The 57,671-nt window shown below is 30.5% G+C and carries 49 protein-coding genes and 1 tRNA gene (2 of these 50 only partly in view); 27 read left to right on the top strand and 23 right to left on the bottom strand.

Annotated elements, in window-relative coordinates; all coding sequences use genetic code 11:
- The 8 genes in view from FRY74_RS00990 to FRY74_RS00955 are tightly spaced (at most 47 nt apart) and all read right to left on the bottom strand, a layout consistent with a single transcriptional unit that may run on beyond the window.
- Positions 1-58, bottom strand: the beginning of a protein-coding gene (locus FRY74_RS00990) for a tetratricopeptide repeat protein (RefSeq protein ID WP_147097734.1). Its footprint begins 719 nt before the window's first position; 58 of the gene's 777 nt are visible here — the first part of the coding sequence; the start codon lies at positions 56-58; the stop codon falls past the left edge of the window.
- Positions 55-1,857: a BatD family protein gene (locus tag FRY74_RS00985; RefSeq protein ID WP_147097732.1), complete on the bottom strand. Its 1,803-nt coding sequence runs from the start codon at positions 1,855-1,857 to the stop codon at positions 55-57. Before FRY74_RS00985 ends, FRY74_RS00990 begins: the two co-directional genes overlap by 4 nt.
- A gap of 47 nt (positions 1,858-1,904) precedes the next feature.
- Positions 1,905-2,696 carry a tetratricopeptide repeat protein gene (locus FRY74_RS00980; RefSeq protein WP_147097730.1) on the bottom strand — a complete coding sequence of 264 codons (792 nt, stop codon included), beginning with the start codon at positions 2,694-2,696 and terminating at the stop codon, positions 1,905-1,907.
- Positions 2,693-3,733 carry a VWA domain-containing protein gene (locus tag FRY74_RS00975; protein ID WP_147097729.1) on the bottom strand — a complete coding sequence of 347 codons (1,041 nt, stop codon included), beginning with the start codon at positions 3,731-3,733 and terminating at the stop codon, positions 2,693-2,695. Before FRY74_RS00975 ends, FRY74_RS00980 begins: the two co-directional genes overlap by 4 nt.
- On the bottom strand, positions 3,726-4,724 hold the full coding sequence (locus FRY74_RS00970) for a vWA domain-containing protein (RefSeq protein ID WP_223265792.1): 999 nt from the start codon (positions 4,722-4,724) through the stop codon (positions 3,726-3,728). The genes FRY74_RS00975 and FRY74_RS00970 overlap by 8 nt, the downstream gene beginning before the upstream one ends.
- On the bottom strand, positions 4,714-5,664 hold the full coding sequence (locus tag FRY74_RS00965; protein ID WP_147097727.1) for a hypothetical protein: 951 nt from the start codon (positions 5,662-5,664) through the stop codon (positions 4,714-4,716). The genes FRY74_RS00970 and FRY74_RS00965 overlap by 11 nt, the downstream gene beginning before the upstream one ends.
- Positions 5,664-6,548: a DUF58 domain-containing protein gene (locus FRY74_RS00960; RefSeq protein WP_147097726.1), complete on the bottom strand. Its 885-nt coding sequence runs from the start codon at positions 6,546-6,548 to the stop codon at positions 5,664-5,666. The genes FRY74_RS00965 and FRY74_RS00960 overlap by 1 nt, the downstream gene beginning before the upstream one ends.
- A 32-nt stretch (positions 6,549-6,580) precedes the next feature.
- Positions 6,581-7,633 carry an AAA family ATPase gene (locus FRY74_RS00955; RefSeq protein ID WP_147097725.1) on the bottom strand — a complete coding sequence of 351 codons (1,053 nt, stop codon included), beginning with the start codon at positions 7,631-7,633 and terminating at the stop codon, positions 6,581-6,583.
- 147 nt (positions 7,634-7,780) lie between these two features.
- Between FRY74_RS00955 and FRY74_RS00950 the strand changes: the two genes are divergently transcribed.
- Positions 7,781-8,188, top strand: a complete 408-nt coding sequence (locus FRY74_RS00950) for a pyrophosphohydrolase domain-containing protein (RefSeq protein ID WP_147097723.1) — start codon at positions 7,781-7,783, stop codon at positions 8,186-8,188.
- 57 nt (positions 8,189-8,245) lie between these two features.
- Here FRY74_RS00950 and FRY74_RS00945 read toward each other — a convergent pair whose 3' ends face one another.
- From FRY74_RS00945 to FRY74_RS00935, 3 genes are read right to left on the bottom strand one after another with little or no spacing between them, the layout of a single operon-like run.
- Complete coding sequence (locus FRY74_RS00945; protein WP_147097722.1) at positions 8,246-9,598, bottom strand: ABC transporter permease; 1,353 nt, start codon at positions 9,596-9,598, stop codon at positions 8,246-8,248.
- 13 nt (positions 9,599-9,611) lie between these two features.
- A complete protein-coding gene (locus tag FRY74_RS00940; RefSeq protein WP_147097720.1) occupies positions 9,612-11,150 on the bottom strand; it encodes an ABC transporter permease in 1,539 nt (512 codons plus the stop codon).
- Positions 11,151-11,158: 8 nt separating this feature from the next.
- The gene (locus tag FRY74_RS00935; RefSeq protein WP_147097719.1) at positions 11,159-12,925 is read right to left on the bottom strand and encodes an ABC transporter substrate-binding protein; all 1,767 of its coding nucleotides are present in this window, start codon (positions 12,923-12,925) and stop codon (positions 11,159-11,161) included.
- 182 nt (positions 12,926-13,107) lie between these two features.
- Here FRY74_RS00935 and FRY74_RS00930 point away from each other — a divergent pair.
- From FRY74_RS00930 to FRY74_RS00870, 13 genes are all read left to right on the top strand, one after another.
- Positions 13,108-13,197: transfer RNA gene (locus FRY74_RS00930), tRNA-Ser, on the top strand.
- A 98-nt stretch (positions 13,198-13,295) separates the two neighbouring features.
- A complete protein-coding gene (locus FRY74_RS00925) occupies positions 13,296-14,093 on the top strand; it encodes a sulfurtransferase (RefSeq protein WP_147097718.1) in 798 nt (265 codons plus the stop codon).
- The gene (locus FRY74_RS00920) at positions 14,090-15,034 is read left to right on the top strand and encodes a tRNA-dihydrouridine synthase family protein (protein WP_147097716.1); all 945 of its coding nucleotides are present in this window, start codon (positions 14,090-14,092) and stop codon (positions 15,032-15,034) included. The genes FRY74_RS00925 and FRY74_RS00920 overlap by 4 nt, the downstream gene beginning before the upstream one ends.
- A gap of 53 nt (positions 15,035-15,087) precedes the next feature.
- The gene (moaA, locus tag FRY74_RS00915) at positions 15,088-16,092 is read left to right on the top strand and encodes a GTP 3',8-cyclase MoaA (RefSeq protein WP_147097714.1); all 1,005 of its coding nucleotides are present in this window, start codon (positions 15,088-15,090) and stop codon (positions 16,090-16,092) included.
- Complete coding sequence (locus FRY74_RS00910; RefSeq protein ID WP_147097712.1) at positions 16,089-17,267, top strand: molybdopterin molybdotransferase MoeA; 1,179 nt, start codon at positions 16,089-16,091, stop codon at positions 17,265-17,267. Before moaA ends, FRY74_RS00910 begins: the two co-directional genes overlap by 4 nt.
- Positions 17,267-18,013: a sulfite exporter TauE/SafE family protein gene (locus FRY74_RS00905; protein WP_147097710.1), complete on the top strand. Its 747-nt coding sequence runs from the start codon at positions 17,267-17,269 to the stop codon at positions 18,011-18,013. Before FRY74_RS00910 ends, FRY74_RS00905 begins: the two co-directional genes overlap by 1 nt.
- Positions 18,013-18,561 (top strand): molybdenum cofactor guanylyltransferase, encoded by a 549-nt coding sequence (gene mobA, locus FRY74_RS00900; RefSeq protein ID WP_147097708.1) that lies wholly within the window; start codon positions 18,013-18,015, stop codon positions 18,559-18,561. The genes FRY74_RS00905 and mobA overlap by 1 nt, the downstream gene beginning before the upstream one ends.
- Positions 18,545-18,781 carry a MoaD/ThiS family protein gene (locus FRY74_RS00895; RefSeq protein ID WP_170227911.1) on the top strand — a complete coding sequence of 79 codons (237 nt, stop codon included), beginning with the start codon at positions 18,545-18,547 and terminating at the stop codon, positions 18,779-18,781. Before mobA ends, FRY74_RS00895 begins: the two co-directional genes overlap by 17 nt.
- Positions 18,781-19,872: a molybdopterin-synthase adenylyltransferase MoeB gene (moeB, locus tag FRY74_RS00890; RefSeq protein ID WP_147097704.1), complete on the top strand. Its 1,092-nt coding sequence runs from the start codon at positions 18,781-18,783 to the stop codon at positions 19,870-19,872. Before FRY74_RS00895 ends, moeB begins: the two co-directional genes overlap by 1 nt.
- 1 nt (position 19,873) lies before the next feature.
- Positions 19,874-20,317, top strand: coding sequence for a molybdenum cofactor biosynthesis protein MoaE (locus FRY74_RS00885; RefSeq protein WP_147097702.1), 444 nt, complete (start codon positions 19,874-19,876; stop codon positions 20,315-20,317).
- Positions 20,314-21,225 (top strand): bifunctional molybdenum cofactor biosynthesis protein MoaC/MoaB, encoded by a 912-nt coding sequence (gene moaCB / locus FRY74_RS00880; RefSeq protein WP_147097700.1) that lies wholly within the window; start codon positions 20,314-20,316, stop codon positions 21,223-21,225. The genes FRY74_RS00885 and moaCB overlap by 4 nt, the downstream gene beginning before the upstream one ends.
- A gap of 53 nt (positions 21,226-21,278) precedes the next feature.
- The gene (rluF, locus tag FRY74_RS00875) at positions 21,279-22,010 is read left to right on the top strand and encodes a 23S rRNA pseudouridine(2604) synthase RluF (protein ID WP_147097699.1); all 732 of its coding nucleotides are present in this window, start codon (positions 21,279-21,281) and stop codon (positions 22,008-22,010) included.
- A 134-nt stretch (positions 22,011-22,144) separates the two neighbouring features.
- The gene (locus tag FRY74_RS00870; RefSeq protein ID WP_147097697.1) at positions 22,145-23,272 is read left to right on the top strand and encodes a T9SS type A sorting domain-containing protein; all 1,128 of its coding nucleotides are present in this window, start codon (positions 22,145-22,147) and stop codon (positions 23,270-23,272) included.
- Between the two features lie 2 nt (positions 23,273-23,274).
- Here the strand turns inward: FRY74_RS00870 and FRY74_RS00865 are convergent, their stop codons facing one another.
- The 4 genes from FRY74_RS00865 to aroC all read right to left on the bottom strand — a co-directional run bounded on the left by FRY74_RS00865 (position 23,275) and on the right by aroC (position 30,643).
- Positions 23,275-25,278 carry an OmpA family protein gene (locus FRY74_RS00865; protein WP_147097696.1) on the bottom strand — a complete coding sequence of 668 codons (2,004 nt, stop codon included), beginning with the start codon at positions 25,276-25,278 and terminating at the stop codon, positions 23,275-23,277.
- A gap of 11 nt (positions 25,279-25,289) precedes the next feature.
- Positions 25,290-28,106 carry an AsmA-like C-terminal region-containing protein gene (locus tag FRY74_RS00860; protein ID WP_147097694.1) on the bottom strand — a complete coding sequence of 939 codons (2,817 nt, stop codon included), beginning with the start codon at positions 28,104-28,106 and terminating at the stop codon, positions 25,290-25,292.
- A gap of 147 nt (positions 28,107-28,253) precedes the next feature.
- Complete coding sequence (locus FRY74_RS00855) at positions 28,254-29,558, bottom strand: dicarboxylate/amino acid:cation symporter (RefSeq protein ID WP_147097692.1); 1,305 nt, start codon at positions 29,556-29,558, stop codon at positions 28,254-28,256.
- 5 nt (positions 29,559-29,563) lie between these two features.
- Positions 29,564-30,643 (bottom strand): chorismate synthase, encoded by a 1,080-nt coding sequence (gene aroC / locus FRY74_RS00850; protein ID WP_147097690.1) that lies wholly within the window; start codon positions 30,641-30,643, stop codon positions 29,564-29,566.
- 117 nt (positions 30,644-30,760) lie between these two features.
- Between aroC and hutI the strand changes: the two genes are divergently transcribed.
- Positions 30,761-32,011 (top strand): imidazolonepropionase, encoded by a 1,251-nt coding sequence (hutI, locus tag FRY74_RS00845; protein ID WP_147097688.1) that lies wholly within the window; start codon positions 30,761-30,763, stop codon positions 32,009-32,011.
- Between the two features lie 46 nt (positions 32,012-32,057).
- On the opposite strand, the gene FRY74_RS00840 is transcribed toward hutI, so the two are convergent.
- From FRY74_RS00840 to FRY74_RS00830, 3 genes are all read right to left on the bottom strand, one after another.
- Positions 32,058-32,396, bottom strand: coding sequence for a CCC motif membrane protein (locus FRY74_RS00840; RefSeq protein WP_189765236.1), 339 nt, complete (start codon positions 32,394-32,396; stop codon positions 32,058-32,060).
- 62 nt (positions 32,397-32,458) lie between these two features.
- Entirely contained in the window at positions 32,459-32,905 is a 447-nt protein-coding gene (locus FRY74_RS00835; protein ID WP_147097686.1) for a hypothetical protein, read from the bottom strand.
- Between the two features lie 163 nt (positions 32,906-33,068).
- Entirely contained in the window at positions 33,069-34,781 is a 1,713-nt protein-coding gene (locus tag FRY74_RS00830; RefSeq protein ID WP_170227910.1) for a M61 family metallopeptidase, read from the bottom strand.
- A 130-nt stretch (positions 34,782-34,911) separates the two neighbouring features.
- Between FRY74_RS00830 and lpdA the strand changes: the two genes are divergently transcribed.
- From lpdA to FRY74_RS00770, 12 genes are all read left to right on the top strand, one after another.
- Positions 34,912-36,300, top strand: coding sequence for a dihydrolipoyl dehydrogenase (gene lpdA / locus FRY74_RS00825; protein ID WP_147097682.1), 1,389 nt, complete (start codon positions 34,912-34,914; stop codon positions 36,298-36,300).
- 98 nt (positions 36,301-36,398) lie between these two features.
- Positions 36,399-38,327, top strand: coding sequence for an asparagine synthase (glutamine-hydrolyzing) (gene asnB / locus FRY74_RS00820; protein WP_147097680.1), 1,929 nt, complete (start codon positions 36,399-36,401; stop codon positions 38,325-38,327).
- Entirely contained in the window at positions 38,320-39,531 is a 1,212-nt protein-coding gene (locus FRY74_RS00815) for a glycosyltransferase (protein ID WP_147097678.1), read from the top strand. Before asnB ends, FRY74_RS00815 begins: the two co-directional genes overlap by 8 nt.
- A 52-nt stretch (positions 39,532-39,583) precedes the next feature.
- Entirely contained in the window at positions 39,584-40,348 is a 765-nt protein-coding gene (locus tag FRY74_RS00810; RefSeq protein WP_147097677.1) for a polysaccharide biosynthesis/export family protein, read from the top strand.
- Positions 40,348-42,813, top strand: coding sequence for an exopolysaccharide transport family protein (locus FRY74_RS00805; RefSeq protein ID WP_147097675.1), 2,466 nt, complete (start codon positions 40,348-40,350; stop codon positions 42,811-42,813). Before FRY74_RS00810 ends, FRY74_RS00805 begins: the two co-directional genes overlap by 1 nt.
- A 3-nt stretch (positions 42,814-42,816) precedes the next feature.
- Positions 42,817-43,359 (top strand): dTDP-4-dehydrorhamnose 3,5-epimerase, encoded by a 543-nt coding sequence (gene rfbC / locus FRY74_RS00800; RefSeq protein ID WP_147097673.1) that lies wholly within the window; start codon positions 42,817-42,819, stop codon positions 43,357-43,359.
- 10 nt (positions 43,360-43,369) lie between these two features.
- The gene (locus tag FRY74_RS00795) at positions 43,370-44,434 is read left to right on the top strand and encodes an MraY family glycosyltransferase (RefSeq protein WP_147097671.1); all 1,065 of its coding nucleotides are present in this window, start codon (positions 43,370-43,372) and stop codon (positions 44,432-44,434) included.
- 11 nt (positions 44,435-44,445) lie between these two features.
- Entirely contained in the window at positions 44,446-47,274 is a 2,829-nt protein-coding gene (gene uvrA, locus FRY74_RS00790; protein ID WP_147097669.1) for an excinuclease ABC subunit UvrA, read from the top strand.
- A complete protein-coding gene (locus tag FRY74_RS00785; RefSeq protein ID WP_147097666.1) occupies positions 47,271-47,960 on the top strand; it encodes an LOG family protein in 690 nt (229 codons plus the stop codon). The genes uvrA and FRY74_RS00785 overlap by 4 nt, the downstream gene beginning before the upstream one ends.
- Positions 47,961-48,136: 176 nt before the next feature.
- Positions 48,137-49,441, top strand: a complete 1,305-nt coding sequence (locus FRY74_RS00780) for an EF-hand domain-containing protein (protein WP_147097664.1) — start codon at positions 48,137-48,139, stop codon at positions 49,439-49,441.
- A 15-nt stretch (positions 49,442-49,456) separates the two neighbouring features.
- Entirely contained in the window at positions 49,457-50,905 is a 1,449-nt protein-coding gene (locus tag FRY74_RS00775) for a hypothetical protein (protein WP_147097662.1), read from the top strand.
- A 57-nt stretch (positions 50,906-50,962) separates the two neighbouring features.
- Positions 50,963-53,032: an SPOR domain-containing protein gene (locus tag FRY74_RS00770; protein WP_147097661.1), complete on the top strand. Its 2,070-nt coding sequence runs from the start codon at positions 50,963-50,965 to the stop codon at positions 53,030-53,032.
- Here FRY74_RS00770 and FRY74_RS00765 read toward each other — a convergent pair whose 3' ends face one another.
- The 5 genes in view from FRY74_RS00765 to FRY74_RS00745 are tightly spaced (at most 58 nt apart) and all read right to left on the bottom strand, a layout consistent with a single transcriptional unit that may run on beyond the window.
- Complete coding sequence (locus FRY74_RS00765; RefSeq protein WP_147097659.1) at positions 53,033-54,070, bottom strand: RluA family pseudouridine synthase; 1,038 nt, start codon at positions 54,068-54,070, stop codon at positions 53,033-53,035. It lies immediately after the preceding gene.
- An 8-nt stretch (positions 54,071-54,078) separates the two neighbouring features.
- The gene (locus tag FRY74_RS00760) at positions 54,079-55,944 is read right to left on the bottom strand and encodes a T9SS type A sorting domain-containing protein (protein WP_147097657.1); all 1,866 of its coding nucleotides are present in this window, start codon (positions 55,942-55,944) and stop codon (positions 54,079-54,081) included.
- Positions 55,934-56,755, bottom strand: coding sequence for a PASTA domain-containing protein (locus tag FRY74_RS00755; protein ID WP_147097655.1), 822 nt, complete (start codon positions 56,753-56,755; stop codon positions 55,934-55,936). The genes FRY74_RS00760 and FRY74_RS00755 overlap by 11 nt, the downstream gene beginning before the upstream one ends.
- Before the next feature lie 58 nt (positions 56,756-56,813).
- Positions 56,814-57,452: a DUF2490 domain-containing protein gene (locus FRY74_RS00750; RefSeq protein ID WP_147097654.1), complete on the bottom strand. Its 639-nt coding sequence runs from the start codon at positions 57,450-57,452 to the stop codon at positions 56,814-56,816.
- Positions 57,445-57,671 carry the 3' end of a DUF4956 domain-containing protein gene (locus FRY74_RS00745; protein ID WP_147097652.1) on the bottom strand. The gene runs 454 nt beyond the window's last position, so only the last 227 of its 681 coding nucleotides appear in the window; its start codon lies off the right edge, out of view; it ends in the stop codon at positions 57,445-57,447. The genes FRY74_RS00750 and FRY74_RS00745 overlap by 8 nt, the downstream gene beginning before the upstream one ends.

The raw sequence follows: 57,671 nt of genomic DNA, 5'->3' as shown, positions 1-57,671 counted from the left end.
TGCTAACTAATAAACTGAATAAAAATAAAGTAACGATGTTTAGGCTAAAATTTCTCATGATTTTGCCTCCTCTTCAATTTTGTTAATACTATTTTCAGCTTTATTGTAAATTTCTTGAGATGAAACAGAAATAGGAGCAAAGCGAGCCATTTCGCATAGTTCAAGCGTATCTAATAGCTCTTTTGTTGTTGCTTCAGATATTTGTATTGTTGATAGCTTTTGGGTTATATTTTCTTTACTCAACTCAGATAAAGCAATATTTAATTTGTCGCTAACATAACCGTAAATCGCTTTAGAAATATTTTCATAAAACTCTTTTTGTTGGTTGTTGGTTAAACTAATTTTAGCAGAAGCTAAGTGTTTACTTGCTACTTTACCTGCTTTCTTTTTCTTGTTACCAATCACATCTTTTTGAGAAGCTCTAATTTTATTTCTAAAAATAAAAGCAAGCACAAAAAGGAGAGGAGCACTTAAAAGTAAAATGTAAAATAATAAGCTGTTGTAAAAACTAGTTGTAGCTGAGCTCACTTTTATTTCTTTTAGGTGTATGTAACGAATATCGTTTCCTAAAATTTCTACATCTTCTTTGTTAGCTCCAGAATATGTAACATTATTAGCTGAACCGTCACCTTTCTCAACTTCAATAGTGTAAGGCTCTGAAGTTAATGTTTTATATTTTTTAGTAGAAGGATCGAAATAACTAAATTCGATTGGTGCAATATTAAAAGTGCCAGCATGTCTTGGTATTACTAAGTAATCAAATTCTTTTGAGCCAGATACACCATTACTTGTTGTACTGAAGTTGTCATTAATTTTAGGGTCGTAAGTTTCAAAGTCATCAGGGAATTCTATTCCTAAATTGTCAATTAAAGGAATGTTTCCTTTTCCTGAAATTTTTATTTTAATATTGATAGCTTCATTTGCTTTCACCTTATTTGCAGTAATGTTTGAAGTCATATTTAACTGACCAACAGCTCCATTAAAACTTTCAGGTTTACCTTCTGTAGGGTGGGGTAGCACTTTTATTTTTATTGCTTTACTTTTTAAAGGTATTTCAACGTTTTCCACTCGTCCAAAAAATTGATCAAAAGGAGAGTTCCCACCACCACTTGCTCTTCGTTGTACAATAAACTTCATTTCAAGAGGGTCAATTTCTAGGTCACCAGAACGCTGAGGAAATAACACTATTTTTCTAATTGTAGCCACATTCCAACGGTATCCTCCAATAACTTCCTGGCTCCATTGTGTTTGTCCCATATCAATTTCTTGACTCCAAAAGCCATTTAAATCAGCATTTTTAACTAATTCATTTCCGGCAATATTCACTTTTGTATAAAGCTTATAAGAAGCAATTAATTGTTCTCCCTGGTAAGCAGTAGTTTTATTAACGCTTGATTTAATAAATAAATCTTTTGCAACATCTTCTTGACTAACTTTTGAATTAGATTGAGAATTACTTTGTTGCTGAACATTTGCTCCTTTGCTAACTGTTATTTTTAATGAATTGGTATTGTAAGCACTACCTTCATGAGCAGCAACGGCAGGTCCAATGGTGAATTCACCTTCTTTAACAGCCATTAAAATATAGCTATAACTGTAAGATGCATTTGTTTTACCATTTACCCATGACATGTTGGTAGATTGGTTTGGACCTGATAAAACTCTAAAGTTAGAAAGGTTAGGAGCTTTAAAATTTGTGATTTTTCCGTTCGCTGCAAATTCAATTTGAAAACGGTCTCCTGTGGCTACTTCAGTTCTACTTGTAGCAGCAGTAAATTCAAAATCTTGAGCAAAGATGCTTGATGCAATTATAATTGCAATAAAAGTAAGTCCTATATGTTTAATAAATGCTTTCATTTAATTGTACAAAATAATCAATTATTTAGTTGACAATAATCATTTTGTTACCAGTCTTTTTCAATGGTTGTTTTTTCTCCTTTTTCTCCTTTCTTTTTCAATTTTGCTTGCACTTTTTTCTCTTGATTGTTAAGTGCATCTAGCATTCGCTGTGCATCTTGCTTAGAAATTTGATTCGGTTTTTGTTGCTCTTGTTTTTCTTGATCTTCTTTGTCTTTTTCGCCGTCTTTTTGGTCTTGTTTATCTTTATTTTCTTCGCCCTTCTTGTCTTGCTTGTCCTTGTTCTGTTCGTCTTGCTTGTCTTTGTTATCCTTATTATCTTTTTGGTCTTGTTTATCCTTGTCTTTGTTCTGTTCGTCTTTATTATCTTTGTCGTCTTTTTTCTCGTCGTCTTTCTTTTGTTGTTCTTGTTGCTGTTGTAATTTCTTTTTAGCGTAGGCTAAATTATAACGAGTTTCATCGTCTTTTGAGTTCAGTTTTAAAGCTTCTTTGTAAGCCTTGATACTTTCATCATATTTTTCTGCTTGTAATAATGAGTTACCAATGTTGTGATAAGCATTTGCTTTTATTTCATCATTACTAGTGTGTTCAGCAACTTTTTGAAATTGTTGAGCAGCTTCAGCGAATTTTTTTTGTTTGTACAATGCATCACCTAAGTTAAACTCAGCTTTTACAGATTGACTATTTTTTTGTAAAGCAGTATTGTAGCTATTTTCAGCCTCATCAAATTTTCCTTCTTCATAAAGATTGTTTCCTTCACGGATGTGTTTTTTCTCTTCTTGACCAAAAGCCGAGAATGAAATAATAAATGTTAATATGTATAAAATGTACTTTATCATTCTTTCACTTTAAACAAATTAATTTTATCCAGTTTGCTACTTTTTCTATTAGAGATGAAAAATTCAATTACAAACAAAAGTAGAGCTAGTAATAAAAATGGTTGAAAACGATCTTCGTAATCACTATAAGATTTACTATCAAATTCAGTTTTTTCCATTTGGTTAATTTCGTTCATAATAATACCTAAGCCAGCATTTGCATTTGTAGCTCTAACATAAGTTCCTTCACCAGCAGTAGCAATTTCTTTAAGCATGCTTTCGTTTAATTTAGATACAACTGTGTTGTTAGCATTATCTGTTCTAAAGCCAATTTGCTTACCGTTTCTATAAATTGGAATTGGTGCACCACCTTCAGATCCCATACCAATGGTGTGAACTAAAACACCTAGTTCAGCAGCAGCGGTAGCCGATTTTACAGCATCATCTTCATGGTTTTCACCATCTGTAATTACAATTATTGATTTACTTGTGCTGTTTTCAAAATCAAAAGATTCCATAGCTAAATCTATAGCAGAACCAATAGCTGTACCTTGTTTAGGTATAATATCTGTACCAATCGTTTCTAAAAATAATTTGGCAGCAGAATAATCAGTTGTAATTGGTAATTGCACATAAGCTTCTCCAGCAAAAACAATAATTCCTAAACGGTCGTTATGTAACTTTTCAATTAACTGATAAATTGCTCGTTTGGCTCTTTCTAATCTATTTGGAGAAAGATCTTCAGTAAGCATACTATTACTTACATCCAGAGCAATCATTAAATCTACACCTTCACGTTTAACTTCTTCAAGCTTAGTTCCGTATTGTAAATTAGCAATACCTATTAGCAAAGAAATCATTGCTAAAGTGAACAATATAAATTTTACAACAGGCTGCTTTTTTGCTACATTAGGCATTAATCGTTCTATAACATTTGCGTTACCAAAATCTCTCAGTTTTCTTTTTTTCCAATTTTGAATAAAAAGATATACGATAACTATTAGCGGAATAATTACTGCTAAAGCCCATAATGCAATATGATGTTCGAACCTAAACAACGCTTTTAAATATTATGTTTTTTAATAAAAATTCAAGTAATAATAAAGCTGCAGCTAATGAGGCAAATGGCCAAAAATGTTCTGATTTTTTTTTGTAATCAGTTACATTAATTTTTGACTTCTCTAACTTGTCAATTTCCTTGTAAATATTTTCTAGTTTGTTTTTATCTGTAGCTCTAAAATATTTTCCATCAGCAATAGAAGCAATATCTTTTAATGTTTTTTCATCAATTCTTACAGGTACATTTTGGTATTGTATTCTACCAAATTGGTCTTGAAAAGGCATTCTAGCTTCACCCATCGAACCAACTCCAACAGTATAAACTCGCACTCCAAATTCACGAGCTATCTCGGCAGCAGTAACAGGTGGTATTGATCCAGAATTGTTTGAACCATCAGTTAATAAAATAACAACTTTACTTTTTGCTTCACTATCTTTTAAACGGTTTACAGCTGTTGCTAATCCCATACCAATTGCAGTTCCATCTTCTATCATTCCGTTTTGGATGCCGCCAAATAAATTTAATAATACATCATGGTCACTAGTTAAAGGACATTGGGTAAAACTCTCTCCACCATAAATTACTAATCCAATTCTGTCATTTGGGCGTTCGGCAATAAAATCCATTGCTACATCTTTAGAAGCCTCTAATCTATTTGGTCGAAAATCTTCTGCTAACATACTACCAGAAATATCCAATGCTATTACAATATCAATACCTTCAGTAGTTACATTTTGCCAACTTAATGATGTTTGAGGACGAGCAATTGCTGTTATTAAAGCAGCTAATCCTAAGCATCTCAAGGCGATAATTGAGTGACGAGAAATGTTTGTTTTTAAATCGCTAAAAGTATTTAGGGAAGTAATTTTAATAGAACCTTGCAATTTGCGGTTGCGTAAAATGTACCACACCAATAAAATAGGGATAAATAACAAAGCCCAGAAAAATTCAGGGTTAGCAAATGATATGTCGTTCCAATTAATTTGCATCCTTACTCTCAGTGATAATTAATTTAGTTGTATTAACAAATTCTATTGCAGCACCAATACTCATTTCATTTTCGTTAGCAAGGGGTTGTTCTTTAGCAAATTTTACTAAATCGGCTAAGGTTAATGTTTGAGTTAATTTATTCATTAACTCCGGGGAAATGTTTTGCAATCTTAATCCATGCAATATTTCAGATGTCGTTTCCTCTAAGGCATTCACTTGATATCTGTTTTCAATATACTCTCTTAATATTTCTGAAATATGAGAATGGTATAATTTTACTTTCCCTTCCTGCCATAGTTTTTCTTCTTTTATTTTTTCTAGTTTTTCTAATGCAATAATATGCTCAGGTATTTGAGGAACAACTTCTTCAATAATTTCTTCTGGCTTTCTGTTTTTCAAGTACTTAATAACCCAAATAATAACAATTGCAAGCACTAAAATAGCTACTAACCACCACCAATTATCTTTTAACCAATCAGTAATAGAAAAAGGTTCGTCAATAATTCCTTTTATGTCAAAAATTGCTTGTGCAGTATCAACTGGCATTGTTTGAACTTCTATTAAAATAGGTTCTGATGCTATTGTGTCGTTATTTACAACAAACAGAAAAGGTGGAATGGCATAATAGCCAGAGTCGAAAGAAGTAACGGTTATTATTTGTTCTTGAAGAAAGGTGTAAGGTTCTTCTTTATTTGGGATTAACGTATCAATTTTAGTCTTGTTTACAATTTCTACATACTGATTAATAGTATCATACAGGGTGGGAAATCCAATTGAAATTGCTCCTTCGTTAACTGTATAAGTTGTTTTTAATGAAATATTTATTTGTTCTCCAATTAAAATTGAATTTGTATCAGCAATAGCTTCAACTGAATAGGTTTGAGCATTAACTTGAGCTAAACAAATAAAAGAGATTAATATGTAAAATAATTTTTTCATTAATGTTCTCTTCTTTTAAATAAGTTCATTAGAGGCTTAACGTAGTCGTGGTCGGTTGCAATTTCAGCAACATCCACTCCCGATTTTTTAAATGTATTCTTTAGTTCTGCCTTTCTTCTCAATGCATCAGCTTTGTAATTTTTTCTTACGTCTTTATTAGAAGTGTTTACCCATTTTATTTCATTAGTTTCCGCATCTAAAAGCGGAACTAAACCTAGATTTGGTAAATCTTCTTCAGCATTATCATATAAATGTAAAGCAACTAAATCGTGTTTTTTATTTGTAATTTTTAATGCGTCTTCAAAATTTGAGTCTACAAAATCAGAAAGGATAAAAGCAGTGCATCTTTTCTTAATTACGTTAGCAAAATACTTTAAGGCCATTCCTATGTCAGTACCTTTGCTCTCAGGTTCAAAGTCAATTAAATCTCTAATTATCATTAAAATATGACTTCTACCTTTTTTTGGAGGAATGAATTTTTCAATTTTATCAGAGAAAAAAATTACACCAACCTTATCATTATTTTGAATTGCTGAGAATGCTAAAACAGCACAGATTTCTGTTGCTAACTCTTGTTTTGATTTTTGTTGTGTACCAAATTCTTTCGATCCACTAACATCAACCAAAAGCATTACGGTCATCTCACGTTCCTCTTCAAATACTTTTACATAAGCTTGGTTAAAACGAGCTGTAACATTCCAGTCAATGGTTCTTATTTCATCGCCATGTTGGTATTCTCTAACTTCGCTAAAAGTCATACCTCTTCCTTTAAAGGCAGAATGATATTCACCAGAGAACATCTGATTACTCAGCCCTCTGGTTTTAATTTCAATCTTTCTAACCTTTTTTAAAAGTTCGGTTGTATTTGAATTACTACTTGACATAAGTTGATGAAGACAAAATAGTTAAATTGTCTTTATGGTATCTCTACGTTATTTAAAATACCGTTTATAATTTCTTCAGTTGTAATGTTTTCTGCTTCAGCTTCATAGCTTAAACCAATTCTGTGTCTAAGTACATCGTGGCAAATTGCTCTTACATCTTCAGGAATAACATAACCTCTTCGTTTTATAAAAGCATATGCTTTGGAAGCTAAAGCTAAGTTTATACTAGCTCTTGGTGAACCACCAAAATTGATTAAGTTTTTATATTCTGGTAAATTATAATCTTCTGGAGTACGAGTTGCATTAACAATATCTACAATATATTGTTCAATTTTCTCGTCCATATAAACGTCTTTTACAACGTTTCTTGCTTTTAATATATCGTCTGGAGTTAATACACAGTTTGGAGTAGGGAAACCAGCTTTAGAAATGTTATTTCTAATGATTAATTTCTCTTCCTCTTTTTTAGGATAATCTAATACTACTTTCAACATAAATCTATCCACCTGTGCTTCTGGTAATGGATAAGTTCCTTCTTGTTCAACAGGGTTTTGAGTAGCTAGTACTAAAAATGGTTCAGGAAGTTTAAAGGTAGTTTCGCCAATTGTAATTTGACGCTCTTGCATTGCTTCAAGTAAAGCACTTTGCACTTTTGCAGGAGCACGGTTAATCTCATCTGCTAATACAAAGTTGGCAAAAATAGGTCCTTTTTTTACTGTAAAAGCTTCTTGCTTTTGGTTATAAATCATTGTACCGATAACATCGGCAGGTAATAAATCTGGAGTAAATTGAACTCTACTAAATTTTGCATCAACTGTTTTAGCAAGTGTATTAATAGCTAATGTTTTTGCTAAACCAGGAACACCTTCTAATAAAATGTGTCCGTTAGATAATAGGCCAATTAATAATCGTTCGGTCATGTGTTTTTGTCCAATAATTACCTTATCCATTTCCATGGTTAAAATATCTACAAAAGCACTTTCTTTTTGAATTCTTTCGTTTAAGGCTTTAATATCTACACTAGAAGCAGGGTTAGTATTCGTGCTTTCTTGTGTTACTGGATTTTCAAAATTTGTTTCTTCCATTTTTATCAATTTTAACTAACCAAAGTTAACCAGAGGTTTTAAGAATACCAATGTAGGTTAATTTCTCATTGTTAAAAAATGTTAAAGACTTTTTAATTTTTTTAACTACCTATTCTTCATCTTTGTAGAAACGATAAATTGAATATAATGAGTGATAAAACATTAAGATTACAAGAGGTAATTAGCATGGTAGGGGAGTTTCATGATGCTTTTAAAATAGGTAATGAACAAGCACCAATTGGTAAAATTGCTGAAAAAGATTATTTGTTGCGATACAAATTGATGCGTGAAGAAAATGAAGAGTATTTAGAGGCTGCTGAAAATGGTGATTTGGTTGAAGTAGCTGATGCTTTAGGGGATATGTTATATATTTTATGTGGTACAATTTTAAAGCATGGTATGCAGCATAAAATTGAAGAAGTTTTTGAAGAAATACAACGAAGCAATATGAGTAAGTTGGATGGGAATGGGCAACCAATTTACAGAGAAGATGGAAAGGTGCTTAAAAGTGACTTATATTTTAAACCAGATATAAAAACGATATTGGGTAACTAACAAAAAAGCCGAATAACTTTAAGTTATTCGGCTTTTTTAGTTGTAATATAGATAGTATTACTGTTTTAATTTTGGATCTAAAGCATCTCTTAAGCCTTCTCCAATTAGGTTGTAAACCGTTATGGTAATAAAAATTGCAATACCAGGGAACATTACTAACCACCATGCTTCAAATTCTTGTCGTCCTAAGCTCAATAAAGAACCCCAAGTTACAGATTCGTCAGGAACTCCAATACCAAGGAAAGATAAACCACTTTCAATTAAGATAGCCGAGGCAATACCAAAAGCAATGGATACAAATACAGGGGCTAAACCATTAGGTAAGGCATGTTTTACCATTGTTCTTCTGTTTGAATAGCCTAAAGCTTTTGCAGCCTGCAGATATTCTAATTCTCTAATTTTTAGGAATTCAGCTCTTGTAAAACGAGCAATACCTGTCCAAGAAGTAATACCTATAATTACCATTAAGATAACTAAACTTCTTTCTTTCATTATTGCCGAAATAGTAATAATCAACAATAAACGAGGCATAGAATTTAAAATTTCAATACTTCTTGATACAATTGAATCTACAGGAACAGTAACTTCTTTACTAAAAAAGCCTGGTAATTTTAGTTTACCAATAAGGTTTACAACCAATATAACTAGAGCCATTACAAATATGCTTATGATTAGTTGAAATAGTCCAGAACCAATACTTTCGTTAAACCCTTCGGTAATGGCAATGTTACGTGCTATAAAAGCGTAAAAGAAACCAAGTATTACACCTAAAATAGTCATGTAGTACCTAAAACGTGTAGCAATTAAATTTTTATCGCCAAAGAAGCCAGCTAATGCACCAAGGCTAATTCCTATTAATGCAGCAATACCCATAGAGATAATACCCACTAATAATGAAACTTTTGTACCATGAATTAAACCTGCAGTAACATCTCTACCAATTGCATCAGTTCCCATGTGGTGGCGGAATTTTTTAGGAGATTGTACTCTTTTTCCTTCAGGGTTTTTATAGTACTGAACTGCAGTAGGAGAAACGTATTCTCTATTATATCGGTCTGGTTTTTCAGGAGAATAAGGAATTGGTGCCCAAACAACACTTTCTAAATCTAATTGTTTCCAATCTGTAATGTCAAATTGTAATTTTTCAACATTACCAGTAAGTGGGTTTATAGTCGAGTCTGTTTTTGTTGAATTAAAATAAGTTTGAAATGCTGGGTAAAAAGACTTTCCTCTGTACTTAGCATATAAAGGTTGGTCGTTTGCAATAAAGTGAGCCGATATAGCAACTAATACTAAAAAAGATAAGATGTATAATGAGATAATAGAAGGTTTACTTTTTTTAAACTGCTTCCAAGCATATTTCTTAAAAGAAAAATCTTTCTCTGCTTGTTTATTTTTTTTATCTGACATAGCTAAATAATAATTAAGAGTAAGAAATTCTAGGATCAACAACTGCGTATAAAATATCAGCAACTAAATAACCAATTACGGTTAAAAATCCTGATATCGTAAATATGGCTACAATCATAGGGTAGTCATAATTTAGTATTGCGTTAAAGGTTTCTAATCCCATTCCTGGTAAAGAAAAAATAACTTCTATAATTACCGAACCACCAATTGCAACAGGGAAAATATTAGCAAATACTGTAATTATTGGCAATAAGGAGTTTCTTAAAGCATGTTTTAATACTACTTTCTTTTCACCTAAACCTTTAGCACGTGCAGTTCGAATAAAGTCTTGCCCCATAACGTCAACCATACCAACTCGCATAATTCTGCTCAAAAACGCAAAAGAACTATAAGTATAGGTTATTAAAGGTAAAACCATATAAGGCCAGTGGTGAGCCATTGATTTAAATAAGCCCCAATCTTCTTGGTAAATCGAAGGGTCTTGCCATCCTGATTCGGGAAACCAAACAAGCGTATCTGGATTTGCAAAAGCATACAACAATAAAGTTCCTATAAAGAAACCAGGCATTGAGTACAATACAAATAAAATTACGGATGAACCTTTATCGAAAGCTGAGTTTTTTTTGTATGCTGAGTAAATACCTATAGGAATACTAATGATATACGATAATAAAATAGATAGGAAAATGAATACGAAAGAAACTGTAAATTTTTTCCAAATTTTATCAGAAACTGGTTGGTTATCGATGTAAGAAATTCCAAAATCTCCTCTTAATACTCCTTTACGTTCGCCGCCATCACCAAATAGCCATCTGTGGTACTGATTTTTACCATACCAAGTAATTTTAGGGATATAAGTTTTCCATGGAGTAGCATTTTCTTGAAGGTTTTTAAATGCCTTTTGAACTGCCAAAAATGATTCTTTTGTAGGAGCTAAAAATTCGTTTTCAGCATATCTCTTTTCTAGGTCGGTTAATTTTGATAATATAATATCTTCATTGTAAGATTCTTGAAGGCTTATTATATCAAAACTTGTATTACTTTTTACTTGTGTAATTTCATTTTTCGAATAATTACTGGCATAAATTGTATCTAAGTAAGTGGAGTCTCCGTCATTTATTTCTTGTATAGTAAATGTTGAATTTAATTTGCATACTTCTTCAACATCGATATTTGAAGTAACTTCTGCAGCAGCAACTAAAGCTAAGTAGTAGTTTTGAACGGCTTCCCAGTTACCATATTTTCTACTTAATCTAAGTAGGTTATCTTGGTGAGCTTTATCATCAATTTTGTATAGAGTATCACTATCTGCCATTGTAGCTAAACTCAAATAGAACACCGGTAAGTCTAATCCTAGTCGTTTTCTAATTTCTTGTTTAACTTTTTTAGTAGAAGAAGATTGCTCACTAGCTGTACCTTCTTTATTTGCCGATTTAGAAAGTCTTTCAACTGGATCTCCAGGGGCATTGATACTTATTACAAACGCAAGCAGTGATATTGCTATAAGCGTAGGAATAAAAACAATTAATCTTTTTAAAATATATCTTAACATGTTGTTAATTATTCAGGTTTAAGAGTATTACCTCTAAATTCTGGTTTTAATATTAAATTGTTTAGTGCAACACCAGGTTTTTCATTGTACATATTGGCATTGTCAAATCTTTTATGAATTGCTATTTTTCTTTTGTAACTATACATGAAAACATAAGGTTGATCATCATATATTTTCTTTTGTAATGCTTTCGTTGCAGCTATATGGTCGGCTGGATTTAAAGAAGTGTTTGCAAGTTTTATTAATGAATCACTTTGAGCATCACCAAAACCAGTAAAATTAGAGCCTTTACTTGCCCATGCTTCGGTATGCCATAATTGCATTGGATCTGAATAACCTGCTGAGCCACCCCATCCCCCAAGCATAGCATCAAATTTGTGGTCTTGTGCATTTTTATAGAATAAAGTGAAATCCATAGGAGAAGGAATAACATCAATACCTGCCTTATACATTTCTTCTTTAATCATTAAAATAGTTTCTTTAGTTGCAGCGTTTCCACTCATGTAACTTAACTTAAATGAGAATTGCAATTTTTCTCCATTTACCACTTTATCTCTAATGTTGTTTTTGTCTGTATCTATCCAACCAGCTTCGTCTAATAATTTTTTAGCTTTTTCAATATCAAATTCAATCACTTTTAAATCAGAATTGTAAGACTTTTTTAATGGCGAAACATTTGCTACTTGTCTTGAAGCTTGCCCTTGAACAATTACATCAATAATTTCATCAACAGGAACTAAATGAGCAATTGCTCTTCTTACTTTTTGGTCAGTGAAAAAAGGTTTAAATTCTGTACCATCAGGTTTCATATTTAGCCCCATATAAGAATAAGAATACTGGTCCATAAAAGCGGAGTGATAATTATTGTTAAAATAATCAATAGCCTGTAACTTCATTAATTTAGTAGTACCTATATAGGTAGATACATCTATTTGTTGATTTTTTATAGCTAGGTAAGAAGCAGCATCATCACTGATAATTTTAAAAATTATTTTGTCAGGATAGTTTTGATATGCTAAATCTGTAGTATTATCATCACCATACCAGTTTTCTTTTTTCTCTAATGTAATATAACTACCAATATTAAATTCAGTTACTTGGTAAGGCCCAAGTCCAACAAGTTTTTCTGGTTGGTAACTATTGTCGCCACTATTAAAGCTATTAAACCAATTTGAAACATCTTCAGAGGCTTTAAAATTCTCATCATACATTTCTTCAAAAGTTAAATTATCAAGAATACCATCAGGGTCCCAGTGAGATTTCTGCTGCATATAAACTTCAGCAAATATTTCAAGATTTGAAACATGTAAAGTTTTTGCTCTCATTATAAATTTATTTGGATCTTCAGGGTGTTTTTTCACAGATTCTATAACAGATGTGTAATTACCTTTAACATTTGTGTTGTTAGTTAATGGGCAAACTTGAATTTTTGTTGTAAAAATTACATCATCAACTGTAAACGCTGACCCATCAGCCCATTTTATTCCTTCCTTTAATTCGTAAGTATATTCTAATCCATCCTCACTAACTTCAGGCATACTTTTAATTAACTGAGGTTCTATTTCTAAATTTTCAATATCCATACTAACCAAGGTTTGTTGAGTATAGTTAAAAATATAAGTTCTGTTTGCTGAATTATCATTAAAAGGATGAAGCCCATCTGGGTTTGATGATATATGTGCAATAACAGTATTGTTAGAAAGATCTCTCTTATCAACACAAGAATCAAAAACTGCAATAACCAATAAAAGAATAATAAATTTGATTTGTTTCATAACAATTAAATCTGCTTTTTTTCAAGACTTGCAAATATAGCATTCCAATTGAATTATGTAAATGATTTTAGACAAAATCTGTGATTATCAGGATGAAATTGAGACTCAATAAAAAAATGTTCATTTTTTTTAATTTTTATTTCGGAATTTAAAATTGATTGTTACTTTTGCCATCCTAATCTGGAGGGATGGGTGAGTGGCTGAAACCACATGTTTGCTAAACATGCGTGCGGGAGACTGTACCGGGGGTTCGAATCCCCCTCCCTCCGCCAGAATAATTAAAATCCCTTATTGCAGGCAATAAGGGATTTTTCTTTTATCAAAAATCGATTTATTAAATTTACTTTCTCATTATTTTATAAATTCATTTATGTATTCATCAATAGTATCTTCTCAATGGCTAAATAATAATTTAGAGGATAAAAAAATAGTGATTTTAGATGCTAGTCAAGAAATTTCTGAGGATAATATTTGCATAGTTGGAGCTCGTTATTTTGATATAAAAAATGAGTTTAGCGATAATAATAGTGAATTTCCAAATACTTTTCCTAGTGTTATGCAATTTGAAGAAAACTGTAAAAAGTTAGGGATTAAAAATGATAGTAAAATTGTTGTTTATGATAATAGAGGTATTTTTTATAGTCCAAGAGTTTGGTGGATGTTTAAAACGATGGGACATGAAAATATCGCTGTTCTAGATGGTGGTTTACCAGATTGGATGGCAAATAACTATGAAACTCAAACAATTTTTAATAAAGATTTTAAAAGAGGTAATTTTACTTCAAAATTTGAAAGTGACCGTATAAAAAATTATGATTTCGTGAATAATAATAGTGTTACTCAAAAATCATTATTAGTAGATGCTCGCTCTGAAGGAAGGTTTAATGGAACTACTCCTGATCCTAGAGAGGGCATATTGAGTGGGAGTATTCCAAATTCAATTAATTTACATTATGCAACTGTTTTAGAAAATAATAAGTTTAAATCTAAGGCAGCTTTAACCCAAATTTTCAGTAAAATTTATGCTGAAAATAAACCTTTAGTTTTTACTTGTGGATCAGGAATAACAGCATGTATTTTATTACTAGCAAGTGAATTGGTTTCTGAACAAAAAACATCAGTTTATGATGGGGCATGGACAGAATGGGCAACACTAAGTCAAAAATGAGTTTTACACTACTTTCATCTCCATTACAAGGGTTTACTGATTTTCGGTTTAGAAATACTTTTAATAAATATTTTGGAGGCATAGATACCTTTTATGCACCCTATATTCGTTTAAACGGCAAACTGGAAATTAAACCTGGTTACGAAAGAGATTTATTACCCAAAAACAATTCAGTTACAGATCTTATTCCACAAATAATGACAAACGATGCTGAAGAGTTTTTATTTGTTTCGAAATATGTACAGAGTTTAGGGTATAAAGAGCTAAATTGGAATTTAGGCTGTCCTTACCCAATGGTTACAAAAAGAGGTATGGGCTCGGGGTTAATTTGTGAGTCAACAAAAATTGATAACATTTTATATAAAGTACATCAAGAGTCAGATATAATTGTTTCTATGAAAATGCGAATGGGATATGATACTCCTTTAGAAATTTTAGATGTTTTTCCTGTGCTTGACAAATACCCGATAAAGAATGTTGCTATTCATGCTCGTATTGGTAAACAACTTTATAGGGGAGGTGTTGATTTAGATTCTTTTCAAAAATGTTTAGATAATACCACTCAAAAGATTTATTATAATGGAGACATTACTTCGGTTGAAAAATTTAATGAACTAAAAAATCGTTTTCCGAGTATTGATCACTGGATGATAGGAAGAGGTTTAATAGCAGATCCTTTTTTACCCCAAATGATTAAAGATAACAATCTAAGTTATCCGGAAAATAAAGGAGAGGTTTTTGGTAAATTTCATGATACTCTTTTTAATGAATATGAAACAGCATTGTCTGGGCAAAGTCATGTGTTGATAAAAATGCTACATTTTTGGGAGTACTTTTCTACAACATTTTCTAACCCTCAAAAAACATTAAAGAAAATAAAAAAAGCTAAAAGTATTCCTGCTTATGAAGGTGCTGTTCGAGAAATATTAGATCAGATTTAATCTAATTAATATGCAAGTCATAAATATCTTAATTTAGTAGATTACTCTACAATATGCAGAAAAAAAATACAATAATAGATCAGTTTGGAAGAGTGCATAATTATTTGCGTATTTCTTTAACTGAACGTTGTAATTTGAGATGTACTTATTGTATGCCTGAAGAAGGTATTCAACTTTCAGAAAAAGAGAATATACTTACTCACGAAGAAATTATTTATTTGGCCAAGGAATTTGTGCATTTGGGTGTGAATAAGATTAGGCTCACTGGTGGTGAACCATTAGTGAAAAAGAACATTGAAAAAATTATTAGAGAATTAACAGCTTTGCCTATTCAATTAGGAATTACTACTAATGGTATTTTATTGGATAAGTACATCGATTTATTTAAAGAAAGTGGTGTAAAAGACTTAAATATTAGTTTAGATACTTTAGATAAAGATAAATTTACGGAGATGACTCGAAGAGATTACTTTGATAGAGTAATGCGAAACATCTATCAATGTATTTTAGCTGGTTTTAATATTAAAATTAATGCTGTGCTTATCAAAGGACAAAACGATAATGAGATTATTGATTTTATAGAATTTACTAAACATAATAAAGTCTCTTTTCGTTTTATAGAATTTATGCCTTTCGATGGAAATAAATGGGATAATTCTAAGGTGGTTTCTTTGCAAGAGATATTAGATAAAGTATCGTTAAATTTTGGTTCTGATCAATTGATAAAATTAGAAGACAAGAAAAACGATACAACTAAGAACTATCGCATAAAAGGATATGAAGGAAGCTTTGGTGTGATTAGTACGGTAACAAATCCATTTTGTGATAGTTGTAACCGAATACGCTTAACAGCAAATGGTAGAATTAAAAATTGTTTATTTTCTAATGCAGAAACTAATTTATTAGATCCATTGAGAAAAGGAAAAGATATAGGTCCATATATTCTAGAAGCAGTTTACCCTAAAAATAAATCACGTGGAGGAATGTTAAGTGATAAAGATTTTCAGGATAAAGAAAAAAATACTCAAAATAGAGCAATGATAAGTATTGGAGGATGATATCAGTTAAGGAAGCCAAAGAAATATTGATAGCTAATTGCTGTAAATCTCAGCTAATAGAAGTTAGTTTGTTTGATTCATTAAATTTATTTTTAGCGGAGGATATTTTTGCACCAATTAATGTTCCGAGTTTTAACCAAAGTGCAATGGATGGCTATGCTTTTAAGTTTTCTGATATTGAAAGCAAAATAACTATAATTGATGAAATAGCAGCTGGAGATTTAAGAGATGTTGAAATTAAAAAAGGAGAAGCTGTTCGAATTTTTACAGGTGCTAAAGTTCCAGAAAGTTGTGACACAGTTGTAATGCAAGAATTGACTGTAGTTGAGAGTGGGCAATTATCTGTGAAAGATGTAGGTTTGAAAATAGGTGGAAATATTCGTGAAGAGGGACATCAGATAAATCAAGGAGATTTAGCATTAGAAAAAGGAACTAAAATTAATCCTGCTGCAATTGGATTTTTAGCTTCTTTAGGAGTTGTTTCGATTAAAGTCCATCAAAAACCACGAGTTACTATTTTAGCAACTGGTAACGAATTAGTAAAAACTGGAAACACATTACAAAAAGGGCAGGTATATGAGTCTAATACGTTAATGCTTCAATCAGCTTTAAATAATTTAGATATTGAGGCCGAAACAGTTTTTTTAATAGATGATTTTGAAGAAACTAAATCTGCAATAAATAAAGCACTAGACAATTCTGATTTACTGATATTATCTGGAGGTATTTCAGTTGGTGATTATGACTTTGTAAAACCTGCTTTAGAAGAAAATGACGTAGAACAGTTATTTTATAAAGTAAAGCAAAAGCCAGGAAAACCTTTGTTTTTTGGTAAAAAAAATAAGAAGTTAGTTTTTGCATTGCCAGGTAATCCAGCAGCGGCATTAAATTGTTTTTACTTGTATGTTCAACCAGCAATAAACATTCAACTAGGCAATCCAAAACCATTTTTAGTAAAAACAACTCTACCCATTAATCAATCTTATAAAAAGAAAAGTGGCCGAGCTGAGTTTTTGAAAGCTTTTTCAAATGGTAATAATGTTAACTTATTAGAAGGACAAGGCTCTGATGTCTTATTGTCGTTTGCTAAAGCTAATTGTTTGGTTTTTTTATCAGATGAAATTGATAATATTGAAAAAGGAGATTTAGTAGAAGTTCATATGCTTCCTGGGTAATGAACATTTTTGAAATTGAGCATATTTGGATTTTTTTATTGCTATTACCAATAGTAGCTTTTATGTATTCTTCAGTTGGTCATGGAGGAGCAAGCGGATACTTGGCTATGATGGCATTGTTTGGTTTTGCACCTGAATCAATGAAACCAACAGCTTTATTATTAAATCTTTTTGTAGCAGCTATTTCATTTGTCCATTATACAAAAGCAGGCCATTTCAATAAAAAATTATTTCTTGTTTTTGCTTTTGCTTCTATTCCTATGGCTTTTATAGGTGGAATGATAGAAGTTGATGCATCATTCTATAAAAAGATATTAGCTGTGTTATTGGTTTTTGCAATTTTTAGAATGCTAAATGTATTTGGAAAAGAAGTTAATAATGTTAAAGATGTAAAAATTTGGCAAGGACTTTTTGTAGGAGGAAGTATTGGTTTTTTTTCGGGATTAATTGGTATAGGCGGAGGTATTATTTTGAGTCCTGTAATCTTATTGATGCATTGGGGTAAAATGAAAGAAGCTGCTGCTGTTTCTGCATTATTTATATGGGTAAACTCGGCAGCAGGTATGTTTGGTCAAATTTATTCTGGGGTTAGAATAGATGAGCAAGTGTTTATTCTGGTTGGTACTGCTGTATTAGGTGGTTTTTTTGGTGCTTATTATGGAAGTAAACATTTTAATAATAATTTATTGAAGTATATGTTAGCTTTTGTTTTGGCTATTGCTTGCATTAAGTTAATTTTAACCTGATGGAAAGAACAGCAATTATATTAGCAGGAGGCAGTAGCTCTAGAATGGGGGAAGATAAAGGGTTAATGTTAATTGATGGTCAACCTATGATTCAGTATATTATAAATGTAGTGAAGGGGGTAGTAGAGAATATTATTATTGTTTCTAATAATAATGAATATGAGCAGTTTGGTTATCCGGTAATTGAAGATGTAATTAAAGGTAAAGGCCCATTAGGTGGTATTTATACCGGTTTATTACATTCTAAAACCGACTTAAATTTAGTTCTAAGTTGTGATATCCCGTATATAAATGCAAGTATTTTAAATTTATTAATTAGCCATTCTGAAGGTATAGATATTACTATTCCAAAAAAAGATGAAATAACTCATCAATTAATGGGAGTGTTTAATAAAAAATGTTTAATTCCTTTTAAAAATGCACTAGATAATAATGAGTTAAAGCTGATTACATTGTTTGAAAAGTTAAATTTAAACGTTGTAGATGCTAGCCATTTTAGCAAAAGACTGTTTACCAATTTAAATGAAAAAGATGATATTAAAGCTTAAATATTTTGGGATGATAGCAGAAGCTTTAAGTAAGGAAGCAGAAGAAATAGAATTAAATATTACTTCAATACAAGAACTGAAAGATTATTTAGTTAATCAAAATTCAGTTTTAGATAAACTTAATTTTAAAATAGCTGTCAACCATAAATTAGTCGATTTAGATAGTAAATTAAACAATAATGACGAGGTAGCTTTACTGCCACCATTTGCAGGAGGATAATGCTTTCAGACAAAGAAAAATATCGATACTCTAGACATTTACTCTTGGATAAAGTAGGTGATAAAGGGCAAGAAAAGCTGAAATTTGCTAAGGTATTGGTGGTTGGAGCAGGAGGTTTGGGTTGTCCAGTTTTACAATACTTAACCGCAGCGGGTGTTGGTACAATAGGTATTATCGATTTTGATACAGTAGACGAAACTAATTTGCAGCGTCAAGTTTTGTTCTCAATACAAGACATAGGAACAAATAAAGCCTTAGCTGCAAAAAATAGGTTAGAACAGTTAAATCAATTTATAGTATTTAATATTTATCAAGAAAAATTAACAGTAAAAAATGTTCTTGAGTTGTTTTGCCAATACGATATTATAGTTGATGGAACTGATAATTTTTCCACAAGGTATTTAGTTAATGATGCTTGCATTAAAACTAATAAACCTTTTGTTTATGGTGCTATCTACAAGTTTGAAGGACAGGTGTCCGTTTTTAATTATGGGGATGGACCAAGTTATCGTTGTTTGTTTCCAAATGCTCCAGATGAATGTTCTGTCTCTAATTGTTCTGAGATTGGAGTATTAGGAGTTTTACCTGGCTTAATTGGAACTCAGCAAGCAAATGAAGTGTTAAAACTTATTTTAAATATAGGAAATCCTCTTTCAGGTAAATTGGCTATATATAATGCATTGGAGGCTTCTCAATTAATTATTGAAATCTCAAGAAATGAAGACCAAATAAATATTGCAAAGCAAATTGATTTTGATTTGTACGATTACGATTATTTTTGTGGAATAAAAAAGGAAAAAAATATGAAGGAAATTTCAGCACAAGAGTTAAAAGCGCTTTTAAAAAAAGAAGACATTCAAGTCATAGATGTAAGAGAATCTTATGAAACTCCAAAAATTGAAGAATTAAAAGCGCTTAATATTCCAATGCAAAGCATTCCTCATAATATGGACAAAATAGATAGAAACAAAAAAGTTGTGATTCATTGTCAGCATGGAATTAGAAGTATGCATGCTATAGATTTTTTAGCACAAAATGGTTTCGATAATTTAATTAACCTTACTGGTGGAATTGTAATGTGGGAGGATTAAAATGAGTGATAAAAAAATTAAAAATGTTTTTGTTGAAGGGGCAATAACTCCTCAAAAAATTGCAACATCAATTGCTCATCATCAAGTAAAAACTAATATAGGAGCACATGATATTTTTTTAGGCCAAGTTAGGGCTGATGAAATAGACGGTAAAACTGTTCAAGCTATAGATTATTCAGTTTATGAAGAAATGGCTAATAATATATTTCACGAAATAAGAGAAAGTGCTTTTTATAAATTTGATTTAACATGCATGCATATTTATCATAGCAAAGGAATAGTTAAGGCTGGTGAAATTTGCTTATTTGTTTTTACATCTTCTGCTCATCGAAAAAATGCAATGGATGCCTGTAGATATTTAGTTGAAGAGATTAAAGAAAAGGCTCCAGTTTTTGGAAAAGAAATTTTTGAAGATGAATCACACCAATGGAAAGTTAATAAATGATAGATATTACACATAAGAGTTCTACATTAAGAATTGCGACAGCACAAGCAATTGTAAAAGTTAGCAAACATGAAACAATAGAAGCAATAAACAATAAAACGGTACCTAAAGGTGACGTTTTTTCGATGTGTAAGGCTGTTGGTTTATTAGGTGTAAAAAATACGCCACTAATTTTAGCTGATTGTCACCCTATGCCAATAGAATATACTGGAATAGATTATGAAATAAATGGATTAGAAATAGTCATTAAAGTAACGATTAAAACAATTTATAAAACAGGTGTTGAGGTAGAAGCAATGCATGGTGCAAGTGTTGTTTCGTTAAATATGTATGATATGCTGAAACCTATTGATAAAGGGGTAGAAATTCATCATATAAAGTTGTTGGAAAAGAAAGGAGGTAAGTCTGATTATAAGGATAAATTTAGACAAGATTTAACTGCTGCAGTTGTTGTTTGTTCTGATACGATATCTTCAGGTCAAAAAGAAGATAAAGCGGGAAAAGCCATAATTTCTAAACTCGAAGAGTGTGGTGTTGCAATAAAAGATTATGTGATAATTCCTGATAAGAAAGACATTATTCAAGAAAAGGCGAAAAGTTACACAGATCAAGGAGTAAATATGATTATTTATACTGGGGGAACAGGTCTTTCAAACAGAGACGTTACGCCAGAAGCTCTAAAGCCATTATTAACAAGAGAGATTCCAGGAATAGAAGAGGCAATTCGAAATTATGGTCAAGATAGAATGCCTTATGCAATGCTAAGTAGAAGTATAGCGGGTACAATTGATAATTCACTAGTATTAGCTTTGCCAGGATCCACTAATGGAGCTAAAGAAAGTATGGATGCCATATTTCCTGCAGTATTACATGTTTTTAAAATTTTAAAAGGTGCTAGACATAATTAATATAGCGTCAGTTATTGTTGTAAATTCATAATTTTACAACTCAAAATATAGTGATGGAGTTAACAAGAATAAATAAGTATTTAAGTGAGGCAGGATATTGTTCAAGAAGAGCTGCAGATAAGTTAATTGAGCAAGGCAGAGTTACTATAAATGGTGTTGTTCCAGAGATGGGTACAAAAATAGCAGCAGGAGATGAGGTAAGAGTTGATGGTAAATTGATTAGTGCCCCAAAAGAAGAGTTTGTTTATTTGGCATTTAATAAACCCGTAGGTATAGTATGTACTACAGATACAGGTGTAGAAAAAGACAATATCATTGATTTTATAAATTATCCCAAACGTATTTTTCCAATAGGTAGATTAGATAAACCAAGTGAAGGATTAATATTTTTAACAAACGATGGGGACATTGTAAATAAGATTTTAAGAGCAAGAAATAATCACGAAAAAGAATATATCGTTAGAGTTAATAAGCCTATTCGTGATGAGTTTATTAAAAAAATGGGGAATGGTGTCCCAATTTTGGATACTATTACTAAAAAATGTAAAGTTGAGAAAGTGAATGACTTTACATTTAGAATTATTCTAACTCAAGGATTAAATCGTCAAATCCGAAGAATGTGTGAATATTTAGATTATCGAGTTGTAACCCTTAAGCGAGTTAGAATTATGAATATTCATTTAGGCGATTTAGCCAAAGGAGAATTTAGAGAATTTACTCATGAAGAATTTAAAGAACTTAATTTATTAATTGAAGGATCGAGTAAAACGCATGATTCAAATTAATTATAGTTGTATCTAATTTTAATCGATACTGATACGTAACTAATCTAATTTTTATGCGGACTTATAGTAAATCACTTAAATAGGGAAATTGATTGTAACGAAGTAGTTTAAAAAAATAGTTTATCTTTATTTTTATGAAAACTACTTTTTTAGCTTTGCTATTATTTTTTGTTTTGAATTGTTTTAGTCAACAAACAATTACAGATACCATTATACATGGAGGTTTACATAGAACTTACATTTTATACGTTCCAGCATCATACAATGCCAGTAATGAAACTCCTTTGGTACTCAATTTTCACGGTTACACCAGTAATTCAACTGAACAAATGTATTATGGCGATTTTCGTGCAATAGCTGATACAGCAAATTTCATTCTTGTTCATCCTATGGGAACACTTGACGGCAGTAGCCAGCCTTATTGGAATTCTGGTTGGGGTGGAGCAGTTGATGATATAGGTTTTACAAATGCTTTAATCGATTCTTTATCTGCTCAGTATAACATTAATCAAAGTAGGGTTTATAGCACGGGGATGTCAAACGGTGGTTTTATGAGTTATACCTTAGCTTGTTCGTTAAGTAATCGAATAGCTGCAATCGCTTCTGTAACAGGAACAATGAATACAAATCAATCGCTAACTTGTTCTCCTCAACATCCAGTTCCGGTTATGGAAATACATGGAACTGCCGATGGAACTGTTCCTTATAATGGAACTACAGGAATGTCGTCAGTAGCGAATACACTAAATTATTGGGTAGGTTTTAATCAAACTAATAGCTCGCCTGTATTTACAAATGTTCCAAATATAAGCACTACTGATGGCTGCACTGCAGAACATTATGTTTATGAAAATGGAACAAATGGAGTGGAAGTAGAGCATTATAAAATAATTAATGGCGGGCATACTTGGCCAGGAGCTCCTGTTGTAGTGGGTACAACAAATTACGATTTTAATGCTTCCGAAAAAATATGGCAGTTTTTTGCCCAATACGATATTTATGGGAAAATTACACCAACAGCTATAACTGAAAAGAGTTTAAGCAATGTAGCCATTTACCCAAATCCAGTATCAAACCAATTAACAATTGAAAATAATGAGGTAGTTGAAAGTGTTACTATACTTGATTTAACAGGAAAAGTGTTGATGAATAAAACAACTAATACCAAAACGATTGAGGTCTCTAATTTATCTATAGGAATTTATTTCTTAAAGATAAAAACGAAGAATAGTGAATTGGTAAAAAAGTTTGTGAAGGAGTAATACTACTTCCCAATAATAACAAACTCAGTACGTCTGTTTTTTAAACGTCCATCTTCAGTTTTGTTGCTAGCAATTGGTTTGGTTTCACCAAAACCTTTATAAGATAAACGAGCAGGATCAATGTCTTCAATAACCAAATAATTGTAAACCGCTTTCGCACGATTCTCAGATAAAGCCATATTCTCTTTTGGGTCACCAACATTATCGGTATGCCCTTGTATGGCAACTTTAACTGTTGGATTTTCTTTTAAAAAGGCTAAGAATTCATTTAAAACTAAAATAATTCTATTATTTAACTCAAAGGAGTTGGTAGCAAAATTAATGTCGTTTATTTTATAAGTTTCACCAACTTCAATTGGTTTAATTTCTATAGTTTCTGTTTTTATTGGTTTACCAATAACAATTTCTTCAGAGCTAATTAACTGTGAGGTAAAAGCAAATCCTTTTTTCTTAGCAGTCAACATAATATCTTCTCCTTCATCAACGGTCATTACGGCAACGTAATCACCAGTTTCTTGGTCAATTACTGCATCAACCTCTCTATTAGTTTTAGTGTTTTTAAGCTTTACTTCTGCACCTTCTGGTACTTCACCTTTATTGTTAATCATTTGTCCACCTACAAACATTACTTTTTCAGGCCTAGCAGCTTCATATAAGTCAAATGAATAAATGTTTAGGTCGTTTTCATTTTCTGAGTCAGATGAACCAAAATAGGCTTTATCACCATCTCTGTTTACAATGAAACCATGCTCATCTTTTTCTGTATTAATGGGATAGCCAATATTTGTAGGGCGTTGAAATTCTCCAGTTTTCGGATCCATTTTCGAATAAAAAATATCGTAACCACCCAATCCAATATGTCCGGTAGAAGAGAAGTAAAGTGTGTAACTATCTGAGTGCATAAAAGGTGACTTCTCATCACCATTAGTAGTATTGATATTTGGTCCTAATTTTTCTGGTTCTCCCCAAGAGCCATTAGGTAACCTTTCGCATTTATAAATATCCATATCAGGAGCAAAAGGATCAATTACTCTTGTAAAATAAAGTGTTTTATTATCAGAAGAAATAGAAGGTTGTGCTTCCCATGTAGTTGGGGTGTTTATATGGCTACCGACAGATTGGAGTTTAGTCCAAACGCCGTCTTTAAACTCTGAATAAAAAATATCAGCATTGTCAAACATTTGTCCTCTACCTGCAGGGTTACTTCCTCTATATGGAATAACATCTACAACAGTAATAAACAATAATTTATTATTTACTGAAACACTAACACCGCCTTGAAATTGACCTAAATTAAAAGGTTCTGGCATTGGTATACCACTACTAAATTTATCTTTTGCAATTTGCCTACTTTTTATAAATAACTCTTTTTCACCAGCATCAAAAGCTCCTTTCAATTCGTTTGGTATTTTACGAGTAAAAAATAAGTACTTATTGTCAGGAGAAAGCATTGGTAAATATTCATCTTTACCTGTAGATGGACCAACAACTTTTTGAGGGTTAAAAGGAACAGTATCTTTTAACAATTTGAAATAAGCATCAATGTTAGCAACTCTATCATAAGCTTTTCTTTCATCATCTTTAAATGCATTTGGCGAACTTAAAATGGTTTGATAGTATGGTTTTGCTCTACCATAATCTTTCGTGCTATAGTAGTAATCCCCCATTTTCATAGAAGCATAAAATCCTCGATAAGAAGGACAGATTTCTATAATCTTATTATAATAATCTAGAGCTCTATTTCTATAGTTAAAAGCTTCTTTACCAGCTTTAGCTGTGGCTATTTTACGTTCGTTAATAGCAGCTAATTCATCATAAGCTTCTACGTAATTAGGATCAATTTTAATTGCTTCAATAAGTAAACCATAGCTTTCTTTGTAAGATGCTTTTTGAGCAGCTTCATAAAATTTTACTGCTTTTTTCTTCGGTTCAGGACATAATTCTTCTTGTGCATTTGCACCAGAAAAAATGTATAATAATATTAAACCAAAAAATATCTTCTTCACGCTATAATTAATTATTTTTTAATCTTTGCTTCCGAATCAGCAACTAACTTATCTGCTTCTTGTTGTGCTTTAGCTTCAACGTCGTTTGCTTTTTTATTTGCTTCAGCTTCTACTTTTTGAGCTTGTTTTTCACCTTCTTCAGCTAATTTTTTAGCAGCAATCTCATTTGCTTTTTTCTCAATGAAATTGCCTCCTTTATTTTTCAATTTATCTGCTTCGGCATTTGCTTTAGCTCTAATATCATCTGCAGCTTTTTTACCTTCAGATCTTATTTTATCAGCTTGTTTTTTAGCTTCATCCTTCAAATTCTGTGCCTGTTTTTTAGCTTCTTCAATTGCTTTATCTTTTGCTTTGTCAACTTCTTCATTTATTTTTTCTTTTATTTGCTCTTTTACATTGTCAACCATAGAGTTAGCCATGCCTTTTAAACTCGTAGAAATTTTTGGTTCAGTAAATGTTCCGCCAATTAATACATCTACATCAACAGTTTCGGCAGCTTTTAAATCTAAACCAAGACCTGAAGCTTGAGCATTCATTTTGTCCATTGCGGCACTTACTCCTAAATCTTTACTTGGTATTTTAAGAGCCATTTTATAGTCTATGGTTTGGTCTATACCACTAGAACCTGACATTTTTCCTTTTGTATTTCCCATTTTAACATCAAAAGGATCAGTATAAACTCTACCGTCTTTAATTTGGTAAGAAATGTTTACATCGTTAATGTCTATTTTTCTAAGTTTTTCATTTTTAAGAGCATCTGCAAGTTTGTTCATAGCTTTAAAATCTACTACTTGCATGTTTTTGGTTTTCATGTTCCCGTTACCATTTAAGGTATTTAAGTTTGGTTCCATTTGCTCATTGAAAACACCATTAATTGCCAATTTAGTTCCAAATTTACCTTTACAATTTTTTACAATTGGAGCCATTTCGGTAATGGAATTAAATGTAGTAGCTACTTTTTCCACATCAAAATCTTTAATATCCATATCAAATTTAAAACTTGGTTCGACTGGGTTTGTAGTTTCATAATAACCATCCATAATCATAGCGCCATCCAATAATTTCATGTCTAAATTATCCATTGATACTTTCTGATTTTTAACAGTCAATAAACCATTCATATCATCAATTTCGATGTTATCATAAATAACTTTCTTAAAGGTTGATTTTAAAGTAAAGTTGATGTTTTTTGGAACTTCGACAACTGCTAATGGCTCTTCTTCTACTGAAGTGCTTTCTTCTGTTGAAGCTACTTCTTCCTCACTCATAAACTCATTTAAATCTAGTAGAGTAGAGTTTACATTAAATGTTCCAGTTAATTCCTCATCATCACTAAATACGTAAGAAATAATATTATCAATTCTACCATTTGCTTGAATATCGGTTTTCCCAATTTTAGAATCAAATTGAGCCAATTCAACAAATTGAGGAGAAAAATTAAGTGTTAAGATGTTTAAGTAAACATCATAAGGAAGTGAATCGCTTTTGTAATTCATATTAGCAATACTAAAGCTACCTTCTGCATGAAAGTCTTGGTAACGTTCTTGCTCAATAGCAGACATTTTACCAGCAACACTCAAGTCTGATTTTATATCACCTTCTAATTGATCACCTTCTAAAGGCATTACATCTTGAAGACTTGCTAAGCTAAAGTCAGCTTTTAAGCCAGCTTTAATATCTGCATCAGAAATAGGAGTTTTTACATAAAGATTTGCATCAATTGGGTTTCCTGCCATTTCCATGTGGAAAGTTTTCAAATCTACTATAGTATGATCTAAATCACCATCAGGATTGGTAACATGTAAATCAATATTAATATTGTTTACAGATTTAGGTAAGTCAGGATATTTAAACATTGCTTTTTCTACAACTAAGTTTAATCCAAAAGCAGGCATCTTAGTTTCTGAGTAAGTTCCTTTTGCATGTCCATCTAACGCTAGTTTACCATCTGTTTTAACAGAAGCAAAATCAGTCATATAGACTACAGGTACTAAAGATAAAATGTTTTTAAAGGCTGTTTTTTTAGCTCCAAAAGTCAATTCCATATCAATATCATCTGCTGGCATTGCTAACCAACCATCCATTCCTAAAATCAATTCATTTATTTTAAATTCATTTTCTTTAAAAGTGTATTTAGAGTTTAATAAATCAGCTTCAAGGTCAGCATCAGCAACTATTATTGCTTTTTTCATGTAATCAATACCTTCCATTCCTAAATTAAATTCATCTATTGTAGTATGAGTATTTAAGTTAGTTACATCAGCAGTCATATCACCATTCATATTAAAGTTTAAACCTTTAATTTCGGTGAATAAATCCATGGTTTCATCTTTGTATAACACATAACCATTAGTTATGGTTACATCTTTTAAACCTAACTTAAATGCAGAAGCACTTTCTTCGGTAACTTCTTCCTCAACAACTTCTCCTGTTGCTTTAACAATGTCCCAGTTTGCAGTAGTATCAGCTAAAACCATAGCAATAATTCTAGGCTCAGTTATGTGAATCGATTTAATATTTATCTCATCACCACTTATAACACTCATTAAATCTACTTTTAACGAAAGATTCTTTATGTCTGCTAACATTACACCTTCAAATTTATCAACTCCCTCTACTTTTACATTTTCGATTTCAAAATTAAAATTTGGGAAAGTGCTAATTAAACCCATATCAAATTCACCAAAATCAACTTTAGCATTTAACATGGCATTAGTTTCTTCTTTTACCATTTCAACTATTTTTCCTTTAAACATAAAAGGAAGAGCAATAATTAAAAGAATTAAAACTAAAAATGTGTAGCCGAAAATTTTAAGAATTTTTTTCATGGTTGTTTGAGAATTAAAAAGGTTTTGTCTAATGTTTTACTAGATATTTTTAAACGAATAAAAGTAACAAAAAGATAGAAGAAATATTACTCTATTTTGAGTTAAATTTAAATGATTATAGAATGTTGAAAAATGCTTAGAATGAATTTATTTTTTAGGATAGTTGTCGTCCCAATTTTTAACGATTGGTTCTCTTAGTTTTCCAAATGAATTAGCAATAATCATAGATACAGCAGCATCTCCGGTTACATTTACTGTTGTTCTACACATGTCTAAAGGTCTATCTATCGCAAAAATTAACGCTAAACCAGCTTCTGGAATACCTGCTTGACCAAGTACAATAACCAACATCACCATTCCAGCACCAGGAACTGCAGCAGAACCAATTGATGCTAATGTTGCAGTAACAATAATACCTAATTGTGCACCCAAACTTAAATCCATACCAAAAGTTTGAGCAATAAAAACAGCTGCAACAGCTTGGTATAAACTTGTACCATCCATATTAATTGTAGCTCCAATAGGTAAAACAAAACTGGCAACTTCTTCTTCAACACCTAAATGCTCTTCAACTCTTTCCATAGTTACAGGCAATGTTGCAGCACTAGAACTAGTTGAAAATGCAAGAAGTTGTGCAGGTGAAATTCCTTTAAAAAAGAAACTTGGCGATTTTTTAGTGAAAATTTTAACTATTAAAACATAGAAACCAATCATTATAGCTAAACCTAAAACAACTGAAAATGCATACCATAATAAGGCTTGAAATAAATCTAAACTCGGAGATTCAGCAACAAGAGTTGCTAATAAAGCAAAGACTCCAACTGGAGCAGCAAGCATTATTAGGTCTATTAATTTAAGGATTACTTCGTTAAATCCATCAAAGAAATCTTTAACAGGTTTTGATTTATCAGCAGGGATTAGGATTAACCCAATTCCAAAAAACACTGCAAATACAATTATTTGTAACATGTTTCTGTTGTTGCCTGCAGCAGAAATAATGTTGTCAGGAATCAAATCTTGTAAAGCTTGTAAAGGACCACTATCTTTTTGTTTTAATGCAGCTTCTTTACTTTTTGAAGCATCTTCTTTGTAGTTTTCTAATAATTCTGCTCGAGTTTCTTCACTTATACTTTTTCCTGGTTTAATTACATTAACAACAACTAAACCAATAGAAACAGCAAAAACAGTAGTTACGATGTAGGTAGCAATAGTTTTACCACCCATTTTAGAAAGTTTTGAAATATCTTTTAAATCAGAAACACCTTTGATTAATGAAGCTAAGATTAATGGAACTGCTATTAATTTTAATGCATTAATAAACATTTTACCAAAAGGTTTTATCCAATCTTTTATAAAATCACTTCCCCAGCTAAACTGAACCATTAGCAGCGCAAAAGCAACACCTAACAACATTCCTATCAAAATTTTCCAATGTAATGCTAGATTTTTCATATGCTTTAAAGTGTTGTGGTTTTATTAATTAATAGATGGTCTAAAATTACCATTGCAGCCATTGCTTCAACAATAGCTATTGCTCTAGGTAAAACACAAGGGTCATGGCGACCTTTACCGTTTACAATAACATTCTTTCCGTTTTTGTCGATAGAATTTTGAGGCTTCATAATAGTAGCAACAGGTTTAAATGCTACGTTAAAGTAAATATCTTCTCCGTTACTTATTCCACCTTGAACCCCACCAGAGTTGTTTGTTTTGGTTTTAATAAAATCTCCTTCTGTATAAAATTCATCGTTATGCTCAGAGCCTTTTAGATTAACACCATTAAAACCAGAGCCAATTTCAAAACCTTTTGTTGCATTTATGCTTAGCATCGCTTTTGCTAAATCCGCTTCTAATCTATCAAAAACTGGAGAACCTAATCCAATAGGGCATCCTTTTACCACACACGTTGTTATTCCTCCAATAGTATCACCTTCTTTCCTAATCTCATCTATGTAATCAAACATTTGTTGCGCCATTTTTTCATCTGGGCAACGAGCAGGATTATTATAAGTATCTTCTAAATTATAAAAAGTATAAGGGTTATCTAATTTGAGCTTACCCGCTTGAGTAACATAAGCATTAATATTAATGTTGTAATGCTTTAATATTAGTTTAGCTATTGCTCCGCCAACAACTCTACTTGCTGTTTCTCTTGCAGAGCTTCTACCACCACCTCTATAATCTCTATGTCCATATTTTGCTTCATAAGTAAAATCGGCATGTGAAGGTCTAAAACTATCTTTAATATGATCGTAGTCTTTTGATTTTTCGTTGGTATTATAAATGGTAAAACCTATTGGTGTACCAGTAGTTTTTCCTTCAAAAATGCCAGACAAGAATTCAACTTTATCAGCTTCTTTTCGTTGAGTTGTAATTCTTGATTGACCAGGTTTTCTTTTGTCTAATTCACTTTGAATAAATGCTTCATCAATAACTAATCCTGCTGGACAACCATCTATAACACCACCAAGAGCAATCCCATGAGATTCGCCAAAGGTTGTTAGCTTAAAAAGAGTTCCAAATGTATTTCCTGCCATAATCTTACAAAGTAACTAATCTTAAGCTAAACGGGACAATAAAAAGGGTCGAAAATTAATTAACTATTCAAAGTACAAATAATTAAGAAATATACTAGAATCTTGTACTTTTGGAATATGAGTAAAATTTTAATTAAAAATATTAAGGAACTAGTTCAGGTTCTTGATGCGAATGTAATAAAGTTTTCTGGCGATGAGATGGCTAATCTTTCAACAATAAAAAGTGCTTGGTTGGCAATTGAAGATGATACTATTATCGGGTTTGGTGATATGATTGATTTTCCTGAAATTACAGATTGGAATGATTTGGAAATAATTGATGCTTCAGGTAAAATGGTTTTTCCTGCTTGGTGCGATTCGCATACGCATATTGTTTTTGCTAAAACTCGTGAGGAAGAATTTGTAGATAGAATTAAGGGGTTGACCTATCAAGAAATTGCTGCTAAAGGTGGTGGAATTTTAAATTCAGCTAAAAAACTACAAAATGCATCGGAAGAAGAATTGTATAAAGGAGCTTTAAAACGTATTAAAGAAATACAATTAACTGGTACTGGTGCTGTTGAAATAAAAAGTGGGTATGGTTTAAGTTTAGATGCTGAGTTAAAAATGTTAAGAGTTATTAAGCGATTAAAAGAGAGTTGTGAAATTACTATTAAGGCTAATTTCTTAGGCGCTCACGCTATTCCTGCTGAATTTAAAGAAAATAGGAGAGGTTATATTGATTTAATTATTAATGAAATGCTGCCAATAATTGAAAAAGAACATTTGGCAGATTTTATAGATACTTTTTGTGAAACGAATTATTATACTCCAGAAGAAACAAATGAAATATTAGAGGCTGGAATCAAGATTGGTTTAATTCCTAAAATTCATGTGAATCAATTTACATCAATAGGAGGTATACAGGTAGGAATAAAAAATAATGCTTTATCTGTTGATCATTTAGAAGTAATGACTGACCAAGATATTAGTGATTTATCAAAATCTGAGGTAATGCCAACATTGTTGCCTTCTTGTTCATTCTTTTTGAATATTCCTTATGCTCCTGCAAAACAATTAATTGAAAAAGGATTGCCTATTGCTTTAGCTACCGATTTTAATCCGGGTTCAACTCCATCTGGTAACATGAGTTTTGTATTATCACTAGCTTGTATTTATATGAAGTTGACTCCTGAGCAAGCAATAAATGCAGCTACAATAAATGCAGCTTATGCAATGGGTTTAGAAAAAACTCATGGCAGCATAACTGTTGGAAAAAAAGCAAATATTTTTATTACAGAAGAAATAAGTTCAATAGCTCACTTACCTTATTATTTTGGACATAACCAAATAGAGCAAGTTATTATTAATGGAAAATTAATGAGTTAGAAGCAAATAATTTATAGCTCCTTTTTTTTTATATTATACATCAATACTATTGATTTAACATTTGCTCCCAAGGCATAGATGTAAGTAGGGTACCCACAAATGCTATGTAAATTAGCATGATTAAAAGATATAAACCAGATAAGCATGTTCCAATAATAGCACAAACTCTTCCTGCTTTCATATTTTTATATGAGCTTTCGCTATAGCTTTCTGGAGATGCAAGGTATATCTTATTGGATTTACTAGCCATAACAATACCTATTATTCCAAGTATAGTCCCTATTATACCATAGCAGAAACAAAATACAATAGATAAAATTCCTAAAACCAACACTGCTGTTGAGTTAGGTAAGGCTTGCTGAGTGTTTAAATTTTGATTTTCCATGTGGTAAATATATAAAAAAAGGCTGTTAATTAAACAGCCTTTTTAATAGAAAAATAAATTTCTTAATGCATGTGTTTTAAATTCAAGTAATACATCACGATGAATGCTACAGGAACGATTAATCCCATAACTCCGAATCCACTGTAAATGATTCCCATAATCATAGAAACAACACTAGCTCCAGCATAAAGCATAAAACCTTGTTTGTTTAATTTCCACATTTTAATAACTCCAAATAGAGAAACTAGAGTAGTTAAGAAACCAACGATAATGTATGCCCATGTCATACCTGCACTTGGGGCAGCTGAAGTTAGAGCTTCCATGCCCTCCATACCTTCCATGCCTTCCATAGCACTCATCGCTGCACCTGCAGCTCCCATTACTGTTAAAGCAGTAACGTATCCAATAATTGCAAATCCAGCTGCAATAAATGATAAGATACAAATTACTGTAAGAAAAACTGGTCTTTTTCCAGCTTCACTTGTTACTTGAGTAGATTCTTCTGTCATTTTTTTTTAATTTAATTAATAATTAATTTGTTAGATGTAACTAAACTAAAAATTAAAATAAAGTAAAGCAAGTTTTATCGATACAATGTTATTAACAATCTATTGTTTTTTAATAGTCGTCGAAAATCAAATTTATTAATAATAATAAGCCTTTTGGTTTAAATTAAACAGTTTTCCAATGTGTATAATTATCGTTTTCTTTTAATTTTATTATTTTATAATCAGAAAAACCAACTGATTTTTCATTCGGAATAAATGAGATTTTGGTAATAGTGCTTAATTCTCGTTTTATAGAAAGTCCAATCTCTTCATTAATAAAATAATTGCTCCATAGCTCTAAGTCATTGTTTATTTTAACACCATTAATAGCAATTATTTCATCATTTATAGCTAGCCCTTTTTGTTCCGCTAAAGAGTTATGACAAATATTATCAATTAAACAGCTCCCGTTTTCATAACGTACTTTAAAGCCTAAGTAGGCTTCATTATGTTTTTTGCTTAACTCTACCGAGAGTTCACAGCCTATGTAATTAAGTGCGTCTTTTAAAAGATTGGTATAATCTTTATTTCCATGTATGTAATTGTTGTAGATATCTTCATAAGAAGTTCCAGAAACTTCTTCAATTACTTTTTTGTAATCTTCATCACCAACTCCAAGTCCTTTTTTAGCAAAATCTTCAAATAAAGTTTTCATTACAGTATTCAATGATTTTTTATTTTGGGTGTTTTTTAAAATAAAAATATCTGTCATAAAAGCTACTAAAGCACCCTCCGTATAAATTGAACCTTTTCTTCCAGGAGCACCTTTTACGTAGCCATCTAACCATGTATCAAAAGAAGATTGAGCTACTGAGTAGTTATTAACTCCAAAATTATTAAAGTGTCTATCAAGCAACTGATTAAAAGTTTTTGCATATAGTTCCCAGTCAAATACTCCTGAGGTTAATAAAAATTTATCGCCATAATAAGTTGTCACACCTTCGTCTAAATAGCCCATTACAGTATAATTCTCTTTGCTGTAATCATAAGGTAGCATTTCAGTTGGTCTAATTTGTTTTACATTCCAAGTATGGTAAAGCTCATGAGAACTTACTCCTAGTAATTCATTATACCATCCTTCAGTTCTCATAATGTCATAAGATGGACCAAGGCTAATTACAGTTGAATTGCTATGCTCAACACCATGATAAGTTCTATAGGTTAGAATTTGGAAAAGGAAATGATATTCATTAACAGGAAAACCTCCAAAAGCTTCGATTTGATTTTTTATAAATTTTCTAAAATCAGTTTCAAGTTTATTCCAATCTGGTTTACATTCTCCATTAAACCATAAATGAAATTTCACATTACTTTCATCAAAACTAAAATGCTGAAGGTTGTTACTCGCTATAAAAGGAGAATCAACTAGTTCATGAAAATCTTTTGCTTTAAAGTTGTGTTTTGATGTTTGAGTTAATCCAGTTGCCACTTTATAAGTTGAAGGTATTTTCAGTTCTAATTCACAGCCTTCATTTTGTCTGTTTGGTAAATATAAAAAACAGTTAACACCATTAATATAAAGTTGTTTGTCATCTAAATAAGATGAACCAGCATTAATTTCGTTGGCAAAATAATTATATTTAATATGAACTTCCGAGGTACCATTTGTTTCAACTTCCCATAAATCTTTAGTTATTTTTTTTGAAGATAATCTGTCACCTTTATAATTAAAAGCTTCCCATTTTTGAACATTTTTGGCAAAATTTCCTAACTCATATCTTCCTGGACGCCATGCAGGTAATTGCACTTTAATTTTATCAGAATCTACTTTGTCAATAATAAATTCAATATCAATATAATGGTTATTTGGTTTTTTGTAAGAAACAATATATTTCATGTTTGTAATTTTAAAAGAAATCAAAGATAAATTTCTTATTGAACTTAATCGAGTAATCATTTAATTACTTAATCAACTTTTATTAAATTCGCATTCTATTAATAAGCAATAAAAAATTAAAATTTTAGATATGAGTTACGATGTTATAGTAGTAGGTAGTGGACCTGGAGGTTATGTTGCTGCCATTAGAGCTTCACAGTTAGGTTTAAAAACTGCAATTGTTGAAAAAGCAGAATTGGGTGGTATATGTTTAAACTGGGGATGTATTCCAACAAAAGCCTTATTAAAAAGTGCAAATGTTTTTGAATATATAAACCATGCTGCTGACTATGGTATTACAGTAAAAAGTGCTGATGCTGATTTCCCTGCTATAGTTAAAAGAAGTAGAGATGTTGCTGCAGGTATGAGTAATGGGATTCAATTTTTAATGAAAAAAAATAAAATTGATGTTATTATTGGTACAGCAAAGGTAAAGGCTGGTAAAAAAGTAGATGTTACTGATGATAAAGGAAAAGTAACTGAATATGCTGCAAGTAATATTATAATTTCTACTGGAGCTCGTTCAAGAGAATTACCAAATTTACCACAAGATGGTAAAAAAATTATTGGATATAGAGAAGCATTAGTTTTACCTAAATTACCTAAGAAAATGGTTGTTGTAGGTTCTGGTGCCATCGGTGTTGAATTTGCTTATTTCTACAATACAATGGGGGTAGAAGTAACTATTGTTGAATATATGCCTAATATAGTTCCTGTTGAGGATGAAGATGTTTCTAAACAATTAGAGCGTTCTTTCAAAAAGTCAGGAATTAAAGTTATGACGAACTCAGCTGTTGAAAGTGTTGATACTGCAGGGGCTGGTTGTAAGGTGAAAATTAAAACTAAAAAAGGAGAAGAAATTATCGAATGTGATGTTGTTCTTTCTGCTGTTGGAATTAAACGTAATATAGAAAATATTGGTTTAGAAGAAGTAGGAATTGCTACTGATAAAGATATTATTATTACAAACGATTACTACCAAACTAATATACCTGGTTATTATGCTATTGGTGATGTAACAAAAGGACCAGCTTTAGCTCACGTAGCTTCCGCAGAAGGAATTATTTGTGTAGAGAAAATTGCAGGAGTTCATGTTGAACCATTAGATTATGGAAATATTCCAGGTTGTACTTATTGTTCTCCTGAAGTTGCTTCTGTAGGTATGACTGAAAAAGCTGCTAAAGAAGCAGGACATGATATTAAAGTTGGTAAATTCCCATTTTCTGCATCTGGTAAAGCAAGTGCAGCAGGACATAAAGATGGGTTTGTTAAACTTATTTTTGATGCTAAATATGGTGAATTATTAGGTGGGCATTTAATTGGTGCTAATGTAACTGAAATGGTTGCAGAATTAGTTGCTGTTCGTAAATTAGAAACAACTGGACACGAATTAATTAAAACTGTACACCCTCATCCAACTATGAGTGAGGCTATAATGGAAGCTGCAGCTGCAGCTTACGATGAAGTGATTCATATGTAATCAGACTTTATATAATTATTAAAAATCCCACTCTTTGGAGTGGGATTTTTTGTTTAAACTTGTTAACCATTGTAAGAGGTTTTACGTATTTGTAAAGTATGTGTGGAATAGTTGGAATCATATCTAAAAATAAAGAGCAGTTAACTCAAATTAAACTGGCTACAAATGCATTAGCTAAAAGAGGTCCTGATAACCAACAAACAGTAGGTTTTGAACAAATTGCATTAGGTCATGCACGTTTATCTATTATAGATACTACTAAAGGAGCAAATCAACCTTTTACTGATAATGAAAATAGATATGCCCTAATTTTTAATGGTGAGATATATAATTATAAAGAACTAAAAGAAGAATTGTTGGAAGATGGTTTTTCTTTTATAACTAATTCAGATACAGAAGTTTTACTCTATTTGTATATAAAGTACAAGGAAGATTGTTTAGAAAAGCTAAACGGCTTTTTTGCTTTTTCAGTTTATGATAAATATGAAGGTAGTTTATTTATTGCCCGTGATAGAATGGGGATAAAGCCTTTATTGTATTATTATGATGGAGCAGATTTTATTTTTTCATCTGAATTAAAAGCAATTTTTAAATTTAAGATAGACAAAACTATAGATCAAGTTAGTTTGTTTAACTACTTGCAATTTAATTACATACCTACTAATAAGTCAATTTTAACGAAAGTAAATAAATTGGCTCCTGGTCATTTTATTAAAATCAATAATATTAATTGCATAGATGAGATTGTAGAGTCTCAATATTATGAAATACCTTATAACGACAAAGAGACAATACAGAAGACAGCATTGAATTACGATAAGTCTAAAGAAATGCTTGTTGGATTATTAGATGATTCGGTTCAAAAAAGATTAGTTGCTGATGTGCCAGTAGGTACTTTTTTAAGTGGAGGTGTTGATTCATCTATTATAAGTTTGTTAGCAAAACGTCATAAAAACGATTTGTCCACTTTTTCTATTGGGTATAAAGATGAGCCTTTTTTTGATGAGACTAATTATGCTAATGCTGTAGCAAAAAAAATTGGAAGTAATCATCATATTATATCATTAACAAATGATGAATTATATGAAAATTTAAATGATATTTTAGATTATATTGACGAACCTTTTGCTGATTCATCAGCTATAGCTGTTTATTTATTAAGTAAGTACACTAAAAAACATGTAACGGTTGCACTTTCGGGTGATGGTGCAGATGAAATGTTCTCGGGTTACAATAAACATATGGCTGACTTCAAATCTCGTCATCCAGGAATAAAAGAGTCGATTGTTAAGGCTGGTTTTCCAATTTGGAATAAGCTCCCTAAGTCTAGAAATTCAAAGCTATTTAATATTAATCGTCAATTGTATAAGTTTAGCCTAGGAGCAAACTTGACGAATAAAGAAAGGTATTGGCAATGGGCATCTATTTTAAATGAAGAGAAAGCCAATTATTTATTGAATGAAGAGTTGGTTTTTAATCCACAACGATTAAGTGATACAGCTCATGAGTATAAAAAAAGAAAAGATGAGTTGTTAAAATTTATCAGAAAAGATGGCGATTTGAATGATGTACTTTATACTGATATGAAAATGGTTCTTGTAAATGATATGCTCAGAAAAGTGGATGGAATGAGTATGGCGAATAGCTTAGAAGTAAGAGTTCCTTTTTTAGATCATCGTATTGTGAATTTTGCTTTTAACTTGCCTCGAGCATTTAAGATAAATGCAGATATGAAGAAAAAAATTCTTCAAGATGCATTTAAAGAAGATTTACCTGAAGAAGTTTATAACCGACCTAAACATGGGTTTGAAGTACCTTTGCTAAACTGGTTTAAGAATGAATTGCGAGATACAATTGAGAATGATTTGTTAAGTCTGAAATTTATTGAGGAACAAGAAGTTTTTAATTGGTCGGCAATTAATGAATTAAAACAAAAACTTTATTCAAGCAATCCGGAAGATAGCCATGCAACAGTTTGGGCATTAATTGTTTTTAATAGTTGGTGGAAAAAATACATGAATGACTAAGAAGAAAAAAATAAAAGTACTGCGTATTATTAATCGATTTAATTTAGGAGGACCAACCTATAATGCGGCTTATTTAACAAAATATTTAAGTGATGATTTTGAAACACTTTTAGTTGGAGGTGAGAAATACGAAGAAGAAGAAAGCTCGGAATTTATTTTAGAAAAATTAGGCTTAAAACCGATTATAATCCCTGAGATGCAGCGAAGTATTAATCGTAAAAATGATAGAATAGCTTATAAAAAAATTAAAGATATTATTAAAGAATTTCAGCCAGATATTGTTCATACTCATGCCTCAAAAGCTGGAACTTTAGGTAGGTTAGCTGCAAGTAAAATGAAAGTTCCGGTAATTGTACATACTTTTCATGGTCATGTTTTTCATTCTTATTTTGGAAAAGCTAAAACCACTTTTTATAAAAATATTGAACGATATTTAGCTAAAAAATCCAGTAAAATAATAGCAATAAGTGATATTCAAAAAAACGAATTAGGATTAGAACATAAGATATGTAAATTAGATAAAATTGAAGTTGTTCAATTAGGTTTTGATTTGAGTAGATTTCAAGAAGATATAGATGAAAAAAGAATTTCGTTTAGAAATGAATATCAAGTTTCAGAAGATGAAGTAGCTATTGGTATTATAGGCAGGTTGGTGTCTATTAAAAACCACAAAATGTTTATTGATGTTGTTGCTAATGTTCTGGCGAGTACAACTAAAAAGGTTCGTTTTTTTATTGTTGGAGATGGTGAAGAAAAAGAAGCAATAAAATCTTATTGTTCTAACTCAAATATTGGTTTTACTGAATGGAATGGTCATAAAAAAATAGTTCCAGTAACATTTACTTCGTGGATTAAAAATATTGATTGGTTAAACGCAGGTCTTGATATTGTTGTTTTAACCTCACTTAATGAAGGAACTCCCGTGAGTTTAATAGAAGCTCAAGCTAGTAATAAGCCTATAGTTACAACTAACGTAGGAGGGGTTAAAAATATAACATTGGAAAATAAAACTGCTTATATAAGTGAAGTGAATGATATAAACGATTTTACGCAAAAACTATCTTGTTTAATAGAAAGTGAAAACGATAGGATAAAAATGGGTCAGAAAGGATGGGGTTTTGTTAAAGAAAAATTTAGTTATGAAAGACTAACAAAAGATATAGAAATATTATACAGAGACTTATTACAGTTAACTAAAAAATAAATGGATATTACAACAAGTTTTTATAGATTTGCTGATTACAAAAGATATACTTATGAAATTTCAAAATAAATATTTAACACTTATAGCATCAATTTTCGTGTTTTTGTCATCTTGTAATGTTGTACCAAGTATAATGATGAAAACTGAAAAAGGATATGAGTTTGATGAAATTCCAACTGATTCAGCTTCTGGTTATATCATATCAAGTAATGATATTATTGATTTCAAGTTATATACAAACGATGGGACTAATTTAATAGATCTAACAGCTTTATCGCTTAACGAAGGTAGAACAAACAATACAAATTCAATGACTAATTATTTAGTTGAATCGGATGGAATGTGTAAACTACCTATAATTGGTAGGGTTGAACTAAAAGGAAAAAAAATTAAAGAAGCTGAGAATTTTTTACAAGAACAATATGCTGTTTACTATAAAAAACCTTTTGTTCAATTAAATGTTTTAAACCGTAGAGTAACTATTTTTTCTGGAATAGGAAAAGGGGTGGTTATTAATCTCCAAAATGAAAATACTACGATAATTGAAGCTATAGGACAGGTTGGAGGTTTGCCAAAGGAAAGTAAAGCCCATAAAATTAAAGTAGTTCGTGGAGATTTAAAAGATCCTCAAGTATATCATTTTGATTTCTCTACAATAGATGGAATAAAAGATGCGGGTTTTATTTTGCAAGCTAATGATATAGTTTATGTTGAACCACAAAAGAATACTGTTAATGAAATTATAAGAGATGTAATTCCAGTATTAAGTTTATTAACCACTACATTAACACTTATTATATTAATTAATAGGCAATAATGGAAAGTAATAATCAAATAAATAGCAATCAAGATGTTATTAAAAATAGGAAGCATTCCACTTTTAATACGGAATCAGATCCTATTCTTTTATTACACCTATTAAGATCACACTTAAAATGGTTTTTTGTAATTATTTTATTCTGTTTGCTCTCTTCTTATTTGTATTTACGTTATACTATACCTGTATACCAATCTAATTTAATTTTTCAAGTTGGTTCGTTAAATACTGCTAATCAAGTATTGAATGTTGATAATTTTCATGAAAACAATACAATAGATAAAGACATAGAAATACTAAGATCTAAACTGTTGTTTAGAAGAGCTATTTCTCGTTTACCTCTAGCTATTAGTTTTTATAATAAAGGAACTTTGCTAGAGCATGAATTATATAAGTCTGCACCTATAGATGTGGAGTTTAATATCAAAGATTCGTCCATTATTAATCATACATTTAATGTTGTAATAAATGATATTAACCAGTTTGAGTTAAGGGATGGTGAAGAAATTTTAGGGGTTTTTAAGAGTGGAGAACTTATTGTTATTGATAAAATTGATTTTAAAATAAAGATATTAAAAGAAAAAGTAACTGATTTTATAGGAGCAGTAATCTATTTTAAATTAAATGATAATGCCAGTTTAGCCAATAATTATATTTCTAAATTAAGTGTTTTTCCTATTAATATTTCAGCAAAAACGATTAATATATCTTTTAAAGATTATAATGCTGCAAAAGCTAGAGATATGGTAACAGCTATAGCTGAAGAATATATCGATTTTGATATTGAAGAGAGAAGTAAAAGTTCAAAGAAAATTTTAGAATTTGTTGATATCCAACTTGATAAGTATTATAATAAGTTAAAACTATCTGAAAATAAAATTCAAAAATTTCAAAAAGATAATAATTTTAAAGGGGCAGATGCTACCCAGAAATATTTTGATAGGAGTACAAAATTAGAAGATCAGTTAATAGATATAGAACTTCAAAAGAATGTATTGGTTGAAATTTCTTCTTCAATTGAATCAGAGTTAAAGAATGTTGATGTTTATAAATTATTATCAATTCTTGCTGGCACAGATTATAGTTCGGGAATTACTTCATTAGTTACAGAGTTGAAAAGATTACTCTTATTAAAAGAAAATATGCTTTATGAGGTAACTGATAATAGCGGAGCTATTAATTCAATGAATTACAAAATAGATGTTCAAAAAAAGCTATTAACTGAAAGTATAAACACATTAATAAAAAAATTAACTAATCAACGATTAGATTTAATTCGGAAAATTGATGAGATTGAAAGTCACTACACAAATATACCAGCTAATGAACTAGAGTATGCTAGATTACAAAGGGTTTTGTCAATAGATGAGAAATTTTTTTCATTATTGATGGATAAAAGAACAGAGTATTCTATATCTGAGGCTGGTTTTGTATCTCAACATACAATTTTAGATGAAGCAGGTATACCTAAAAATCCAATTTCACCAAATAAAATATTAATTATTTCTTTTGGCTTTATAACAGGTGTTTTTCTAAGTATAGTGTTGTTGCTAATTAAATATATAATTAAAAATACAATTTCATCATTAGATGATATAGTTAGACAGTCTCACTCTTCATTTGGTATTTTAGGTGTTGTACCAAAATATAAATATGATATTCCAGTTTCTCAATTAGTCGTGAATAAAAATCCCAAATCGATTATTGCAGAATCTTTTAGGGTGCTTCGTTCTAATTTACAATTTATATCTGAAGGAGATACAAACAAAACAATAGCCATTACCTCAACAATTTCAGGAGAAGGAAAAACTTTTTGTGCTATTAATCTAGCAGGAATAATTGCTTATTCAGGTAAAAAAGTTGTGATAATTGATTTGGATATGAGAAAACCTAAAATTCATGTTGGGTTTGCCGTTGAGAATAATATTGGAATGAGTACAATATTGATTAATAAAACAACAATAGAGGAGTGCATTCATCAAAGTGAATTAGAGAATTTACACTTTATAACCTCTGGGCCTATACCTCCAAATCCATCAGAGTTAATAATAAGTGGAAAATTAGAAGAGGTTGTAAATGAATTAAAACAAACTTATGATTATGTAATCATTGATAACCCCCCAATAGGTCTAGTTTCTGATGCTATGGAGATGCTTAAAAAAGCTGATTATCCTATATATGTATTTAAAAGTGAGTATTCTAAAAAGTATTTTGTAAACAACGTTGATAAATTAGTGCTAGATAACAATATAAATAAATTGTCTATTATTCTAAATAGTATTGAAACAGGTACAAATGCTTACGGTGGAAAATATGGTTATGGATCTGCATATGGATATGGCTATGGATATGGTCATGGTTATGCATATGGATATGGGGCAGGAAGTGGTTATTATGCAGAAGAAGTTGCAGAAGCAAAAAAACATAAATGGAGTAATAAGTTGTTTAAATCGAAAAAAAAGTAATTAATGGAAATCAAAGAATTAGAATTAAAAGGAGTTTATTTGATTACGCCTAAAGTTTTCGAAGATGAAAGAGGGCATTTTTTTGAATCGTTTAATCAAAATGTTTTCAAAGAAAATAAATTAGACTTGAATTTTGTTCAAGACAATCAATCTTTATCCCAAAAAGGAGTGTTGAGAGGATTGCATTTTCAAAAACCTCCTTTTGCACAAGGAAAGTTAATAAGAGTTATAAAAGGAAGAGTGCTAGATGTTGCTGTAGATATTAGAAAAAACTCACCTACTTATGGTAAAAGTATTGCATTAGAGATTTCAGAATACAATAAATTGATGTTTTATATACCAGAAGGCTTTGCTCATGGATTTTTAACATTAGAAGATAACACAATATTTAGCTACAAATGCACTAATTTTTTTAATAAAGAATCTGAAGGAAGTTTGTTGTGGAATGATGTGGATTTAAATATTGATTGGGGAAATATTACTCCTTTATTGTCTGAAAAAGATAAAGAAGCTCCAGTCTTTTCAACTTTTAAATCTCCATTTTAATCTATATTTCATGCCTTTTCCTATAAAGCATATATTATTTTTTGTTGGAGCAATATTGTTCTCATTTTTAATAAATCATATTCTCTTAAGGTTTGTTAAAACATTAGGAATAAGAAATGAATCAGAAACTCATATCCGTTGGAGTAGCCAGGTGAAACCTGCATTAGGAGGACTTACCTTTTATATAGTATTTCTTTTATCTATTACACTTCATCCTTTTATATTTTCATATTCTGGGAAAGCTATTGATTTTCAGTTTACGGGTATAATTGGAGTTACTTCTTTAGGTTTTTTAATGGGGTTAGCGGATGATGCTTATAATACTAAGCCTATGCTTAAGTTATTTACTCAAATTTTATGTGGAGTACTATTAGTTTATTCAGGTACTTATATTCAAGTTTTTGAGAGTGATATTGTCAATTATTCTTTAACTATTTTATGGGTTGTAGGATTAATGAATTCTATTAATATGCTCGACAATATGGATGGTATAACTACAATTGTATCACTAATTATTGCGTTTACAATATTTATTATAATGTTGAATAATAATGAATTTGATACCATTTCAATGACAGTTGTAATAGGCTTGCTAGGTTCTTTGTTTGGTTTTTTATATTTTAATTGGAACCCATCTAAAATGTATATGGGAGATACAGGTAGCCAATATTTAGGAGTATTATTAGCTGCTTTGAGTATAAATTATTTATGGAATCCAATTACAACTGCTGAATTTTCGATATCCCGACAATTTTTAATTCCAATATTATCTTTCATTATTCCAATAATTGACACCACAACGGTTGTGATTAAAAGGGCCAGAAAAGGAAATTCACCTTTTGTCGGAGGAAAAGATCATACAACGCATCATTTATCATATTTAGGATTTACTGAAAAACAAGTGGCTGTTATTATAACTTTAATTTCTATTGTCTCATCAGTTATAGTAATTTATGTTGTATCAACAATAAAAGTATGGAGTCATTTCTATACTATTGTTTTTGTAGCTTATTTCTTAATTTTATTTTTCACTTTATTTTATATTGCTAATAAAAATATTGATAAATCAGAGTAATTATGTTTTAAATGACAATATCTGAAGAAGAATTTATAGAAGTAGAAGGCGCGAGGGTTCATAATCTAAAAAATATTTCATTAAAAATACCTAGAAACAAATTAGTTGTTATAACTGGTTTAAGTGGTAGTGGTAAATCATCTCTAGCTTTTGATACTATTTACGCAGAAGGACAGAGAAGATATTTAGAAACTTTTTCGGCATATGCTCGTCAGTTTTTAGGGAATATGGAAAGACCTGATGTTGATAAGATAAAAGGATTAAGTCCAGTAATTTCAATTGAGCAGAAAACAATAAGTAAAAATCCTCGATCTACAGTAGGAACAATTACTGAAGTATATGATTTTTTTAGATTATTATACGCAAGAGCAGGGTTGGCTTATTCTTATAATACAGGAGAGTTGATGGTGAAGTACAATACACCTCAAATCATAGAATTAATTTTTGAAAAATATGCTAATAAGAAACTATTAATACTCGCGCCATTAGTAAAAGGAAGGAAAGGCCATTACCGGGAGTTGTTTAGCCAAATAATAAAACAAGGTTTTTTAAAAGCAAGAATAGATGGTGTAATTGTTAGCTTGTCGCCAGGTATGCAATTAGATAGATATAAAACACATGATATAGAAGTTGTTGTTGATCAAGTAAAGGTTAAAAATGACGATGAAAAAAGAATTACAAACTCTGTAGAAACAGCATTAAAAATTGGGAACAATACAGTTATGGTTTTTGATGTTGAATCATTAAGCTATTCATTGTTAAGTAAGAATTTAATGTGTCCAGCTACAGGGATATCATATGATGAACCAGCACCTAATTTATTTTCTTTTAATTCTCCTTATGGTGCTTGTAAAAAGTGTAATGGTTTAGGTGAGATTTCAGAAATAGATATCAATAAAATTATACCAAATAATAATTCGACTATTAAAAAAGGAGGAATAGTTCCTTTGGGAGAATATAAAAATAATTGGACATTTAAACAGATTGAAGCAATTGGAATAAAGTTTGGCTTTGACCTGAATACTCCATTAAAAAATATTTCAGAAGAAGCTATTGATTTTTTATTAAATGGATCTTCAGAATCAATAACAATTTCACAAAATGTTGCAGGTGTAACCTCTGGTTATAATGTTGAATTTGAGGGGATTATAAATTTAGTTGAACGTCAATTTCAAGATAATAAATCTAAAACAGTAGAACGTTGGGCAGCAAGTTTTATGAATAAAATTAATTGTACAACTTGTAATGGTTCAAGATTAAAACAAGACGCTTTATTTTTTAAAATTGATGAAAAAAATATTGCTGATGTTTCATTTATGGATATTTCTTCTCTTTATATCTGGACAAGTACTTTGTTTGATAAGTTAAATAATAATCAAAAAGTTATAGCAAAAGAGGTGTTAAAGGAAATTAATGCTCGTTTAAAATTTTTACTAGATGTTGGCTTAACCTATCTCTCTTTAAATAGAAGTGCTAAAACTCTTTCTGGTGGTGAGGCTCAACGAATAAGGCTTGCAACTCAGATAGGTTCACAATTAACAAATGTACTCTACATTTTAGATGAGCCAAGTATAGGCCTTCATCAGCGTGATAACCAAAAATTAATACAATCGCTTAAAGATTTAAGAGATATTGGTAATTCAATTATGGTTGTTGAACATGATAAAGATATTATGTTGGAATCTGATTACATTATAGATATTGGACCTAAAGCTGGTATTCATGGTGGCGAGATTGTTTCTTTTGGAAAGCCTGCAGATTTTTTAAAAGAAGAGACTGAAACAGCTAAATATTTAAATGGAAAAGTATCAATTAGTATTCCTGATAAGTTGCGAAAAGGAAATGGAAAAACATTAAAGTTGTATGGGGCAACAGGTAACAATTTAAAAAATGTTGATTTAACTATACCTTTAGGTAAATTAGTTTGTGTTACTGGAGTTTCTGGAAGTGGAAAATCTACTCTAATTAATGAAACATTATATCCAATCTTAAATCAATATATCTATAAAGCTGTTAAAAAACCATTACCATATAAAAAAATAGAAGGATTAGAAAATATCGATAAGATTATAGATATAGATCAATCTCCAATTGGCAGAACGCCTCGTTCTAATCCAGCTACTTACACTGGGTTGTTTACAGATATTAGAACTTTGTTTAGTGGCTTGCCAGAAGCAAAAATTAGAGGTTATAAACCAGGTAGATTTTCGTTTAATGTCAAAGGAGGTAGGTGTGAAACATGTCAAGGAGCAGGATTAAAAACTATTGAGATGAACTTTTTACCTGATGTTTACGTTGAATGTTCAGAGTGTGGAGGTAAAAGGTACAATAGAGAAACATTAGAAGTTAGGTTTAAAGGGAAATCAATTAGTGATGTTTTAAATATGACTATTGAGCAATCAGTTGATTTTTTTGAGAATATACCATCAATACTTCTAAAAGTTAAAACTTTAAAAGATGTTGGCTTAGGATATGTTCATCTTGGTCAGCCTTCAACAACTTTATCTGGGGGGGAAGCACAACGTATAAAATTAGCAACAGAATTAGCTAAAAAACAAACAGGGAATACGTTTTATATTCTGGATGAACCTTCAACTGGGCTTCATTTCGAAGATATTCGTATCTTACTAGATGTGATAAATAAATTGGTTGATTCTGGTAACTCAGTTTTAATTATTGAACATAATTTAGACATTATAAAAGTCGCAGATTATATTATTGATATTGGACCTGAAGGAGGTCAGGCAGGAGGAGAAATTGTGGCAGAAGGAACTCCTTTTGAATTATTAAAAAACAAAAAAAGCATTACAGCTGAATATTTAAAAAAAGAAATGTTATGACTGGGAAATTCAAAAATAAAGATTGGAATGAAATAAAAGCGAATGATTCTTGGGCAATTTTTAAAATAATGGCTGAGTTAGTTGAAGGCTTTGAAACAATGTCAAAGATTGGTCCTTGTGTATCTATTTTTGGTTCAGCAAGAACAAAGTTTGATAATCCATATTATATTTTAGGTCAAGAAATTGCATTTAAATTAGCCGAAAAAGGTTATGGTATCATAACTGGTGGTGGGCCAGGCATAATGGAAGCAGGAAATAAAGGAGCATTTGAAGCAGGTGGTAAGTCTGTAGGATTAAATATAGAATTACCTTTTGAACAGTTTAATAATAGATATATTGATAGAGATAAGATAATTAACTTCGATTATTTCTTTGTTAGAAAAGTAATGTTTGTAAAATATGCTCAAGGTTTTGTAGTCCTTCCAGGTGGTTTTGGAACTTTTGATGAATTGTTTGAAGCAATAACTCTAATTCAAACTCAGAAGGTTGCTCAATTTCCGATTGTTTTAGTTGGTACAAAGTTTTGGTCTGGATTGGTTGATTGGATTAAAGAAACTGTTCTCGAACAAGAAAATAATATTAGTCCTAAAGATATTGATCTATTTTCTGTTGTTGATACTGCAGATGAAGCAGTAAAAGTGATAGATGATTTTTATAAAAACTCTTCATTAAGTCCAAATTTCTAGTTTGTTAACAATTTAGAGTTTAAAAGTCTTTTGTGTTAATCTCTTAACGCTTTTAATTTGTTATAGATTTGTTTAGCTATTAATTATTAACAGTTGTTAATATCTTGCATTAAAAATTCGTTAATACAAATTTTTATTATATTTTTATTGCAATATTTAAGTATAAAATATAGCGTATGAATAAGAAAATTACTCTTTTACCACTTATTGCTTCCCTTTTGTTTTCTGTTGTGTCTATTGCACAGAAAACATCGTCATTAGAAAAGCTTCCTTCAATTGGATTGCATGGAGGTGCAATGTCATACTTAGGAGATGTTAAAGGGTCTAAAGGATCTACTGTTTTTACTTATTGGAAACCGGCTTATGGTTTTTATTTAGAAAAAAAGATTGGGTCAATTTTCGGTGTTAGTGTTAATGGAACTTTTGGGAAAGTATCTAAAAGTCAACTCGATGAGCAATTGTTTGCAAACTTTGAAACAAGTATATTTAATGTTGATGCAAATTTATTATTAGATTTTGATAACGGAAAAGTAATAAATGAATCATCTTTGTTTGCACCTTATTTTTCTGTGGGATTTGGTTTTTTATCATTTAATCCAAAAGGTGATTTAGAAAACAGTAACGGTAAATATTATCATTGGAGTGATGGTACTCTTCGTGATATGTCTGAAGTGACGCCTGGTGCTGATACTAATTCTACTGTCGTGTTGAGAGATTATAATTATGAATCAGAGTTGAAAGATAGTACAACGAACTATTCAAAAACTAGCTTTACTCTTCCATTACGATTTGGACTGAAATTTAAATTGTCTCCAAATGTTGACGCAAGGCTTGGTGTTGCTTATATTTTAACATTTACCGATTACGTTGATAATATTAAAAGTGGAGGTAATGATAATTTGTTTTACACATCCTTTGGCTTACAATATAATTTTTCTAAAGCTCAACCCAAAAAAGATGATAGATATAAAGATTTCGACTTTTCTTCTTTAGATAAAATTGATTCTGATGGTGATGGAGTTAAGGATGATGATGATTTATGCCAAAACACACCAAAAGGAGTTAAAGTTAACTCAAAAGGTTGTCCTTTGGATGGAGATAAAGATGGCGTACCAGACTATAAAGATAATGAGTTAAATACACCTGAGGGAGTTGCTGTAAATTCTGACGGAATTACTTTGACTGATGAAATGATTGCTGCTAGAGAGAATATGAGAGATTCTGTAGAGGTAGAAAGAAGAGTGTTTAAGGCTGATGATTTATCTAAAGATGACTTAGATGCGATACAAAGAGAATTCGCTGCTGAGAATGCAATATCAGGAAGTGCAATACCAGAAAAATATAAGCAATTAGATACTGATAATGATAATTTCATTTCTGCTAAAGAAGTAACTAATGCGATTGATATGTTTTTTGAAGGTGAAGTTAATTTGACTGCAAAAGATTTACATGAACTAATAGATTTTTATTTCGAGCAATAGTAATATAATAGAAAAATGATAAAATATTTAATTCTTTTTATCCATTTAATTGGATTCTCTTTCTATCAATTAATATTTGGCGATGTTTCAGTTTCGCAAAATGTTCCATCTAGTTTTAAAGCAGGAGAAGAAGTAGTAGTTGAGGTTGTTATTAAAAAAGAAGGAGTTGGAGGGTTTGCAAAAGTTCAACAAACTTTACCAGAAGGTTTTATTGCAGAAATAATAGAAGCAAAAGGTGCAACTTTTTCATTTAAAGATAATATTGTTAAATTTATATGGATGGCTTTACCTTCTGAAAATGAATTTAAAGTTTCTTATAAGTTAAAAACAATAGAAAGTATTGAAGGAGATTTTTCTATTGCAGGTAAATTCTCTTTTATTGATGAAAATGAAAGAAAAAATATAGAAATACCATCTTCATCGATTACAATTTCTAAAGTAGATTTAGTTGCAGAAGAAAAAAATGTAGAAGAAGAACCAATTGCTGAAGTTATAGAAGAGACAATTTCAGAGGTCGTTGAAGAATCAAATGCTGAGTTAAATAAAGAACCAGTTGAAAAAGTAGTTGACGAAGTTGTAACTGAAGATGTAGCTGAAACAGCTGCTATTGAAGAAACTGTTGCTGAAAATAATTCAGTTGAAATCAATTGTTTTAGAAATATAGATAAAGATGATAATAATAACACTTATAATGTAACTGTTAAAATATCTCAATCAAAATTAGAAGGCTTTGCTAAAATTGTTGAAACAATTCCTGCTGGATTTACTGCTGAAGTAATTGATTCAAAAGGTGGTGTTTTTTCATTTAAGAATAATGAAGCTAAAATTTTATGGATGGCAGCTCCTTCAGAAAAGGAATTTGATATTTCTTATAAATTAATAGCAGAAGATGTATTATCTAATGAATATACAATTAATGGTTCATTTTCATATTTAGATAAAGATGTTACTCAAAAATATATTATAAACTCAACAGATTTTTCATTTACTAAATTAGTAGAGGAACCAATAGCTGATGTTATAGAAGAAAATCCTACTGCGAAAGCATTAGAGGAGTCTGCTGAAGTTAAAGAAGAATCACAATTAGTTGAACAAGTGGAAGAAGTTACTAATGTAAAAGAAACTCCTAAAGTAGAAGAAAACCCAACTGTAAATAAAATTACTTCAACTCCTAATCCTGAGACTGGAGTTAGCTATAAAATTCAAGTAGGAGCTGGACACCAAAAGGTATCTTCTAATTATTTCGCAAATAAATTCAGCTTGACCGATAAAGTTGCTACAGAATCTCACCAAGGATGGATTAAATATCTAGTTGGTAGTTATACAGATTATAAATCAGCTAGAGATAAAAGAAATCTTGTAAGATCTAATGTGAAAACAGCTTTTGTTACAGCATATAACCAAGGAACAAGAATTACAGTTCAAGAAGCCTTGATGATTTCTAATCAAAAATGGTATAAATAAAAAATTAACTGCATCTTTTATTATTTATTTACGTACTAAGTTTGAGTATTTATATTTATGATTAATAAATTACTGGTATTATTACTATTATCTTTTTTCTCTTTATCATCTTTTGGATATGAAGTAAGGGAAGATAGCATTCCAGAAAAAAAAGAATTACCTAAGCAACAATTTTATGGGCCAACAATAGGATTAGGTGTTGGCATGTTTAAATTTTATGGTGATATTTTAGATGCCCAAAGAGGAAACGCTTTAATAAGTAATATTGGATACGATCTTCATGTTAAACAGCAAATAAATCCTTTTCTTACAACAAAATTCTATGTCCTTTTTGGCTCTTTAAGTGCTAATGAAAGATCTATAGATCGAAATTTAAATTTCAAGTCTCAAATTACAGTTGGTGGATTTGCATTGATGTATAATTTTCATCATATCCTACCTGAAAAAAGAGTTATTAACCCATTTATTTCATTAGGAATAGAGTCAGTTGAATTTCTTTCTAAAACTGATTTGTATGATTCTTATGGTAATAAGTATAATTATTGGTCAGATGGATCAATTAGAAACCTTCCAGAATCTGATGTTAATGCTAGTGATGCGGTAATTATTCATCGAGATTATGTTTATGAAACTGACTTAAGGGAAATGAATTCTGATGGAAAGGGTAAATATCAAGAAAGAACATTTTCGATTCCTGTTGGTATTGGTGCTCAAATGCATTTAACAAAAAACATTGATTTTTCAATAGGAGCAACAATGCACTATACTTTTTCAGATTTAGTTGATAATGTTACATCTAATAGTGGAGGTGAGCGAATTGGTTCTCAACCAGGAAATAAAGGGAATGATAAGTTTTTAATGAGTTCTTTTTCTATAAGTTATAATTTCTTAAAGCATAAAAAAGAAGATGTGATTAACACTTTTGATGAAGATATTGATTATCTAACTTATGACAATGAGGATGAAGACGGTGATGGAGTTATTGATTTTATTGATGAATGCCCTTGGACTCCTGAAGGAGTTGAAGTTGATGATAAAGGATGTCCTTTAGATAGAGATACTGATTTTGTTCCTAATTATAAAGATGATGAATTAGAATCTAGAGAAGGAATGCCAGTTTCTCCTAACGGAGTTGAAATGACAGATGAAATGATTGATGAAATTTATCAAAGATATTTAGATTCTACTGGTGTTTTTGCTGACATTGAAAATAAATTGATTGCAGCAGAAAAGGCGCCAAAGAATAAAGTTTATAGAGTTCAGGTAGGTTCATTTACTGAAGCTATTGATGCAGATTTAGTTGATAAATTCTTAAGTATTCCTGATGTTGAAATAAAAACCTTTGGAGATAGCTTGACTGTAATCGCTGTAGGTAATTATGATAACTTGCCAGAAGCATTAAAAAGAAAAATGGAATTAACTAAACAAGGATTTGATGCTGCTATAGTGGTAACAGAAGAAAAAGATGGTAAGCTGATTTCAGTTGGAGATGAGGCTAATAATATGGCAGTAGAAAATCAATCTCTTAATTCAGATAATCCAAATGAACTTTTATTTAGAATTCAATTGGGAGCTTTTTCTAAGAAACAGCCAATTAATAGTTTTAATAAGTTGACTAATATCATGGAGATTAAAGCTGATGATGGTTTGTATAAATACTTATATTCAGGATCTTATAAAACTATTGAAGAAGCCGCATCTCAAAAATTAGATTTAGCAATTGATTATGGTGTTAATGATGCATTTATAGTAGCATACAAAGGAGGAAAAAGAATTCCATTAACAGAAGCTGGTGTAAAAACTACTCATAAAGAAAATATTATAAATAAGGCTTCTGCTAAATATGATAAAGCTGCAATAAGTTTTAAAATACAAGTTGGTATATATAAAAATCAATTACCAACAGAGGTGCTTTCTAAGTTTATTGAAATAGGTGATGTAGATCAAAAAATGGGTGAAAATGATTTAACTCGTTATACTGTAGGTAATTTCAAAACATTAGATGAAGCTGAAAATTTCAAGAAAGAAATTATTGAAAAAGGAATAGGTGGAGCTTTTGTTATTGCACTTCATGAAGAAAAGTTAATACCTGTAAATAAAGCAATAGAAATATTAGAAGGAGAGTAATTATTCTTCTCTATTTGCAACGTAAGTCTCCCATTTACTTAACACCATTTTCATATCGTCAGGTAATTCAGAGTCAAATTGCATCCATTCTCCACTTGTTGGGTGTGTAAATCCTAATGATTTAGCATGTAAGGCTTGTCTAGGCAATATTTCAAAACAATTATTGATAAACTGTTTGTATTTAGCAAATGAGGTTCCTTTTAATATGCTATCACCACCATACTCATAATCATTAAATAGCGTATGCCCGATATGTTTCATGTGAACTCGTATTTGGTGCGTTCTTCCTGTTTCTAATTTACATTCAATTAAAGTTACATAACCGAATCTTTTTAGAACTTTGTAATGAGTTACTGCATGTTTTCCAAAATCTCCATCTGGAAACACATTCATTACTTTTCTGTTTTTTAAACTTCTACCAACATTTCCAATTACAGTTCCTTCATCATCTTCAAAATCTCCCCAAACAATTGCATTATATCTCCTTTCTGTAGTTCGTTCAAAAAATTGATTTGATAAGTGGTTCATTGCATGTTCTGTCTTAGCAATTACCATTATACCAGTTGTATTTTTATCTAAGCGATGAACTAACCCAGGCCTATTGTTTAAAGTATTATCAGGTAAATTATCAAAATGATAAATTAAAGCATTTACAAGTGTTCCTGTATAGTTTCCATAACCAGGATGAACCACCATGTCGGCTTGTTTATTAAGTACTAAAACGTCTTTATCTTCATATACAATGTTGATAGGAATATTTTCAGGTATTAGTTCTAAAACTCTAGGTGGATAAGGTAAAACAATAGAAATTTCATCAAAAGGTTTTACTTTATAATTAGACTTAACAACTTTAGTATTTACTAAAATGGTGCCAGAGGATGCTGCAGTTTGGATTTTACTTCTTGATGTATTAGGTATCCTATCCATTAAAAACTTGTCAATTCTAACAAATTCTTGTCCTTTATCAGCTATAAAGTTATAGTGTTCAAAGAGTTCTTGCTCTTCTTCTAAATGATCGTCTTCTATATGCTCTTGCACTTATATTTTTATTTTGAAATGATTATCTTCTTGGTAATAGAAGATTTGTTATTACTAAACTTAAATAGATATATACCATTCTTTAAGAAAGATACATCTATAATTTTATTAGTAGATTCAGTATAACTCTCAATTAACTTACCATACATATCTGTTATGTCTATAGTATAAGGAGTGTTTGCTTTGAAATATAAATTACTAGAAGTAGGATTAGGGTAGATGTTTATATCATTTAAGTAGTTATTATGTTCTTTAATACTAATTACTGGATCTGGATAAGCTCCAAATACAGGTCGTACCATTAAAGAACCATTTACAGTTGCATTTTGCCATATACCAACAGCATTAAAAAATACTTTATTGCTATTGTTTGTATTTAAATCCCAACCTAAATTTAAAAAATCTTCAGATATTTTCTCATAGCCAACATAATAAGTTCCAGCAGGAAGGTATAGAGGAGCATCTAAAAGATATTCTAAAAATTCATTAGTATTAGAATAAATAGGTGAGTAGTAAGCATTTTGTTGGTAAATAACTGTTTCTGGAGATAGATTACTCCAAATGGTCAGTTTAAAGGTTTTAGCACTCATATTGTTGGTTATAGGGCTAAAATACATTTTCAAAGAAGTTAATGTGTCGCTTTTTTTAATGCTAAATTGATGAGCTAATTTTGATCCTATTCCTTGAACTCCATAACCAACTTCGGCGCTTCCATCATCATAGGCATAATCATTTCCAAATACTTGATAACTTACAACTGTATCATTTTCTTGATGGTCGTCGGGTAGACCACCTAAATTAAAGTAATTTTTAACTTGAAATACTTTTGATGTAGCTGCTGCATCAAATGGGAAGCTAAAATCATTTGTTCCTAGATCATATACTGCTTGCGGTTCAATTAAAGTAGAATAAGGAAAAACATTTTTATTGGAACCAGGAGGAGGATAATCCTCAATTAATGAACCACTTCCATTATCAGATATTACATTATATCTATAAAAAACACCAAATGGTGAACTGGTATTATTTCTATATGCTACATCTATAGCTGAAGCCATAAATCCAATTGTATCAATAATATAATGTTGCCAAGGCATTCGAGTGTATTCATTTAAAAAGTTGTAGAAATTTCCAGTTAAAGCAACATCATTTATAGTTGTATCTAAATAATTTCTATTGTCATTTAAATACACATAGTCAACATTCCAATGATCAACATTTCCAGAAAGTGTAGCATAATTTTTAAATCTAAATTGAAAATTTGCTTTATGAAACGAAGTGTCAACTGCAATCATTACTTGCTTAAATGGTTGAAGAGCAGAACCACCGGCAGCCCATTTTCTTACCCATGTGCTATCTGATAAACGAAAAAATTCAACTTTTAAACTATCAGATGTTTCAGGTTTATTTCCTATACCCTGCGGTTGGTAGAAAAAACTTAAATAGACACTGTCTGTAGGAGTTGTTAAATCAATTGGTTTTGAAGTGAGATAATCTGCAACACCTTGAGCAGTAGAATTAATAAAGTTATATGGGTATCCTGTTGAGTCTAAACCATCAAAAGTAGCAACTCCATATGAAATTGGATTAACAGCATAGTTTGAATTAATATAAACAGCATTGTCCATCCATTTAGAAGCGTCAGGATAATATTCTTGTTGAGAGAAGTCATCAAAAAAAGGCAATGAACTTGCTTTTTTGTATGATGATGAATTATTTTTTTTTCTTAATAAAGAAACTTCATTATTAGCTTCCTTAAACCTTTCGTTTATAATTTTTTTATTTACACCTAATTCTAATAGGGTGTCTTTTTGTGAAAAAACAAAAAATGGTGTAAGTATGAATATAATTATGTATAAAATATTATTCTTCATTCAGTAAATTTACGTTTAAAGAGTCAACTACAGAAATTTTGATTTTTGACGTATCACAAGTAAACCATAAATCAATAGGGCTACCCATATTTACTGTAATATTTTCACTTCTTTGTGGAGATTGTTTGTAAACTTTTGCTGAAATTGAATCTTCTTTTGTAGAACAATCAGTGTAAATTTCAGCACCAATGTTTAAAAAAGAAGCTTGTATTTTTTGAGATGCATCTTCTTTTGAAAGTCCAATCAAATATGGAGCAAATACTTTTTCTGAGCTTGTTCCACTCCCTAAAACTAAATCAACAACAGCCCCCTTTTCAATTTCTTGACCAGATTTAATCACTACATTTTTAATTTTTACTTCAAGTACACAATTAACACACTCTGAAGGGAAATAACTTAGCTTACCTACTTTTAGGCCATAGCTCTCTATTTTTGCCGCAGCAACTCTCAAACTCATGTCTACAATATCTGGCATACTCATTTTAGGAGGAATAATTTTAGACATTGTGATGTAGATGGTTCTATTTTCTTTAACCAAATCATCGGTAGCTGGTTGTTGCTCAAGCACAATACCTCGTTCATTATTCTCTACATATATAGAATCTAGAATTTGATATCTTAATTTTTTTTCAGTTAAAATTTCTTCAACTTCAGTAATGGTGAGTCCTTCTAATGAAGGTACACTAATTGTTTGACTATTTAAAGTATAACTGTCTAAGTATTTGAAAATACCCCAAATAGCAATTGTAATTACTGTTAATATAATTAATAGGTTAATTAAAAAAGTTTTACTGAATATAAATTTTAACATTAGTATAGTTTGCAGAATATTAACGAGAAGCAAATATAAAAATTATATCAAGCTTAATTTAAATTTCTATACTGTAATTAATAAAGTAAATATGATTGTGCTCTAAGTTTTTACGGTTAAACTTGTCTTCAAAGATATAGCCCAATTTTAAGCTGTTGTTTTTGTTAATTTTATATTTTGTTCCCATCTCAATTCTATCTCTATTAAAAGCTCTTATATCATTAAACTGATAGAATAATTCATAAGAGATGTAAGGGTGAATTTGTTTGTTAAGTTTATATTTAATGGCTAACTTATTTCGATTAAGCTTATCTGAAGAGTAAATTTCTTTACTAACTTGATATCTTGTTCTAAGAGAAAATTCAAAATCATTAAAATCATAATCATAACCCAAATCAAAATTAAATCGATGGTTAAAGTCAAAACCACCTTGTTCGAAGTTTCGATCTTGGTTAAAACGATAAGTAATACCAGCAGTTAAATTTTTGATTACCTTATAACTAATATCAAATTCAGTAAATATTTTATCTGTTTGAGATAAGTTCTCTGAACGACGATATTCTTCACTTATAGAAAAATTAAAATCGTTTATTTTTTTTGAGACAGAAATTCCTGTCCATAACTTAGCATCGCTTAAAACTTGGGAAAAAACGAGGCATGGCGAGATGAAAAATAATATGAATAGAATTCTATTCATTAAAATTACTTACAGTTGGAGTAGACTCGTCATAATTGGAATCTGAATCATCTTCAAAATAAAATACTCTAAGTTGAGCTGTATCTCTTAAAAAATCAACTTTTCCAATTTGAACTCTATGAATTTTTAATCCAGTTCTTTCTTTTAAATCATCAATAAGAATAGGGTGGTTTTCAGGTTTTATGTTCTCAATCTTTTCATAGTTAATGATTTTTCGAG

Origin of the sequence: Vicingus serpentipes (genome assembly GCF_007993035.1) — a bacterium.
Classification (GTDB): domain Bacteria; phylum Bacteroidota; class Bacteroidia; order Flavobacteriales_E; family Vicingaceae; genus Vicingus; species Vicingus serpentipes.
The sequence above is the reverse complement of the archived record's forward strand: the minus strand, read 5'-3'. Positions and strand labels throughout refer to the sequence as shown.

What these genes read in the sequence shown, in the direction of transcription:
- FRY74_RS00985 (WP_147097732.1), bottom strand. Translation starts at nt 1,857, where the DNA reads ATGAAAGCATTTATTAAACATATAGGACTTACTTTTATTGCAATTATA.
- FRY74_RS00980 (WP_147097730.1), bottom strand. Translation starts at nt 2,696, where the DNA reads ATGATAAAGTACATTTTATACATATTAACATTTATTATTTCATTCTCG.
- FRY74_RS00970 (WP_223265792.1), bottom strand. Translation starts at nt 4,724, where the DNA reads ATGCAAATTAATTGGAACGACATATCATTTGCTAACCCTGAATTTTTC.
- FRY74_RS00965 (WP_147097727.1), bottom strand. Translation starts at nt 5,664, where the DNA reads ATGAAAAAATTATTTTACATATTAATCTCTTTTATTTGTTTAGCTCAA.
- FRY74_RS00960 (WP_147097726.1), bottom strand. Translation starts at nt 6,548, where the DNA reads ATGTCAAGTAGTAATTCAAATACAACCGAACTTTTAAAAAAGGTTAGA.
- FRY74_RS00955 (WP_147097725.1), bottom strand. Translation starts at nt 7,633, where the DNA reads ATGGAAGAAACAAATTTTGAAAATCCAGTAACACAAGAAAGCACGAAT.
- FRY74_RS00950 (WP_147097723.1), top strand. Translation starts at nt 7,781, where the DNA reads ATGAGTGATAAAACATTAAGATTACAAGAGGTAATTAGCATGGTAGGG.
- FRY74_RS00945 (WP_147097722.1), bottom strand. Translation starts at nt 9,598, where the DNA reads ATGTCAGATAAAAAAAATAAACAAGCAGAGAAAGATTTTTCTTTTAAG.
- FRY74_RS00940 (WP_147097720.1), bottom strand. Translation starts at nt 11,150, where the DNA reads ATGTTAAGATATATTTTAAAAAGATTAATTGTTTTTATTCCTACGCTT.
- FRY74_RS00935 (WP_147097719.1), bottom strand. Translation starts at nt 12,925, where the DNA reads ATGAAACAAATCAAATTTATTATTCTTTTATTGGTTATTGCAGTTTTT.
- FRY74_RS00925 (WP_147097718.1), top strand. Translation starts at nt 13,296, where the DNA reads ATGTATTCATCAATAGTATCTTCTCAATGGCTAAATAATAATTTAGAG.
- FRY74_RS00920 (WP_147097716.1), top strand. Translation starts at nt 14,090, where the DNA reads ATGAGTTTTACACTACTTTCATCTCCATTACAAGGGTTTACTGATTTT.
- moaA (WP_147097714.1), top strand. Translation starts at nt 15,088, where the DNA reads ATGCAGAAAAAAAATACAATAATAGATCAGTTTGGAAGAGTGCATAAT.
- FRY74_RS00910 (WP_147097712.1), top strand. Translation starts at nt 16,089, where the DNA reads ATGATATCAGTTAAGGAAGCCAAAGAAATATTGATAGCTAATTGCTGT.
- FRY74_RS00905 (WP_147097710.1), top strand. Translation starts at nt 17,267, where the DNA reads ATGAACATTTTTGAAATTGAGCATATTTGGATTTTTTTATTGCTATTA.
- mobA (WP_147097708.1), top strand. Translation starts at nt 18,013, where the DNA reads ATGGAAAGAACAGCAATTATATTAGCAGGAGGCAGTAGCTCTAGAATG.
- FRY74_RS00895 (WP_170227911.1), top strand. Translation starts at nt 18,545, where the DNA reads ATGATATTAAAGCTTAAATATTTTGGGATGATAGCAGAAGCTTTAAGT.
- moeB (WP_147097704.1), top strand. Translation starts at nt 18,781, where the DNA reads ATGCTTTCAGACAAAGAAAAATATCGATACTCTAGACATTTACTCTTG.
- FRY74_RS00885 (WP_147097702.1), top strand. Translation starts at nt 19,874, where the DNA reads ATGAGTGATAAAAAAATTAAAAATGTTTTTGTTGAAGGGGCAATAACT.
- moaCB (WP_147097700.1), top strand. Translation starts at nt 20,314, where the DNA reads ATGATAGATATTACACATAAGAGTTCTACATTAAGAATTGCGACAGCA.
- rluF (WP_147097699.1), top strand. Translation starts at nt 21,279, where the DNA reads ATGGAGTTAACAAGAATAAATAAGTATTTAAGTGAGGCAGGATATTGT.
- FRY74_RS00870 (WP_147097697.1), top strand. Translation starts at nt 22,145, where the DNA reads ATGAAAACTACTTTTTTAGCTTTGCTATTATTTTTTGTTTTGAATTGT.
- FRY74_RS00860 (WP_147097694.1), bottom strand. Translation starts at nt 28,106, where the DNA reads ATGAAAAAAATTCTTAAAATTTTCGGCTACACATTTTTAGTTTTAATT.
- FRY74_RS00855 (WP_147097692.1), bottom strand. Translation starts at nt 29,558, where the DNA reads ATGAAAAATCTAGCATTACATTGGAAAATTTTGATAGGAATGTTGTTA.
- aroC (WP_147097690.1), bottom strand. Translation starts at nt 30,643, where the DNA reads ATGGCAGGAAATACATTTGGAACTCTTTTTAAGCTAACAACCTTTGGC.
- hutI (WP_147097688.1), top strand. Translation starts at nt 30,761, where the DNA reads ATGAGTAAAATTTTAATTAAAAATATTAAGGAACTAGTTCAGGTTCTT.
- FRY74_RS00840 (WP_189765236.1), bottom strand. Translation starts at nt 32,396, where the DNA reads ATGGAAAATCAAAATTTAAACACTCAGCAAGCCTTACCTAACTCAACA.
- FRY74_RS00835 (WP_147097686.1), bottom strand. Translation starts at nt 32,905, where the DNA reads ATGACAGAAGAATCTACTCAAGTAACAAGTGAAGCTGGAAAAAGACCA.
- FRY74_RS00830 (WP_170227910.1), bottom strand. Translation starts at nt 34,781, where the DNA reads ATGAAATATATTGTTTCTTACAAAAAACCAAATAACCATTATATTGAT.
- lpdA (WP_147097682.1), top strand. Translation starts at nt 34,912, where the DNA reads ATGAGTTACGATGTTATAGTAGTAGGTAGTGGACCTGGAGGTTATGTT.
- asnB (WP_147097680.1), top strand. Translation starts at nt 36,399, where the DNA reads ATGTGTGGAATAGTTGGAATCATATCTAAAAATAAAGAGCAGTTAACT.
- FRY74_RS00815 (WP_147097678.1), top strand. Translation starts at nt 38,320, where the DNA reads ATGACTAAGAAGAAAAAAATAAAAGTACTGCGTATTATTAATCGATTT.
- FRY74_RS00810 (WP_147097677.1), top strand. Translation starts at nt 39,584, where the DNA reads ATGAAATTTCAAAATAAATATTTAACACTTATAGCATCAATTTTCGTG.
- FRY74_RS00805 (WP_147097675.1), top strand. Translation starts at nt 40,348, where the DNA reads ATGGAAAGTAATAATCAAATAAATAGCAATCAAGATGTTATTAAAAAT.
- rfbC (WP_147097673.1), top strand. Translation starts at nt 42,817, where the DNA reads ATGGAAATCAAAGAATTAGAATTAAAAGGAGTTTATTTGATTACGCCT.
- FRY74_RS00795 (WP_147097671.1), top strand. Translation starts at nt 43,370, where the DNA reads ATGCCTTTTCCTATAAAGCATATATTATTTTTTGTTGGAGCAATATTG.
- uvrA (WP_147097669.1), top strand. Translation starts at nt 44,446, where the DNA reads ATGACAATATCTGAAGAAGAATTTATAGAAGTAGAAGGCGCGAGGGTT.
- FRY74_RS00785 (WP_147097666.1), top strand. Translation starts at nt 47,271, where the DNA reads ATGACTGGGAAATTCAAAAATAAAGATTGGAATGAAATAAAAGCGAAT.
- FRY74_RS00780 (WP_147097664.1), top strand. Translation starts at nt 48,137, where the DNA reads ATGAATAAGAAAATTACTCTTTTACCACTTATTGCTTCCCTTTTGTTT.
- FRY74_RS00775 (WP_147097662.1), top strand. Translation starts at nt 49,457, where the DNA reads ATGATAAAATATTTAATTCTTTTTATCCATTTAATTGGATTCTCTTTC.
- FRY74_RS00770 (WP_147097661.1), top strand. Translation starts at nt 50,963, where the DNA reads ATGATTAATAAATTACTGGTATTATTACTATTATCTTTTTTCTCTTTA.
- FRY74_RS00760 (WP_147097657.1), bottom strand. Translation starts at nt 55,944, where the DNA reads ATGAAGAATAATATTTTATACATAATTATATTCATACTTACACCATTT.
- FRY74_RS00755 (WP_147097655.1), bottom strand. Translation starts at nt 56,755, where the DNA reads ATGTTAAAATTTATATTCAGTAAAACTTTTTTAATTAACCTATTAATT.
- FRY74_RS00750 (WP_147097654.1), bottom strand. Translation starts at nt 57,452, where the DNA reads ATGAATAGAATTCTATTCATATTATTTTTCATCTCGCCATGCCTCGTT.